General features: G+C 41.9%; 66 protein-coding genes, 1 pseudogene, 2 riboswitches and 1 other annotated feature (1 of these 70 only partly in view). Of the genes and pseudogenes, 12 read left to right on the forward strand and 55 right to left on the reverse strand.

Annotated elements, in window-relative coordinates:
• The 12 genes from cpu_RS06835 to cpu_RS06890 form a co-directional block, all read right to left on the reverse strand.
• Positions 1-236, reverse strand: a 236-nt coding sequence (locus tag cpu_RS06835; protein ID WP_143299308.1) for a YitT family protein, incomplete at its 3' end; no start/stop codon positions are given.
• Positions 233-1,349, reverse strand: a protein-coding gene (gene prfB, locus cpu_RS06840; protein WP_369688858.1) for a peptide chain release factor 2 whose coding sequence is annotated in 2 segments (ribosomal slippage) — positions 233-1,279 and positions 1,281-1,349 — 1,116 coding nt in all. Because the reading frame shifts where the segments join, the coding sequence is not laid out codon by codon here. The genes prfB and cpu_RS06835, both read right to left, overlap by 4 nt.
• Positions 1,350-1,364: 15 nt before the next feature.
• Complete coding sequence (secA, locus tag cpu_RS06845) at positions 1,365-3,989, reverse strand: preprotein translocase subunit SecA (RefSeq protein WP_075859283.1); 2,625 nt, start codon at positions 3,987-3,989, stop codon at positions 1,365-1,367.
• A gap of 90 nt (positions 3,990-4,079) precedes the next feature.
• On the reverse strand, positions 4,080-4,709 hold the full coding sequence (locus cpu_RS06850) for a DUF5317 domain-containing protein (protein WP_159433986.1): 630 nt from the start codon (positions 4,707-4,709) through the stop codon (positions 4,080-4,082).
• Positions 4,667-5,803, reverse strand: coding sequence for an HD-GYP domain-containing protein (locus cpu_RS06855; protein ID WP_075859285.1), 1,137 nt, complete (start codon positions 5,801-5,803; stop codon positions 4,667-4,669). Before cpu_RS06855 ends, cpu_RS06850 begins: the two co-directional genes overlap by 43 nt.
• A 515-nt stretch (positions 5,804-6,318) precedes the next feature.
• Positions 6,319-6,969 carry a hypothetical protein gene (locus cpu_RS06860; RefSeq protein WP_075859286.1) on the reverse strand — a complete coding sequence of 217 codons (651 nt, stop codon included), beginning with the start codon at positions 6,967-6,969 and terminating at the stop codon, positions 6,319-6,321.
• A 235-nt stretch (positions 6,970-7,204) separates the two neighbouring features.
• Complete coding sequence (locus tag cpu_RS06865; protein WP_075859287.1) at positions 7,205-7,402, reverse strand: cold shock domain-containing protein; 198 nt, start codon at positions 7,400-7,402, stop codon at positions 7,205-7,207.
• 84 nt (positions 7,403-7,486) lie between these two features.
• On the reverse strand, positions 7,487-8,020 hold the full coding sequence (gene hpf / locus cpu_RS06870; RefSeq protein ID WP_075859288.1) for a ribosome hibernation-promoting factor, HPF/YfiA family: 534 nt from the start codon (positions 8,018-8,020) through the stop codon (positions 7,487-7,489).
• Positions 8,021-8,129: 109 nt separating this feature from the next.
• Positions 8,130-8,327, reverse strand: coding sequence for a cold shock domain-containing protein (locus cpu_RS06875; protein ID WP_075859289.1), 198 nt, complete (start codon positions 8,325-8,327; stop codon positions 8,130-8,132).
• Between the two features lie 267 nt (positions 8,328-8,594).
• Positions 8,595-9,284 carry a ComFC family protein gene (locus tag cpu_RS06880; RefSeq protein WP_075859290.1) on the reverse strand — a complete coding sequence of 230 codons (690 nt, stop codon included), beginning with the start codon at positions 9,282-9,284 and terminating at the stop codon, positions 8,595-8,597.
• A 2-nt stretch (positions 9,285-9,286) separates the two neighbouring features.
• Positions 9,287-9,703: a threonine/serine exporter family protein gene (locus cpu_RS06885; RefSeq protein ID WP_075859291.1), complete on the reverse strand. Its 417-nt coding sequence runs from the start codon at positions 9,701-9,703 to the stop codon at positions 9,287-9,289.
• 15 nt (positions 9,704-9,718) lie between these two features.
• Positions 9,719-10,540 (reverse strand): threonine/serine exporter family protein, encoded by an 822-nt coding sequence (locus tag cpu_RS06890; protein WP_075859292.1) that lies wholly within the window; start codon positions 10,538-10,540, stop codon positions 9,719-9,721.
• Between the two features lie 115 nt (positions 10,541-10,655).
• Here cpu_RS06890 and cpu_RS06895 point away from each other — a divergent pair, with 115 nt between their 5' ends.
• Together cpu_RS06895 and cpu_RS06900 are read left to right on the forward strand one after the other, a co-directional pair.
• The gene (locus cpu_RS06895; RefSeq protein ID WP_075859293.1) at positions 10,656-11,618 is read left to right on the forward strand and encodes a (Fe-S)-binding protein; all 963 of its coding nucleotides are present in this window, start codon (positions 10,656-10,658) and stop codon (positions 11,616-11,618) included.
• 17 nt (positions 11,619-11,635) lie between these two features.
• Positions 11,636-12,841 carry an LUD domain-containing protein gene (locus cpu_RS06900; RefSeq protein ID WP_234970209.1) on the forward strand — a complete coding sequence of 402 codons (1,206 nt, stop codon included), beginning with the start codon at positions 11,636-11,638 and terminating at the stop codon, positions 12,839-12,841.
• Here the strand turns inward: cpu_RS06900 and cpu_RS06905 are convergent.
• The 12 genes from cpu_RS06905 to cpu_RS14185 form a co-directional block, all read right to left on the reverse strand.
• Positions 12,806-12,952 (reverse strand): YvrJ family protein, encoded by a 147-nt coding sequence (locus cpu_RS06905; RefSeq protein WP_075859295.1) that lies wholly within the window; start codon positions 12,950-12,952, stop codon positions 12,806-12,808. The two genes, cpu_RS06900 and cpu_RS06905, sit on opposite strands and share 36 nt — an antisense overlap.
• A gap of 50 nt (positions 12,953-13,002) precedes the next feature.
• Positions 13,003-13,209 carry a DUF2922 domain-containing protein gene (locus cpu_RS06910; RefSeq protein ID WP_075859296.1) on the reverse strand — a complete coding sequence of 69 codons (207 nt, stop codon included), beginning with the start codon at positions 13,207-13,209 and terminating at the stop codon, positions 13,003-13,005.
• A gap of 49 nt (positions 13,210-13,258) precedes the next feature.
• The gene (locus tag cpu_RS06915; RefSeq protein ID WP_075859297.1) at positions 13,259-13,483 is read right to left on the reverse strand and encodes a DUF1659 domain-containing protein; all 225 of its coding nucleotides are present in this window, start codon (positions 13,481-13,483) and stop codon (positions 13,259-13,261) included.
• Between the two features lie 61 nt (positions 13,484-13,544).
• Positions 13,545-14,072 carry a sigma-70 family RNA polymerase sigma factor gene (locus tag cpu_RS06920; RefSeq protein ID WP_075859298.1) on the reverse strand — a complete coding sequence of 176 codons (528 nt, stop codon included), beginning with the start codon at positions 14,070-14,072 and terminating at the stop codon, positions 13,545-13,547.
• Positions 14,073-14,275: 203 nt separating this feature from the next.
• The gene (gene codY / locus cpu_RS06925) at positions 14,276-15,019 is read right to left on the reverse strand and encodes a GTP-sensing pleiotropic transcriptional regulator CodY (protein WP_075859299.1); all 744 of its coding nucleotides are present in this window, start codon (positions 15,017-15,019) and stop codon (positions 14,276-14,278) included.
• A gap of 113 nt (positions 15,020-15,132) precedes the next feature.
• The gene (locus tag cpu_RS06930; RefSeq protein WP_075859300.1) at positions 15,133-15,447 is read right to left on the reverse strand and encodes a hypothetical protein; all 315 of its coding nucleotides are present in this window, start codon (positions 15,445-15,447) and stop codon (positions 15,133-15,135) included.
• Between the two features lie 81 nt (positions 15,448-15,528).
• A complete protein-coding gene (gene metK / locus cpu_RS06935; RefSeq protein WP_075859301.1) occupies positions 15,529-16,719 on the reverse strand; it encodes a methionine adenosyltransferase in 1,191 nt (396 codons plus the stop codon).
• Between the two features lie 135 nt (positions 16,720-16,854).
• Positions 16,855-17,676 (reverse strand): GGDEF domain-containing protein, encoded by an 822-nt coding sequence (locus tag cpu_RS06940; RefSeq protein ID WP_075859302.1) that lies wholly within the window; start codon positions 17,674-17,676, stop codon positions 16,855-16,857.
• On the reverse strand, positions 17,673-18,011 hold the full coding sequence (locus tag cpu_RS06945; protein WP_075859303.1) for a hypothetical protein: 339 nt from the start codon (positions 18,009-18,011) through the stop codon (positions 17,673-17,675). Before cpu_RS06945 ends, cpu_RS06940 begins: the two co-directional genes overlap by 4 nt.
• 45 nt (positions 18,012-18,056) lie before the next feature.
• Positions 18,057-19,112, reverse strand: a complete 1,056-nt coding sequence (locus cpu_RS06950; RefSeq protein WP_075859304.1) for an HD-GYP domain-containing protein — start codon at positions 19,110-19,112, stop codon at positions 18,057-18,059.
• 312 nt (positions 19,113-19,424) lie between these two features.
• A riboswitch (cyclic di-GMP riboswitch) is annotated at positions 19,425-19,512 on the reverse strand.
• Positions 19,513-19,640: 128 nt separating this feature from the next.
• A complete protein-coding gene (locus cpu_RS06955) occupies positions 19,641-20,855 on the reverse strand; it encodes an HD-GYP domain-containing protein (protein ID WP_075859305.1) in 1,215 nt (404 codons plus the stop codon).
• A 1-nt stretch (position 20,856) separates the two neighbouring features.
• Entirely contained in the window at positions 20,857-21,612 is a 756-nt protein-coding gene (locus cpu_RS14185) for a globin-coupled sensor protein (RefSeq protein ID WP_075859306.1), read from the reverse strand.
• A 381-nt stretch (positions 21,613-21,993) separates the two neighbouring features.
• Here cpu_RS14185 and cpu_RS06970 point away from each other — a divergent pair, with 381 nt between their 5' ends.
• A complete protein-coding gene (locus tag cpu_RS06970) occupies positions 21,994-22,701 on the forward strand; it encodes an AzlC family ABC transporter permease (RefSeq protein ID WP_075859308.1) in 708 nt (235 codons plus the stop codon).
• Positions 22,698-23,018 carry an AzlD domain-containing protein gene (locus tag cpu_RS06975; protein WP_075859309.1) on the forward strand — a complete coding sequence of 107 codons (321 nt, stop codon included), beginning with the start codon at positions 22,698-22,700 and terminating at the stop codon, positions 23,016-23,018. The genes cpu_RS06970 and cpu_RS06975 overlap by 4 nt, the downstream gene beginning before the upstream one ends.
• 49 nt (positions 23,019-23,067) lie before the next feature.
• Here cpu_RS06975 and cpu_RS06980 read toward each other — a convergent pair whose 3' ends face one another.
• The 20 genes from cpu_RS06980 to hflX all read right to left on the reverse strand — a co-directional run bounded on the left by cpu_RS06980 (position 23,068) and on the right by hflX (position 43,181).
• Positions 23,068-24,309, reverse strand: a complete 1,242-nt coding sequence (locus cpu_RS06980; protein WP_075859310.1) for a radical SAM family protein — start codon at positions 24,307-24,309, stop codon at positions 23,068-23,070.
• On the reverse strand, positions 24,306-25,583 hold the full coding sequence (gene rho, locus cpu_RS06985; protein WP_075859311.1) for a transcription termination factor Rho: 1,278 nt from the start codon (positions 25,581-25,583) through the stop codon (positions 24,306-24,308). The genes cpu_RS06980 and rho overlap by 4 nt, the downstream gene beginning before the upstream one ends.
• A 166-nt stretch (positions 25,584-25,749) precedes the next feature.
• On the reverse strand, positions 25,750-26,394 hold the full coding sequence (gene fsa / locus cpu_RS06990; RefSeq protein WP_075859312.1) for a fructose-6-phosphate aldolase: 645 nt from the start codon (positions 26,392-26,394) through the stop codon (positions 25,750-25,752).
• A gap of 11 nt (positions 26,395-26,405) precedes the next feature.
• A complete protein-coding gene (locus cpu_RS06995) occupies positions 26,406-27,260 on the reverse strand; it encodes a class II fructose-1,6-bisphosphate aldolase (protein WP_075859313.1) in 855 nt (284 codons plus the stop codon).
• 17 nt (positions 27,261-27,277) lie between these two features.
• Positions 27,278-27,871 carry a hypothetical protein gene (locus cpu_RS07000; protein WP_075859314.1) on the reverse strand — a complete coding sequence of 198 codons (594 nt, stop codon included), beginning with the start codon at positions 27,869-27,871 and terminating at the stop codon, positions 27,278-27,280.
• Between the two features lie 41 nt (positions 27,872-27,912).
• Positions 27,913-28,323 (reverse strand): response regulator, encoded by a 411-nt coding sequence (locus cpu_RS07005; protein ID WP_077177224.1) that lies wholly within the window; start codon positions 28,321-28,323, stop codon positions 27,913-27,915.
• 128 nt (positions 28,324-28,451) lie between these two features.
• Entirely contained in the window at positions 28,452-30,059 is a 1,608-nt protein-coding gene (pyrG, locus tag cpu_RS07010) for a CTP synthase (protein ID WP_075859315.1), read from the reverse strand.
• Between the two features lie 104 nt (positions 30,060-30,163).
• Positions 30,164-31,837, reverse strand: a complete 1,674-nt coding sequence (argS, locus tag cpu_RS07015) for an arginine--tRNA ligase (RefSeq protein WP_075859316.1) — start codon at positions 31,835-31,837, stop codon at positions 30,164-30,166.
• 2 nt (positions 31,838-31,839) lie between these two features.
• A complete protein-coding gene (locus tag cpu_RS07020) occupies positions 31,840-32,262 on the reverse strand; it encodes a YwiB family protein (RefSeq protein ID WP_075859317.1) in 423 nt (140 codons plus the stop codon).
• 63 nt (positions 32,263-32,325) lie between these two features.
• Positions 32,326-32,889: an indolepyruvate oxidoreductase subunit beta gene (locus tag cpu_RS07025; protein ID WP_075859318.1), complete on the reverse strand. Its 564-nt coding sequence runs from the start codon at positions 32,887-32,889 to the stop codon at positions 32,326-32,328.
• A complete protein-coding gene (gene iorA, locus cpu_RS07030; protein WP_075859319.1) occupies positions 32,882-34,627 on the reverse strand; it encodes an indolepyruvate ferredoxin oxidoreductase subunit alpha in 1,746 nt (581 codons plus the stop codon). The genes cpu_RS07025 and iorA overlap by 8 nt, the downstream gene beginning before the upstream one ends.
• 3 nt (positions 34,628-34,630) lie before the next feature.
• Complete coding sequence (locus cpu_RS07035; protein ID WP_075859394.1) at positions 34,631-35,914, reverse strand: phenylacetate--CoA ligase family protein; 1,284 nt, start codon at positions 35,912-35,914, stop codon at positions 34,631-34,633.
• 53 nt (positions 35,915-35,967) lie between these two features.
• Positions 35,968-37,440: a sodium:solute symporter family protein gene (locus tag cpu_RS07040; RefSeq protein ID WP_234970205.1), complete on the reverse strand. Its 1,473-nt coding sequence runs from the start codon at positions 37,438-37,440 to the stop codon at positions 35,968-35,970.
• A gap of 124 nt (positions 37,441-37,564) precedes the next feature.
• A complete protein-coding gene (locus cpu_RS07045) occupies positions 37,565-38,311 on the reverse strand; it encodes an ABC transporter permease (RefSeq protein WP_075859321.1) in 747 nt (248 codons plus the stop codon).
• Positions 38,308-38,967 (reverse strand): ABC transporter ATP-binding protein, encoded by a 660-nt coding sequence (locus tag cpu_RS07050; protein ID WP_075859322.1) that lies wholly within the window; start codon positions 38,965-38,967, stop codon positions 38,308-38,310. The genes cpu_RS07045 and cpu_RS07050 overlap by 4 nt, the downstream gene beginning before the upstream one ends.
• A complete protein-coding gene (locus cpu_RS07055; RefSeq protein WP_075859323.1) occupies positions 38,954-39,394 on the reverse strand; it encodes a MarR family winged helix-turn-helix transcriptional regulator in 441 nt (146 codons plus the stop codon). The genes cpu_RS07050 and cpu_RS07055 overlap by 14 nt, the downstream gene beginning before the upstream one ends.
• A 112-nt stretch (positions 39,395-39,506) precedes the next feature.
• Positions 39,507-40,685 carry an aminotransferase class I/II-fold pyridoxal phosphate-dependent enzyme gene (locus tag cpu_RS07060; RefSeq protein ID WP_075859324.1) on the reverse strand — a complete coding sequence of 393 codons (1,179 nt, stop codon included), beginning with the start codon at positions 40,683-40,685 and terminating at the stop codon, positions 39,507-39,509.
• Positions 40,682-41,164, reverse strand: coding sequence for an Lrp/AsnC family transcriptional regulator (locus tag cpu_RS07065; protein ID WP_075859325.1), 483 nt, complete (start codon positions 41,162-41,164; stop codon positions 40,682-40,684). Before cpu_RS07065 ends, cpu_RS07060 begins: the two co-directional genes overlap by 4 nt.
• Before the next feature lie 44 nt (positions 41,165-41,208).
• Positions 41,209-41,419 (reverse strand) — a binding site (T-box leader).
• A 56-nt stretch (positions 41,420-41,475) separates the two neighbouring features.
• The gene (locus cpu_RS07075; RefSeq protein WP_075859327.1) at positions 41,476-41,967 is read right to left on the reverse strand and encodes a phosphatase PAP2 family protein; all 492 of its coding nucleotides are present in this window, start codon (positions 41,965-41,967) and stop codon (positions 41,476-41,478) included.
• Entirely contained in the window at positions 41,964-43,181 is a 1,218-nt protein-coding gene (gene hflX, locus cpu_RS07080; protein WP_075859328.1) for a GTPase HflX, read from the reverse strand. The genes cpu_RS07075 and hflX overlap by 4 nt, the downstream gene beginning before the upstream one ends.
• Before the next feature lie 130 nt (positions 43,182-43,311).
• Between hflX and cpu_RS07085 the strand changes: the two genes are divergently transcribed.
• Positions 43,312-43,536 (forward strand): ATP-binding protein, encoded by a 225-nt coding sequence (locus cpu_RS07085; RefSeq protein ID WP_075859329.1) that lies wholly within the window; start codon positions 43,312-43,314, stop codon positions 43,534-43,536.
• Positions 43,537-43,551: 15 nt separating this feature from the next.
• On the opposite strand, the gene cpu_RS07090 is transcribed toward cpu_RS07085, so the two are convergent.
• The 5 genes from cpu_RS07090 to cpu_RS07110 all read right to left on the reverse strand — a co-directional run bounded on the left by cpu_RS07090 (position 43,552) and on the right by cpu_RS07110 (position 46,247).
• Positions 43,552-44,004, reverse strand: coding sequence for a YkvA family protein (locus cpu_RS07090; protein ID WP_075859330.1), 453 nt, complete (start codon positions 44,002-44,004; stop codon positions 43,552-43,554).
• Between the two features lie 147 nt (positions 44,005-44,151).
• On the reverse strand, positions 44,152-44,412 hold the full coding sequence (locus cpu_RS07095; protein ID WP_075859331.1) for a hypothetical protein: 261 nt from the start codon (positions 44,410-44,412) through the stop codon (positions 44,152-44,154).
• Between the two features lie 128 nt (positions 44,413-44,540).
• Complete coding sequence (htpX, locus tag cpu_RS07100) at positions 44,541-45,386, reverse strand: zinc metalloprotease HtpX (protein WP_075859332.1); 846 nt, start codon at positions 45,384-45,386, stop codon at positions 44,541-44,543.
• 42 nt (positions 45,387-45,428) lie between these two features.
• The gene (locus cpu_RS07105; protein ID WP_075859333.1) at positions 45,429-45,710 is read right to left on the reverse strand and encodes a hypothetical protein; all 282 of its coding nucleotides are present in this window, start codon (positions 45,708-45,710) and stop codon (positions 45,429-45,431) included.
• A 150-nt stretch (positions 45,711-45,860) separates the two neighbouring features.
• Positions 45,861-46,247: a YckD family protein gene (locus cpu_RS07110; RefSeq protein ID WP_075859334.1), complete on the reverse strand. Its 387-nt coding sequence runs from the start codon at positions 46,245-46,247 to the stop codon at positions 45,861-45,863.
• 215 nt (positions 46,248-46,462) lie between these two features.
• Here cpu_RS07110 and phnD point away from each other — a divergent pair, with 215 nt between their 5' ends.
• The 5 genes from phnD to cpu_RS14320 all read left to right on the forward strand — a co-directional run bounded on the left by phnD (position 46,463) and on the right by cpu_RS14320 (position 50,632).
• Positions 46,463-47,332 carry a phosphate/phosphite/phosphonate ABC transporter substrate-binding protein gene (gene phnD / locus cpu_RS07115; RefSeq protein WP_075859335.1) on the forward strand — a complete coding sequence of 290 codons (870 nt, stop codon included), beginning with the start codon at positions 46,463-46,465 and terminating at the stop codon, positions 47,330-47,332.
• Positions 47,333-48,070, forward strand: coding sequence for a PhnE/PtxC family ABC transporter permease (locus cpu_RS07120; RefSeq protein ID WP_075859336.1), 738 nt, complete (start codon positions 47,333-47,335; stop codon positions 48,068-48,070). It begins immediately after the preceding gene.
• Between the two features lie 175 nt (positions 48,071-48,245).
• Positions 48,246-50,084: an asparagine synthase (glutamine-hydrolyzing) gene (asnB, locus tag cpu_RS07125; protein ID WP_075859337.1), complete on the forward strand. Its 1,839-nt coding sequence runs from the start codon at positions 48,246-48,248 to the stop codon at positions 50,082-50,084.
• Between the two features lie 72 nt (positions 50,085-50,156).
• Positions 50,157-50,243, forward strand: a riboswitch (cyclic di-GMP riboswitch).
• Positions 50,244-50,294: 51 nt separating this feature from the next.
• Positions 50,295-50,441, forward strand: a complete 147-nt coding sequence (locus tag cpu_RS13645) for a hypothetical protein (RefSeq protein WP_159433983.1) — start codon at positions 50,295-50,297, stop codon at positions 50,439-50,441.
• A 47-nt stretch (positions 50,442-50,488) separates the two neighbouring features.
• A complete protein-coding gene (locus cpu_RS14320) occupies positions 50,489-50,632 on the forward strand; it encodes a ferritin-like domain-containing protein (RefSeq protein ID WP_305764298.1) in 144 nt (47 codons plus the stop codon).
• 2 nt (positions 50,633-50,634) lie between these two features.
• On the opposite strand, the gene cpu_RS07135 is transcribed toward cpu_RS14320, so the two are convergent.
• The 5 genes and pseudogenes from cpu_RS07135 to cpu_RS07155 form a co-directional block, all read right to left on the reverse strand.
• Positions 50,635-51,492 (reverse strand): DMT family transporter, encoded by an 858-nt coding sequence (locus cpu_RS07135; RefSeq protein ID WP_075859338.1) that lies wholly within the window; start codon positions 51,490-51,492, stop codon positions 50,635-50,637.
• A gap of 40 nt (positions 51,493-51,532) precedes the next feature.
• Entirely contained in the window at positions 51,533-51,829 is a 297-nt protein-coding gene (locus tag cpu_RS14240; protein WP_075859339.1) for a DUF234 domain-containing protein, read from the reverse strand.
• Entirely contained in the window at positions 51,756-51,995 is a 240-nt protein-coding gene (locus cpu_RS14325; RefSeq protein WP_077177228.1) for a hypothetical protein, read from the reverse strand. The genes cpu_RS14240 and cpu_RS14325 overlap by 74 nt, the downstream gene beginning before the upstream one ends.
• Complete coding sequence (locus tag cpu_RS07150; protein WP_077177229.1) at positions 51,958-53,199, reverse strand: MDR family MFS transporter; 1,242 nt, start codon at positions 53,197-53,199, stop codon at positions 51,958-51,960. Before cpu_RS07150 ends, cpu_RS14325 begins: the two co-directional genes overlap by 38 nt.
• 48 nt (positions 53,200-53,247) lie before the next feature.
• Positions 53,248-53,352, reverse strand: a pseudogene (locus tag cpu_RS07155) (hypothetical protein); the annotation flags it as partial.
• A gap of 271 nt (positions 53,353-53,623) precedes the next feature.
• On the opposite strand from cpu_RS07155, the gene cpu_RS07160 reads away from it, so the two are divergent.
• Entirely contained in the window at positions 53,624-54,751 is a 1,128-nt protein-coding gene (locus tag cpu_RS07160; RefSeq protein WP_075859340.1) for a 4Fe-4S dicluster domain-containing protein, read from the forward strand.
• A gap of 123 nt (positions 54,752-54,874) precedes the next feature.
• Positions 54,875-55,771 (forward strand): SPFH domain-containing protein, encoded by an 897-nt coding sequence (locus cpu_RS07165; protein ID WP_075859341.1) that lies wholly within the window; start codon positions 54,875-54,877, stop codon positions 55,769-55,771.
• 198 nt (positions 55,772-55,969) lie between these two features.
• Here the strand turns inward: cpu_RS07165 and cpu_RS07175 are convergent, their stop codons facing one another.
• Positions 55,970-56,491: the 3' portion of a response regulator transcription factor gene (locus cpu_RS07175; RefSeq protein WP_075859343.1), read on the reverse strand. It continues 192 nt past the right edge of the window; the window shows 522 of its 714 coding nt (coding positions 193-714); its start codon lies off the right edge, out of view; the stop codon is at positions 55,970-55,972.

Genomic DNA, 56,491 nt, shown 5'->3' on the forward strand with positions numbered 1-56,491 from the left:
AACTTAAGCCCCAGTTCCCTAAAGCCCAAAAGAAAAAGGGGGACGTTTAAGGCAATCATTACAGCTCCTACCGGTAGCCCAAAAAGATAATGAATAAGGGTAGCTATACCGCTTACCCCACCGGCTGCAATTTTATTGGGAATTAAAAACCAGTCCAGGGCTAGAGCAATGAACGCCGACCCAACTGTAATCCAGAAATAATCAATTACGTCCTTTGCTCTTACCGCAAGCTTCATTGGCTACCTCCTTGTGCTACCAGCATTTTCAGGTAGGCTTCAATAAATACATCAATTTCTCCGTCCATAACCCCCTGGACATCCCCCACTTCCACTCCGGTGCGGTGGTCTTTAACTAAACTATAAGGGTGAAAAACATAGGTTCTAATTTGGCTGCCCCAGGCAATTTCTTTTTGTTCCCCCCGAATTTTGGCAAGTTCTTCCTCTTTTTTCTTCATTTCCAAGTCCAAAAGCTTGGCTTTTAATAGTTTTTCCGCTAAGGCCCTGTTCATTAACTGCGAGCGTTCATTCTGGCAGACTACCGTAATCCCGGTGGGAAGATGGGTAATCCGTACCGCCGATTCAGTTTTGTTGACGTGCTGCCCACCCGCCCCGCCAGAGCGGAAAGTTTCAATTTTCAACTCTTCTTCTTTTAACTCTATTTCCGGAACATCTTCTTCCACCTCCGGCAAGACATCCACCGAAGCAAAGGAAGTATGCCGTCGGCCAGAAAAATCAAAGGGAGAAATCCTGATTAACCGGTGCACCCCTCTTTCTGCTTTTAAATAGCCAAAGGCCCCAAAACCCTCCACGCTAAAAGTAACGCTCTTTAAACCTGCTTCATCCCCTAAAAGCCGGTCGATTAACTCCACTTTATAACCCTTTTCTTCCGCCCAGCGGGTATACATCCGGTAGAGCATCTCCACCCAGTCCTGAGCCTCGGTCCCCCCGGCTCCGGCATGAAGGGAAACAATGGCCGAGTTTTTATCGTAGGGGCCAGATAATAATAAAGCTATTTCCATGCGGTGGAGTTTTTCCAGTAGTTCCTGGGCCTTAGTCCCCGCTTCCCGGGCTAACTCCTCATTTTCTTCTTCTTCCAAAAGTAAATTTAAAACCTCTAATTCTTCTTTAACCTTTAAAAGCCCCTCAAATTTTTCAATATCGTCCTTTAAGCGGTTTAATTCTTTTAAAATCTTTTGGGCTTCCTGATAATAATCCCAAAAACCCGGTTCATAAGTTTTTGCCAAAAGCCTTTCTACTTGTTCCTTTTTTCCTGGAATGTCAAAGAGAAACCCTCATTTCCTCAATCTTTGCGGTAATTTCTGCCAAAGCTTTTTTTAACTCAATAGACACCACTCACCACTTCCTTTACTCGTTTCTCCCACAGCATTTTTTGTATTTCTTCCCACTGCCGCAGGGACAGGGGTCATTGCGCCCAATTTTTTGTTCCCGGCGGTAGGGCTTTTTGTGTCCTTCTTCTTGATACCGGTTTTCTACCACCCGCCGTACCCTCCTGGTTTGGGGCTGTTTTGCTACTTGCAAGCGCATTAAATACCGCACCACATCTTCTTGAATGGAAGCAATCATGTTGTTAAACATATCAACGCTTTCTAACTTATATTCCACCAGCGGGTCTTTTTGCCCGTAAGCCCGAAGGCCAATTCCCTCCCGCAGCTGGTCCATAGCATCTAAATGGTCCATCCATTTTTCATCCACTACCCGCAAAATGACGTACCGCTCAAGCTCCCTAAGCTGTTCGCCCCCAAGCTCTTCTTCCCGCTGCTTATAATATTCTTTGGCTTTGTCTGCAAAAAAGTTAACGAGGGCTATTTTACCAATTTCAGCTAAATCAGCAGGAGTTAACTGATGGTTGGGTAAGAAGACGTTATGGGCGTACTCTAATAACCCTTTTAGGTCCCATTCTTCCGGATGAACCCCGTCGGGGCAGTAGGTATCTACCGCCCGCTCCACCACCGCTTCCATCATCTGGTGGACAAAGGCTAAAACATCTTCCCCAAAAAGCACCCGGCGGCGCTGCTGGTAAATAAGTTCCCGCTGCTGGTTCATGACGTTATCGTATTCTAAAACGTGTTTTCGAATTTCAAAGTTCCGGTTTTCCACCCGTTTTTGGGCCGTTTCAATGGATCTGGTAATTAAAGGATGCTCAATTGGCGTGTCTTCATCAAGCCCCAGGCGTTCCATTAGCCCGGCAATGTTGTCCGAGCCAAAAAGGCGCATTAAATCATCTTCTAGAGAAATATAAAATTGCGACGAACCCGGGTCCCCTTGCCGTCCGGCCCGCCCCCGGAGCTGGTTATCGATCCGCCGGGATTCGTGCCGTTCGGTGCCAATTATATGAAGGCCACCTAACGCGACTACTTTTTCATGTTCCTCATCGGTAATTTTTTTATATTTGGCTAAAAGCTCCCGGTAAAGGTCAGGGTCGTCTTCTTCATTTTTACCCAGTTTTCTTAGCTCCTGCAGGGCTAAAAACTCCGGATTTCCTCCTAACAAAATGTCGGTACCACGACCGGCCATATTGGTAGCAATGGTAACTGCCCCAAGCCGTCCGGCCTGCGCCACTATCTCCGCTTCCTTTTCGTGATATTTAGCGTTTAAAACCTGATGGGGTATACCCCGTTTTTTGAGCATTTCACTTAACATTTCGGATTTTTCAATGGAAATGGTACCTATTAAAATCGGCTGACCAGTTTGGTGACGGCGGTAAACTTCTTCCACGATAGCCTTAAACTTGGCTTTTTCGGTTTTATAAATCACATCCGGCAAATCTTGACGAATCATCGGCTTATGGGTTGGAATAACCACTACCGGCAGGTTATAAATCTTGCGAAACTCGTTTTCTTCCGTTTCCGCTGTACCGGTCATCCCCGCAAGCTTTTCATACATTCTAAAGTAGTTCTGAAAGGTTATGGTAGCCAAAGTCTGGGTTTCCTGCTCAATTTTAACCCCTTCCTTGGCTTCTATAGCCTGGTGAAGTCCATCGGAGTACCGGCGGCCAAACATTAAGCGGCCGGTAAACTCGTCGACAATAATTACCTGTCCGTCCTTCACCACATAGTCCCGATCCCGCTTCATTAAAGCCTGAGCTTTCAGGGCAGCATTTAAGTGGTGAGTTAACTCCATGTGCTCATCGGCATAAAGGTTTTGTACCCCGAGCATTTTCTCTACTTTATGAATTCCCGCTTCCGTTGGCATTACCGCATGGGCTTTTTCGTCAACGGTATAATCCTCCTCGGGTACAAGCTGTTTGACAATTTTGGCAAAAGTATAGTAGAGGTCAGTGGATTTTTCCGCCTCACCGGAAATGATTAGAGGGGTCCTCGCCTCATCGATTAAAATACTATCCACTTCGTCAACGATAGCATAATATAGCTCCCGTTGCACCACCTGCTCTGGGTAAATGGCCATATTGTCCCGGAGATAATCAAAGCCAAACTCATTGTTGGTTCCATAAGTTATATCCGCCCGGTAAGCTGCTTTTTTTGCCTCATAATCCAGGCCGTGAACCACCAGGCCCACAGTGAGGCCTAAAAACTTATAGATTTTACCCATCCATTCGGCATCCCGGCGGGCCAGGTAATCGTTTACCGTAACGATATGAACCCCCCGGCCGGTTAGAGCGTTTAAGTAAGCTGGCAAGGTTGCCACCAGGGTTTTCCCTTCCCCGGTTTTCATCTCGGCAATTTTACCCTCATGGAGCACAATACCTCCCATGAGCTGCACATCAAAGTGACGCATCCCTAAAACCCGGCGGGACGCTTCCCGCACTACCGCAAAAGCCTCCGGCAAAAGCTCATCTAAACTTTCGCCGCGAGCTAACCGCTCTTTAAACTCACCGGTTTTAGCCCTTAACTCTTCATCGGAGAGCTTTTGCATTTGGGGTTCGAAACTATTTATCTCCTCCACCCGGGCCGAAAGCCTTTTTACCTCCCGGGCATTGTCATCCAGTAAATTCTTTAGAAACTTCAGCATATTTTCACCTCTTTGCACAAATAAAGGAACCTTTACGGTTCCTTAAAGGCTCTTCCTCTTATTTTACCACTTAAAACCTAAAGCCGCAACTTAGCGAAAAACGGTAAGCTTATAGCTTTTAGGATTTGCTTTGCGCATTCCTTGAAAAACCAGCCAAAAAACTCCTAAAGTTATAAATATATCCCCAAAGCTTATAATGGGCTTGCCAAAAGAAAAAGTTATCGGGTAAAACCAGAGGTAAATATTATCCGCTAAAAACGTAAGGCGCGTGTGTTCATCGATTAATGAGTGAGTACCCCTTATCCCTTTTTTCATCATGGTAATCCACTCGGGAGAAATTGTCCGGGGATCAGCCGGCATATAACCGCCATTGGCGGCAATTACTAGGAAATTCAAGAAAATACCCAGGCCAATTAACCCCATCCCCGGAAGTTTGTAGTTTCTGTAGATTCCGTAAAAAAGAAGGAGATAGGAAAACAGGTGAAGATACCGACCATAAGCCTGGATAAAAGGATTGGCCATCTGGTAGTCAATGATAAACTGTATTAAAAAGGCCCCGATAAACGAAAAAAGCGCCTTAAACTCCAGTTCCGCTAAATTTCTAAGCCGCCCTTTAAAGAGATAACCTAACAGGATAGCTAAAACTAAAGCTTCTAAATAAATAATTACTCCTCCCTTCAGGTACTTTCCGCCGCTGCAGCTTCTTTTAAAGCTTCTAATTCCTTTTCTCGCGGATCAAACCACTCGATTACCCGGAGAAACGCTTTTACTACCTGCGGATCGTGCTGGCAACCGGCATTTTGTTCAATCTCCCTCTTCGCCTGCTCTTTGGTCAGAGCGGGGCGGTAAGGACGGTTTGAGGTCATGGCATCATAGGTATCGGCCACGGCAATAATCCTAGCTCCTAAAGGAATTTTTTCCCCGGAAATTTTATCCGGATAACCGGTACCATCAAACCGCTCATGGTGGTGGCGCACCATTCCGGCACACTGTTTTAAAAAAGGAATTTCTTCCACAATTTTCGAGCCTAAGACCGGATGCTCCTGGATTAAATCCTTTTCTTCCGGATCCAGAGTCCCCTTTTTATTTAAAACGGTATCTAAAATACCGATTTTACCAACGTCATGCAGTAATGCCATAAAGCGGATATTCTCCAATTCCTCAGGCTTCATCCCCATTTCCCGGGCAATTTCCACCGACAAATCCGACACCCGCTCCGAATGGCCTCTCGTGTAAGGGTCTTTTGCTTCAAGCGCCGCTACCAGCGCCCGGATGGTAGAGAGGTACGACTCCCGGAGGTCGGAGTAAAGCTTAAAAACATAGCGGGCAATAAGAAGGGGGATAAAGAATAAGATAATACCAGGAATACCAATGGAATTATACACCAAAGCCATTAAATAGCCTAATATAGCAAGCAAAGCATAGTTTGGAATAAATCCTTTAAAATTGTCTACAAAAATATACATAAATGGTAAATCTAGCGAAAGGCTTGCTGCTAAACATACTAATAACACATTTACAAACAAATACACAAAAGTAAAGATAAAAACTGCAAAAAATGTAGTATAAGGATTTATGATGAAAAAATTAGTTAAAAAGTTATAGATAATACCAGCAATAGTAATGGTAATTATGATTTGGCCAAAATTAAAAATCTTTTTTAATATAGAAAGTTTAATATTTCTTTTATCAATTTTGCCGAAATCCAATAAAAAAGAAGTTCCTGCAATTACCGCCGAAATCTTATAACCAAAAATAAGAAACGCCGCTACATCAAGTCCAAATGCAACTGAAACAAAACCAAATTTTGGCATTTTGATCGCTAGATTCTCAGCAAATGTTCCAAAAATTAGGAAGAAAATAAATGGTATAAAATAGTTTTTTACATTAATAAAATATAACAAAAACTTTATAAATAAATTAAAACCAATTATTCCAATAATTACATAATAGAAAATAACTTTGTTTCGTTTTAGAAAATAAATAAATCTATTCTATTTTTATTGACCATTTTTTCACCTCAGCTAAATTTAAAATAAGGACCGACATAAATATAAATTTTTTGGTGGTAATTAGGCCGAAAATCTCGCACCACCGGCGATGATTAAGCTGACAATCGCCAGCAGAATCTTAACCACTCTTGCGGTCATGGTGAAAACGCCCTCCCTTACGAATAAGCTCTATCCGCCCTCGGCTAATCGGCAGACAGGCAGTATTCCGCTCGGGCTCGGCTTCGAAGCGCTAGCTTCCTATTGGGATATGTCGGTCCTTCCACCAGCAAAACACCTGCATCAAAAAAATTTTCTCTCTCTAAAATTTATTTAAAAATTTATTTTTCCACAAAAAAGCGAAGCCGTCTATTGATAGCAGCTAAAGTTGCTTTAACTACAGCTTCCCTTTCATCTCCATTGGCATAGGCCGCACCTAAATAATTTTCTTCCTCCCGGCCCAAGATGGCAGCTATTGCTACCACGATTGCTTTTTTCCCGGATATATACAACTCCTGAACGTCCTCCACGACAAATATTCCGTTTTTATTTAAAAAATTTTCTACCGCATAAACAGTAGCCAAGGCTAAGAGCCTTTTTCGATTCTGCGAGGTAGCAGGACCTTCGGCATCTCCGGAAATCCTGGCCTCACCAATAGCTAATTCAACATTGACTTTTACTATATTTTGCTCTAAAACCATATCCACTTTAGCCACCTGCGGCCGGATTTCCTCCCGGGTGTCGTCCTCCTCACTTTCCTCCACCTGCGCAATACTGATTTTTTTATGATCTATGGCAATATTAAAGGAGGCAAGTAAGGCTGACTCCACATCCCGCACTATTTGCTTAGGGCTCCGGGTGCTTCCTGCTAAAAGATGGATTTCATCTACTTTCCCTTCCCCATCTAATACCACCCGGGCCGCATTAACTCCTTTAATGCGCCCCAGCAATAGCTCCAGCTCCGCTAACTGCTCTTTACTTAAAACTGACACGCATATCCTCCTCTCGTAACTAAAAATATAATTCTCTATAATCCGTAATTTTCCTGCATATCACCCTTTAATATCAAAAAAATCCAGAATACCTGCCCTGTTGCTCCCAAAATCTTTAATGGTCCGTCCCCTAATTTGCGTTTAAACGCCAAAAATAGGTACGATTCTCTTATGACCGTTCCTGAATTAGGCACAAAAAAACCCCCCGCTCTGGCGGAGGGGTTTGGCGGGCAATTTATAGCTTTACGACGTCTGCCGCTTGCGGGCCCCGGGAGCCTTCAACGATGTTGAACTCTACCCTTTGCCCTTCTTCCAGGGTTTTAAACCCGTTGCCCTTAATTGCGGAAAAATGGACAAACACGTCGCCCCCATCTTCCCGTTCAATAAACCCGTATCCTTTGGCCGGGTCAAACCATTTAACTTTTCCTTGCATCGATACAATGCCTCCTGCAAATTTTATTCGGCAAAAGCCTTGCTCTAACTCTACCACTTTTTATGACCATTGTCAAACTTTTTCTTAAATTTCTGGTTCAATTAAGCCGTATTTTCCATCCCGTCGTTTGTAAACTACATTAATCTCATCGGTATCGGCATTAGTAAATACAAAAAAGGAATGACCTAATAGTTCCATCTGCATAGCTGCTTCTTCCGGCGACATAGGCTTTATGGCAAAACGTTTTGATTTAACTATCTTTACTTCATTGTCCTGTTCTTCCCCGGTAATTACATTACTATTATCCGTCGTATAGTTTTTATTATTTTTAAACCGGGCATTTAGCTTTTCTTTATATTTTTTAGCTTGTTTTTCTAGCTTTTCCACTACCAGGTCAATAGAAGAGTACATATCCGGACTTTCTTCTTCGCCCCGCAAAAGGTAGCCGGCCACGGGAATAGTTACTTCTGCTTTATGTAGATCTCCCTCCACCAAAAGAGTAACGTGAACTAAATCAATTTTGGGTAAATACTTCTCAAGTTTGGTAAGTCTCTTTTCGGCATACTCCTTTAAAGCTGGAGTGACCTCGATGTTTTTGCCCCGCACTTGAACATTCATAAAAACACCTCCTTGTTTTTTATTATTTTAACCAGCCACCTGCAAAACAAGGCTCATTAAATATATTTACTAAAAAACCCCAGAGAATATCCCTGGGGTTTAAATGCCCTTATAATTTTACGACGTTTGCCGCTTGTGGCCCGCGGGCACCCTCCACAATTTCAAACTCCACTTGTTGACCTTCCTCAAGGGTCTTAAAGCCCTTATCCTGGATGGCTGAGAAGTGGACAAATACGTCGCCGCCATCCTCTCTCTCGATGAATCCGTACCCTTTTTTAGGGTCAAACCATTTCACTCTGCCTTGCATGAAACCAATTCCTCCTTAAAGCTTTTTACTAAAACGCAAGCCCAAGCGACTCACGTTCTTTGTATTGAGCATAGCATTTTAGCAATATTTTGTCAACGATAAATTTTCGTGTCGAAAAATAGGGAAAAATTTTTTTATGTGGACAGGTAAAATTGTTGATATTGTGGATAACTCTGTTGATAACTACCAAAATCAAGGGTTCTCTTGTGGATAAGTTATTGACAATTGAATTTTCTAAATTTTTTTGGCATAATCTTTGCTAATATGTCATTTTTTTACAGCAGTTGCCATGGTCAGCACATAAACTTCGGCAATACCCGCTAAAAGTAAACTATGGGTACATTCTTCGGCAGTAGCCCCAGTGGTAAAGACATCATCTACTAAAAGCACCTTTTCCCTCCCAGTAACTCTTCCAGTAACATAAAAGCTTTCTCTAAGATTTTTCCTTCGTTGTTTAAAGCCTAACTGCACTTGTGCCGGTGTTTCTCGAACTTTCACTAAAAAATTGCTTTTTACGGGTAGCTGCAAGCGGTGAGCAAGATTTTTCGCTAAAATTTCTGCTTGATTGTAGCCTCTCTCTTTGAATTTTCGCGGGTGCAGGGGAACCGGAACAACAAAATCAAATTTTGTACCTAATTTTTCTCGACAATGCCAAGCCAGAAGGTCATAAAGCTCATCCCAGACATAACGCTTATTTTTATATTTAAAAAAAACCATCGTTTGGCGTACCGGACCGGTATAAGGTAAAAGTCCGGAAGCTTTAATGAAACTAAAATTTTTTTTACGACAATCAGAGCATATTCCATAATCTGTCGGTAAAAAACGACCGCATACCTGACACACCGGTCGGGCTTTATTTAAAAACTCCCGGCAAGGTTGACAAAACTCGCGTTTAGGCATTGGCTTTAAACATAGGGGGCATACTTTAGGCTTGGGGTAAAGAAAGTCTAAAAGCATTGTTATTTGCTCTTCCCAAAAGTCTTAAATATTCGCATTAACGAAGAGGTAATCGCAATTCCCAAAGCAATAGCCCCCGCACTAAAAAAAGTTTTTAGCCCCAGGCTTACCCCTAAACTAAAGTTTTCCCGGATAAATGCAGTAATAGTATCATAAGCTAACTTCCCCGGAACCAGGGGCAATAAACCGGTAGTAATAAAAATTATCGTAGGCTTTTTATTAAGACGGGCAAAAATTTCCGCTAAAGCCCCCACCGTTAGAGAGCCTAAAAATACTCCCGCAAAAGGAGTTTTCCCTGCTAAAAGATAAACAATATAGCCCCCGGCACCGGTAACTCCTCCGTAAAAAAGGCTCTCCCAGGGGGCATTAAATAAAATACCAAAAGCAAAGGAAACCAAAAAAGCATACAATATTCCCATCTTCCAACCCCTTTTCTACACCACTAACGCCAAAACCACCGCTGCACTTACCGCTAAAGCTAAAACCCTTAAAAAAGCCTCAAGGCCCCGGGCCTGGCTTGCTAAAAAGTCACCGGCAATAGCGTCCCGAATTGAATTGGTAATGCTCATCCCCGGGATAAAAGGCATAATACTTCCTACCACCGTAACTCCCAGCATAAGAGGATAAATTTTAGCAATCGCCACCACCAGCAAGGTAGAAATAAACCCGCCCGCCAAATCAAAGAAAAAGGGAAAAAGGCCAAAATCCGGCACCGCCATAATAAAAGCCCGCACTAAAATTGCAATGAGAAAAGAAACTGCCATTTCTGCTCCCTTTCCACCGATTAAACCGGTAGAAAATAGAGCCCCCGTTCCAGCGGCGAAGATTTTTAACCACCAGGGATATTCGCTTTTTTCCTGAGCTATCTCCGTAAGTTCCCTTATCCCTTCCTCTACCGGTATATGACGTTTTGAAAGTCTTCGGGAAAAGGCATTTACCTTATCAATTTTCGTTAAATTAAAGCCCCGGCTTTCAATTCGCCGTACCGTCGTAAAAACCTGACCGTCAATGCTTTCAATGGCACAAAATATCCCGGTAGGAGTAACAAAACTTTCCACCTGTCTTGCTCCGTAATTTTTAGCAATCCGGTCCATGACATCTTCAGTGCGATAAATTTCCGCCCCGCTTTTAATCATTATTTCCCCGGCCAATACCGTAAGCTTTAACACGTCCAAGTAATTCATAACATCACCACTTACTTTTTTCTTTACTTTCCTCCCATTTCCTCCTTTTGCCGTAAAAAATGTTTTTATCATTTTTCACTCCAACCTCCAAATTAAGTATACAAAACACAATTTGTAATTTTATTGACATTTTCTGGTGATAACTCCTTTAATAGAGTTAAGCACAAGAAAAAAGGAAGGGATTTTCATGCTGGAAATTACAATAACTCCCCCAGCCACCATTGAGCTTGTTCGTCAAAACATCTTAAAATATAAGAACCCTTTAGGTTTAAAGGGTCGGGAACTTACTTCTTGGGCCGAGGGACTTAGCTTTTCCTCTCATAGTGAATATCTTTTTTATACCGGCACCGAATACCAAATGCTCCCTTACATCGATAGTTTGGTAAAAGCCCTAAAGACTATGAACCAGCTTGGTTCTGGCAAAAAAATCCTTTTTGGCCTTCGAAACTTGGTAGATAAATTTGGTTTTAATCCCGAAAAAGTTTATGCCGGTATCCTCGCTAAAGACCGGGAAAAAACGGCTAATATCTTAAGAAAACATGTCCAGCTCTTAAACTTTCTTGGTATTACCCCCCAGTATTTGGGGGAAGAGGAATTGTACGCCGGAGCTCTTTTATATGAGTACGGCTACCTTAATGACGTTCGGGAAATTTCCTTAAAACTTACGGAAATTTTTAAAAGTCGGGGAGTCAAAAAGATTATAGTTGCCTCTCCCCATGCTGCCGAAATGTTTCGGAAAATTTACCCGATGTTTGTTGATTTCCCTTTTGAAGTTTTTACCATGCCGGAGTTTCTTAAAGCTTGTATTGATAAACTTCCCAAAAAAACGTACACCCAGAAAATTACTATCCACGATCCCTGTCGATTAGCGCGAGAATTAGGAGTAGTTACCGAAATCCGGGAAGTTTTAAAAAACAACTGTGAGAGTGAAATAATAGAACTTCCCCAAAGCGGTAGATTTACCACCTGTTGCGGTGGCGCTACCAAGCTTTTATTCCCTGAATTGGCTGAAGCATTAGCCAAGCAAAGAGTTCAAGAACTGGAACGAAGTGGTGGAGAAGAAATAGTCACCGCCTGTCCTTATTGTTATTTTAACCTCTCGCAATATACCACCCTTCCAGTGAAAGACCTAACCGAAATTCTCCTTTAAAGAAGGTGATTTAGTTGGTGGATTTAGAAAAGGATTTGCATGCTCTTTCCGAAAGTTTAATTAATGCCGCTCATAACCCAAATGTTAATTTAGCCTTAAGTCGAGCGGTAAAATCTTACCGGGAAAATGTAAACAAAGCCCTGACCCGTTTTCCCCACACGGTTGAGCGAGCCCGGGAAGTACGGGAAATGAAGTTAAAAGCATTAGAAAACTTAGAATTCCTCTACGAAAAAGCCGCCCAAAGCATTGAGGAAAATCACGGCCGAACTTATCTTGCTAAAGATGCTCTTCATGCTTTAAAAATTGTTGATGAAATCGTAGGAACGGGAAAATTAATCGTTAAAGTTAAATCAATGGTAGGCGAAGAAATTGGTTTAAGGGAACATTTAGAACAAAGGGGCAATACTCTCTGGGAGACAGACCTGGGGGAATTCATCCAGCAGCTTAGAAATGATCGACCGATGCACATTCTCTCTCCGGCCATTCATATTCCCCGGGAAGAAGTGGCAAAGTTTTTTTCCGCTTTTTTTAAAAAGGAAATCCCTCCCGAAATTGCTGCGGAAGTAGCAGCCGTACGGGAGTTTATGCGGGAAAAATATTTTAAAGCGGATATTGGGATAAGCGGTGCTAATATCGTAGCCGCCGACACCGGCTCCCTTTTTATTATTGAAAACGAAGGGAACGGCCGGCTTGCTACCGGCGCACCTCCGGTGCATATCGTAATTGTTGGTTTAGAGAAACTCGTTCCAACTTTAGATGACGCTTTTAAAACAGCGGAAGTTACCTGGCGGTATGCCCAGTATACCGTACCCTCTTATGTTAATATCATAAGCGGCCCCAGTAAAACCGGCGATATTGAAAAAGTTACCACTTACGGTGCCCATGGTCCTAAAGAGCTTCACGTAATTTTTTTAGACAACGGCCGGTTAGAGCTTTCCAAAAATGAAACTTTTAAAGAAGCTTTACTATGTCTGCGTTGCGGTGGCTGCCTTTACGAATGTCCGGTTTTTTCTTTAACTGCTGGCCACTATGGTTATAAGTACTTAGGGGGAATTGGGGCCATTTGGACCGCTTTTATAGCAGGAGGATTAGATAAAGCAGCACCCCTGGCTTACGTCTGCCTTAGATGCGGTCGCTGCCAGGAGCGCTGCCCAATGCAAATTGACGTACCCCGGATGACGGTGGCGCTAAGACAGCTCCTTACCGGCAATCACCTGGGTTAACTCGTTTAAGGATTTATTTAACTCTTCCAGCTTTCCCTCAATCCTCACCAACAAAAACGCCGCTACCGCCATGGGGAAGCTGTAGTTGGCAAGTTGGCTAAAAAACTCCATTTAATACCCCCCTTTTCTGCAAAAAGCCGTGGCATCTGCCACGGCTTTTCTTAAAATTCGGTCACGTTTCGCTCTACAATTCGCGAACCTTTAAGTCCTGCTAAATCTCCACCGCTGGAGGTGAAGATATTTTTAGTTAGGATAAGGTTCATAGCAGCATCTACTTCCCCCTTGGTAAGGCCACCTTTGGGTTCTTGAACCCTAATTGTCACATTCTTACCCTGCTGGTTTTGAAAAATCATTTCTAAAACTTTCATCTTTCAATCCCCCCTTTTCAAGTTCGGCTTCAGGTTTGGAGCCTTCGGCTTAGCCATTATAGAGAAGCTCTGTATCGTTTCGGAAAACTCCATTTAGTGGGTAACTGCTAAGACCCGCTAAAGCAACGGCTACCGCATATAAATCATCGTTGGAAGCAGTGGGCTTAATATTGCTATAGCTTCTAAAAGCATACACCGGATTGCCACTGCCATCATCTCCAACAACCAATTTGAGCCTTAAGACCGTTCCCACTTTGTTAGCTAATACCGCCATCTAAATCCCTCCCCGGATTTTTTATTTTTCAGCCGGCTGACGTAAAGGAAAGTGCAGTTTTTTATTGATTTTTTAAGGAGAGGTAATATTTTTTCAATTTTCGCAGGGCTCTTTTTTCTAAATCATAGGCACCGGCGGGAGTGATTTTTAAAATCTTTGCTACTTCAGTTAAAGAAATTCCCTGTCTATACTTTAAGATAATCAGCCTTTCCTGGCGGAGGGTTAAAACCCCTGGAGGTATTATTAGCTCTGACCTTTCTTCGGCAAAAGGTAAAACTTTCACCGGATAATCTTCTAAAAGTACTTCCTTGCCCCGCCGGGCTCTTTCCGAACGCAAAAGGGAATAAATCCTACCGTAAACCACCTCCCGCACATACTTTAAAAAATAAACCCCGCGCTCGGGCTTAAAGCGGTAAACACTTTCAATTATTGCTAACGTTCCTTCCTGAACAAGGTCATCCTCCGTTAAATAGGGATTTCGGTACCGGTAAGCTGCTTTTTTTATCAATGGTCGCAAGTAGTTAAGAAGTTCCTCCATCCCTTCCCGGCTCTCTTTAGCCTTTTGCCACTTTTCGAAAAAACGATCCACAAAATAACCTCCTGGTAAAAGCCCGGGCTTTTAATTTTTGGCGCCAGGAAGAGAATAGCAAAAAGCCTTTAAAAAGAAAAAAACCGCCTTTTACCAAGGCGGACTTTGACAAAACTTAATTTTTGTACTAAGATGAGTTTTTGATACTATTTTCTAACTTCTAACCTCAAACCTCCAAAAAGGCCAACCACTCACGACTATTCTTAATTTTGCTGGGCAATTTCAAGCTTGTCTAAAAAATAATCGTTTAACACCCGAATATAAGTGCCTTTCATCCCCAAAGACCGGGAATCAATCACCCCAGCGCTTTCCAGTTTTCTTAAAGCATTTACGATTACCGAACGGGTCAAATGATACTCTTGGGCAAGTTTACTTGCTACTACAAACCCCTCAACCCCGTCTAACTCCGTAAAAATTTTTTTCACCGCTTCTAACTCTGAATAGGAAAGGGCATCAAGGGCCAGACGAACAGCGGCTTTTTTCCGGGCTTCTTCTTCTAATCGCTCACTGTTTAACCTTAAAATTTCCAAGCCTACTACGGTCGCAGCATACTCATATAAAATTAAATCCTGGGCATTAAACTCCTCACTGCCTTTTTTGGCAAGGAGAATTGTGCCCTGCCGCTCACCACCGCCAAAAACCGGTACTACGGTGTAAGTAAGGACGTCATCCCCTTTAATATTGTGTTCCGTTTGATTGTAAGAAAATAACCAATCCTGCAAGTCCTGCTCGACCTGGCGAGTCTCTAAATCCCGCCCGCTAATCACCTGTCCCACCATATCCGGCCGTTCATAAAACCCTAAAATTTTTTTTCGGCCAATAATAAACACGCTTGCCTTGGAAATATCCCCAAGCATTAGAGCTAGCTCCATAAAAGGCTCCGGCCTTTGGGGACTTCGCTGGATAAAGCGGTTTAGTAATCTTGTTTTCTCCAGTAAACTTAGCATATTACTACCTCCATTTTTTAAATTTCACGGTAGTAATATTACCAAATTTTTAAATAATTATACTTAATCCCTAAAAATTATTAACCATTACCGCTTTATCCCTGCCCTGAATTTTAAAAAAAGATAATATAGTTTCTTTCATTAATTTCCTCCGGCAGCCTGGTAATTACCTGGAACGGTGGGTAACTTTGGGCAAATTTTTTTCCCGTTTTTTCCACCTTCGTTAAATCTACAATCTTTATATCTCTGACCCCTGGAATACGCTCTTTTAAAAAATACAAAAGCTTTTCCATCTCATAAAGTTCCTCCGGGTCGTTTATCACCAACCATAAATTTTTTCCCTTGCGCCAGTAAATAGCTTCCCAAAGCACTATGATAGCCGAAATCACCCCATAGACAAAAAATCCCGCCAAGATCGCCTCAATCACCTTTGCCACCCCCTTATACCGTATGCTAAAGAGGGCAAAAAAGTTAAAACCCTGGCCAGGTATACTGGCTCAGGGTTTCTTTTAAAGTCCTGCTTCCATTCTTAAAATTTCCGCCTTATCGGTCCGCTCCCAGGGAAGGTCAATATCGGTACGGCCGAAATGCCCATAGGCGGCAGTCTGCTTGTAAATTGGCCGCCGTAAATCCAGCATCCGAATTATCCCTGCCGGACGCAAATCAAAATGCTTTTTAATGAGTTCCACAATTTTTTCATCAGCAATTTTGCCAGTACCAAAAGTATCAACCATGATGGAAACGGGCTTGGCCACCCCAATGGCATAAGCAAGCTGGATTTCGATTTTATCAGCAATCCCAGCTGCTACAAGGTTTTTTGCAACATATCGAGCAGCATAGGCGGCCGAACGATCCACTTTAGTGGGGTCTTTCCCGGAAAAGGCTCCCCCACCGTGGCGAGCCATACCGCCATAGGTGTCAACGATAATTTTCCGCCCCGTAAGTCCGGCATCCCCCTGTGGGCCACCAATCACAAAACGACCGGTGGGGTTTACAAAATAACGGGTATTTTCATCCAAAAGGTGAGCTGGCACTACTGGTTTAATCACATGCTCGATAATGTCCTTGCGAATTTCTTCATTGGAAACATCGGGGTGGTGTTGAGTTGACACCACAATAGTATCCACCCGTACTGGCTTGTCGTCATCATATTCTATAGTAACCTGGGTTTTTCCGTCGGGACGAAGGTATGGTAAAAGCCGGGACTTCCGCACTTCCGAAAGCCTCCTGGCAAGCCTGTGAGCTAGAGAAATAGGCATTGGCATCATTTCCGGGGTTTCGTTGGTTGCATAACCGAACATCATTCCCTGGTCACCAGCACCAATGGCTTCAATTTCCTCTTCAGTCATTTCTCCTGTTTTGGCCTCCAGAGCCCGGTTAACTCCCAGGGCGATATCCGGAGATTGCTCATCTATGGAAGTGATAACGGCACAGGTATCGCCGTCAAAACCGTATTTTGCCCGGGTATAGCCAATCTCCCGGATTGTTTCCCGCACAACTTTAGGTATATCCACATAGCAGTTGGTAGTAATTTCGCCGATAACCAGTACCAGGCCAGTGGTTACTGCCGTTTCACAGGCAACGCGAGCCTGTGGATCCTGGGCAATAATCGCATCTAGCACCGCGTCGGAAATCTGGTCAGCAATTTTATCCGGGTGTCCTTCAGTAACAGACTCCGAGGTAAAAAGGCGTCTTGTCATAAAATCTCCTCCTGATTCTTATTTTCTCAAAAAGAAAACCTCCCCTGTTCTGGAAGAGGTGCTTTTTTAAAATTCCTTTATCTTACTTTAGCAAAGGATGTTAATCATGTCAACAAATATCATACCTACCGGAGTTTAATTTTGACTTTTAACTGTCTTTTTCTCATCTATACATTTTAAGCTTGCTTCGTTTATGCAAGCAAAAACTTCTTCGATTAAGTCTACTTTTTCTGCAAGTCTTATCTCTTTAATTCCAACAGCACACTGGACTTTCAAATCATTGGGCCATTTGGCATTTTCAAGAAGATTATATAACTTTTTAACATAAATATTCGCTTTTATTTCATCCCAAGGCAGTATTAAAATAAATTCATCTCCACCGTATCTAGCAGCAATAATTTCCTCTCCTAATTGTTTTAATATTCCCGCTATTCTTAATAAAATTTGGTCACCAATTACATGCCCGTAACGCTTATTTAACTCCCCAAAATTATTTAAGTCAATAAATAAGACCGTACAAATATTTCCTTGCTCTAATAATTTAAGGCACTTGTATAATGCATATTCTTTTTTAGGTAACCCAGTCATAGAATCTATGTAAGAACCAATATACCGTTCAATTACTTTTCTTGTTATGATCCCTGTAAGCAAGCCAGATTCATCTATCACCGGAAGTCTTTCTATATTATACTCAAGCATTTTTTGATAAGCTTCAAATAAATACGCCTTTTCTTCAATTACCACGGGCTCTTCGGTCATCGCATCAATTACCAACCGGTTTTCCGGATAAAAAATTAAATCTTTTGAAGTAATTATTCCAATTAATTTATCCTTTTCTACCACCGGTAGCCCGCCAATTCTTTTTACACGCATAAGCTCCTTTACTTCTAATAAGCTTTTATACGGCTCAATGGTAATGGGGCGCGAGGTCATTACTTCTCTTACCCGTTTAATCATATTTCTATCTCCTTTTTAATATTAAGCACTATATTTAAACTTCCTTTGAAAATTGAACTCTCATCAGAAATAGCATCCACTTCAATTAATATAGCTGATACCAATAATTCCTCATCCATTAAATTAATAAAGTTTTTTCTTATAATAATCCCCTCAAATTTTTCATGATTTAGACGAATAGCCTTATACTGGTTTGGTGAAATAAATTCCACCATTTTGGTAAAAGCCTCGATACCAATGGGCGCCCGCTTTCCTATCACCAGAAAATCTTGAACAGGCGGCACTTCAAATTCGGTTAAGCGGATGCTTAATTCAGCAGTACGGTTAGCATTCATATCGCAAGCGGTTCACCAAAACCGCTCCCCCCTTTCTTTATTAAGTTATAAAATTTCTTTAGCACTCAGTAATTTTAAGGCTATTTTTGCTATATCAGGATCTATTTTCTTATTCTTAACTTCGAGACTTATAATATTCACTACCTGTTCTTTTTCCATACATTTTCGGTAACTCCTATCTTCGGTTAGCGCGGCTAAAATATCTGCTACCTGAATAATGCGTGTCTCTAATTCCAAACCTTCCCCTTTAATTTTAAACGGATATCCACTTCCGTCAAGTCTCTCATGGTGATACCCTGCCCATTTAGCGGCTTCATTAAGCCCGCCAACGGTTTCAAAAAGTTTATAGGTATAAAAGGGATGGGATTTTATTAACAAAAATTCCTTTTCGCTTAATTTTGAAGGTTTATTTAAAATTTTTGTGGGAATAGCGATTTTTCCTATATCATGTAAAAGGCCGGCAATCTCAATCATTTTTATTTTTTCGAAAGGAAGTTTTAGTTCTTTACTTATTTTAACCGCTATTTTAGCCACTCTTTCCGAATGTCTTCGGGTGGAAATGTCTTTATTATCAATAAGTTTAGCCAATAAAAGAAAAACTTTTTTCATTTCCTCTTCAGCTAAGCCTGAAAATTCATTCCAACCCATTGTTAACCTTAAAATATCCAAAAATAAAAACTCTTCTTCTAAATTAAACCAGAAGGCTTCTTCTTCCATTAGGGTAAATAATGCCAACACCGCTGGAGTTTTGGTAAAGACTTTTAAATATTGGTGAAGAAAAAAGTCTTTTATTTTTTCTTTGGTAAATATACAGACATTTCGACCTCGTAAAAAACCGGCAACATTACTTGCCAGAAACATTATTTCAATTAATTGCGAAGGATAGATTTTATTTTGACTCTGCCAAAATTGTTTATCTTCATTGGCAAGCATTGATTGAAGGAATATCTTTTTTAGCTCATTTTCTTTTAAATTTAGCCTTTTACCAAGTTGCAGAGCAATTAATGTTCGCCTCATCTTATATAGCCTTTCGTGTTTTTCAAATAAACCAAAAGTACGATTAACCGCAAAGGCAAAAGCTGAGATATCCACAAATAGCATGTTTTTCCTCCATTATTACTGCTTTTTTTACATAATAAGGTATTTTACATATATTGAAAAGTATGATTAGTTCGACATTTTTCTACCCATACCGACATTCACCGTAAAATAAAGGCCCCGCAAACTTGCAGAGCCTTCTTTTATGGGAGCAGCTTTATTTTTTCAAAAAAATCTTTTGTTCACATTTATCCCCCGCCCGTAAATTCATATCATCGAAAGAAACTTTAACCTATTACCGCTTCCTTGACTGTGCGGTAATAACATATAAACCCTCCTGCCAAAAGGCGGAGGGTTTCAGAGCAAATTCACACCTTTGGCAGCTGGCTGGCATAGCAGGAAACCTACCTTAGCCCCTATAGCTTTGCGTCCCCGGCTTTCGCCGGGTTTGCCTTTATCAGGAACGCTATTAGACTCTATTTTATTATAAAACTCTTAGCTAAACGGGTCAATACATTATTTCTCCCTTTCAAGTCTGGAGCCTTCGGCTTCAAGTCTGGAGCCTTCGGCTTCAAGTCTGGAGCCTTCGGCTTAAAAAAACTGTGCACCCTCTAGCTTTCTTCTAATGTCTTGTAATTCAGTATAATTATCCAGAACAATTTTAACCATATCTTTGTCTATTTTATTTTTTTCCACCAGATTTTCCATAACATTTTTAATCTCTTGGTAGCTAAGCCCTTTTCGGTAAGGACGTTCTTCCGAGAGAGCAACAAAAATATCGATAACCGCCATCAACCTTTCTTCAAAACCTAACTCTTCCGCTTTTTTCTTAAAAGGATATCCCGAACCATCAAGTTTTTCATGATGAAAAGCCGCCGCTCTAACAATTTGGGTAGGAAAAACTTTGTTTAAAAGATAATAAGTATAAAAAGTATGCCTTTTAATAAACAGAAATTCTTCTTCCGTCAGGGCACTATGCTTTTCTAAAATGTTTTCCGGAACAGCCATTTTCCCTATATCATGTAAAAGCCCAGCTATCTCTAAAAAAATAATCTCCATCTTGGGTAAATTTAACACTTTCCCTATATAGCTGGCAATTCTCCCTACCATCTGTGAATGATGAAAAGTAAAGCGCGATTTATGGTCTACCAGTTTAGCAAATAACTCAGCAAGGGCAATCATCTCTTGAGGTTCAATTATTGCTTCTTCATCCCCAATTTCCTCTAATCTCTGATTTAAAATGTCGCTGTCTCCTAAGGTTAACCAAAATTCTTCCGCTTCCGCCAGTTCATTAAATGCCCCTAAGACGTGCGGGTCAAAGATTTTTTCATTTCTAACCATATTTTTCCAGTTTTTAGCTTGTTTTAATATACAGCCTTCTGGATTAAAATTTATGGCAATCCTATCAGCTAAGAACAAAATCCGGCATAAAATAGGTATCTCCTCACCAGAAAGCCCGGAAGGATTTTGACCGATATAATGGTCGTGATGGCTAAAAATATACTTAGCATAATGATCAAAATAAGTATTTTTTAAAAACAACTCTCCCCGGCGACAATGCTCAAACTCATTTTCAGCAATTTGGCGAATTTTTTCATCATGGGCATCCCATTTTAAAATACCTACATCATGAATCAATCCAAGGTATATTAAGTCTCGTTTTTGACTTTTAGTTAATTTAAGTTTTTCTCCCAAACGATAAGCAATATAAGCTACTTTCCGGTGGTGATCCTGCAGTCCCTCCATGCTTAAATCCAAAGCTTTGGACATATTTTTCATAAAATCAAAGCGGTTAAAAGTAATCATCTCACACCATCCCGCTATTTTGTCGACGAATTTTCTCAATTTCTTCCATATTATTTTTAATCATTTCAGTTATTTCCCTGGCCACTTTGGCCGATTCTTGAGCAAGTTTTCGCACTTCCTGGGCCACTACCCCAAAAGCCCGACCGTGTTCACCAGCTCTTCCTGCTTCAATGGACGCATTTAAAGCTAAAATATTAGTTTTCGTAGCAATTGAAGAAATAAACCCTGCGGCCTCCGCCACTTGCTCTTGGATTTCTGCCAAGTATTTAAGTTGTTCCGCAATATAATTTTCAATCGCTAACTGCATATCAAAATTAATTCTTTTGTAAAAAGCATTCACCGCTTTAAAATACAACTCTGTACCCGGGGAATATTTTTGCGCCACTAATTCTCCAACCACTTCATAATATAAGCGGTAAGCCCCCAGGTACCAATTAGGATAAAGAGCAATTTCCATGTGTTTTTTCCCAATTGCCAATCTATTTCTAATATAATTTTCATCAATACTGTCAGAAGTTAAAGAAATAAAATATTCCATCTGGGTTTTTGCTAGCCTTTCAACAGTACTGTGTTTTCTAATTAATTCTTGAAGATAAGGAAATTTGCCTAAATATTCATAAAACTTGTTTACAAATTTTTCGGCTTCCCTGGTGAAGACTTCCTTAAATTCAGCCATAAGCAGTAAATCATCTACAGTTAAATTTAAAAAATCTAAGCCTTCATTGTAACGCTGAAGGTAATTTAAATGATTTCCCATTACACCTATCCCCCCTATTATTTAGCAAGTTTATTTTTTAAAATTACTGCACTTAAGCCACTTGTTTTTAAACTTAGCTTTATTTGCCTCTTTATTCCAGGAATTAGCATCTATTGCTACATAATCAATAATCATTATTTTTTAAAATTTTACTTTTTGCTACTTGTACCTGTCAAGAAATATTACGGAAAAACCCTCGTTACCGGTTGCTAAATTTCATCACTTTATTAACTTGCCAAACAAAAGAAATTATGTCAAAATTCTTACTAAGCACTCATATCGATATTGAATTAATTGACAATAATGAATATTCTTTTAAATTTTTTTAAACGGCTGAAAACTGTCTTTGATTTTAACCGAAATAGTGGGGAGGGAGATTCTATGGATTTAAAGGAATTTTTTCATGGCCTAAAGAAAACAACCCCTTTTATGTTAGGGTTAATACCTTTTGGGTTAGCCTATGGGATAATGGCAACGCAAGCAAAACTATCCCTTGGAGAAACCCTCCTGATGTCTCTTTTGGTTTTTGCCGGTTCCGCTCAATTTATGGCCGTTGGCATGATTAAAGAAGGGGTCGGTATTGGTTTTATCGTCCTTTCAACTTTACTGATTAATTTAAGACATCTGCTCATGGGCCTGTCTTTAGCGCCCTTTTTAAATAAATTGAATACCAAATGGCTTTACCTGCTTGCTTTCGGTTTAACTGACGAAGTTTACGGAACTACCATCGGGCACTACCAACAGGAAGGTAGTTATAAAGGTAACCCCTATTTTATGTTAGGTTCCGAAGCCGGTATTTATTTTTTCTGGCTAATTAGTTCTCTTGCCGGCGCCTTACTGGGGACTTTAATTAAAGACCCTTTGTCCTGGGGCCTGGATTTTGCTATGCCCGCTACTTTTTTAAGTATTGTTATCGGACAAATTAAGTCGTGGCAAATTTTAATAGTATTCTTAATTGCCGGAATCCTGGCAATAGCCGGCTACCTTTTAATCCCCGGCAAATGGTACATTATTTTAGCTACAGTAACTGCCACGATATTAGGAACCATTCTAGAATTATTAACAGAAAAAAGGAGTACTGCCCCATGAAAACAGAGTACATACTTCTGATTTTACTAATGGCAATGGTAACTTATTTAACAAGAGTAAGTTTTCTCGTACTTTTTACCAATAAAAACCTCCCCACGGTTATCCAAAGGGCTTTAAGGTATATCCCGGTAGCCATTCTGGCAACTTTAATTTTTCCGGGTATCTTTGCCCCTCAGGGAAAATTGGATGTGAGTTTAACCAATCCTTATATCGGTGCCAGCTTAATTACCGTTGCTTCTTTATTGATAGGTAAAAATGCAATTTTAAGTATTGTCCTTGGTATCACCTCGCTGGTAGTATTAAGACATTTGTTGTAAAATTAAAAAGCCCCATTCCGCAAAGTTTTTGGCAATGGGGCAAAATTTTTTAGGTAGTGTTTTCTCCCCTATTTACGGGACGGGAGTAATTCCCCAGGATAAGTTCTGGAAAGTCCCTTTTAAGCTGCAAAAATAAATTGTAAAGGCCAAAAGGATTGGGGGGAAAAGCTATTCTTGCTCCCAAATAATCCGGGTCGATGTTTAAATTTCTAAACTGTACCATGTCCGGTCCGCATTCCCTAATAAAATTGGCTAAGGCCTCATATTCCACCTCGGTATCGGAAAGCCCGGGAAAAACCAGGTAATTCAAGGCTACAAATTTCCCTTTTTCTTTTGCGTACTTAATTGTTTTTTTAACCTCGTTCAAGCGGTAATTTACCGGTTGATAATACCTCTCATAAACTTCCTCCCGGGCACTTATGATACTTATTCTGAGGCTGTCCACCCCGGCATCAATTATTTCCTTTAAACCGTTAAAATTTCCTCCATTGGTGTTAATATTAATGGTTCCTCCTTTTAATTCTCGCCGTACTTTTAAAATAGCCTCAGAAATTACCCCGGCTTGAAGCGAAGGCTCCCCTTCACACCCCTGGCCAAAGCTTATAATCCCCTCCTCCTTAGCCCTGGACAGGTGATAGGCCAAAAGCTCAAAAACTTCCTGAACATTCGGCACAAAGCAAATCCGCTCCTGAGGGGAGGGGCAGCGATCCGCAGGCTGTAAGCTAATACACCCTAAACAGCGTGCATTACACGCCGGCGATACCGGAATCCCGCCTTCCCAGCGACCGTAGAAAAGATTCTGGGCGGTAAAGCAGCGGTAGTTTACAGCACAGTTTTCCAGATGGCGAACTAAACGGTTTTCCGGAAAAAGCTTTTTGGCCTCATTAATTTTCTCCTTTAACTCCGGTAAATCATAATTTTCCGGGGACCAGCGAAAGTCGTCATCGGTTTTTGCAGCGGCCACAAAGAGCTCTCCTTTTAGCGCTACCACCGCCGTATAGCCAAATAAAGGCAGCACTTCCTCTTTTGTCCTGACATACGCTGGAAGATATAACCTGGTGTACCCCTGGGGAAGGAGAGCTGCTACCGCCAAATAATTAGTTTTTTTTAGCCTCCCCTCTCGGTCAAACCCCAGAGATCTACTTCCTGGTATTAAAACTAATGTTGCTCCCGGAGGAAGTTTAATTAACTCTTTCTTTTCTATAGGAGTAAAGAAACTACCCGTACGACCAGCAGGATAAAGGGGATAATCAAAAAACTCGCCGTTTTTTTTAGCCACTACAATTCTCATGTCCGGTTCTTCCTCAAGTAGCGAGCTATTAACTCCTCATTGCTCTTGGTTTTTTTGATAAGGTTTATTAAATGTTCCGCCGCATCCTGGGGAGTCAAGCTGGATAGTTCATTTCTAAGCTTCCAGGCAAAATCCAGTTCTTCCGGGGTAAATAAAAGCTCTTCTTTTCTGGTACCGGATCTTTGCACATCTACTGCGGGGAAAATTCGCCGTTCGGCAAGTTTACGATCTAAAATTAGCTCCATGTTACCGGTGCCTTTAAATTCCTCAAAAATTACATCATCCATCCGGCTACCGGTCTCCACCAAAGCCGTAGCAAGGATCGTTAGACTTCCCCCCTCTTCAATATTGCGAGCAGCCCCAAAGAACCATTTTGGTTTGTATAACGCTGCCGGATCTACCCCTCCCGATAATGTCCGGCCGCTGGGCGGTATAACCAGGTTATAGGCCCGAGCTAATCGCGTTATACTATCTAATAAGATTACCACATCATACTTATGCTCCACAAGCCTCTTAGCCCGCTCTAACACCATCTCCGCCACTTTAACGTGGTTTTCCGGATGCTCATCAAAGGTAGAGCTCACCACCTCCCCTTTCACCGAGCGTTCAATATCCGTAACCTCTTCCGGTCGTTCATCAATTAAAAGCACAATAAGGTAAAGGTCGGGATAGTTTTTGGTAAGACTATTGGCAATTTGTTTTAGTAAAATCGTTTTCCCGGCTTTTGGTGGGGCTACTATTAATCCCCGCTGTCCTTTGCCAATAGGAGCAATTAAATCGATAAGCCGGGCCGATACCTCGTCCGGTGCCGTCTCTAAATACAGCCGATCCTGAGGATAAAGGGGAGTTAATGCATCAAAATGCAGTCTTTCGGGAGAAGTTTCCGGGTCTTTACCATTTACCTTCTCCACCCGTAATAACGCAAAATACCGTTCGTTTTCCTTGGGGGGCCTTATGACGCCAAACACCTGGTCGCCCGTTCGCAAATCGAATTTTCTAATCTGGGATGGAGACACATAAATATCATCCTGGCTTGGCAAAAACTTAAACGGTCTTAAAAAGCCATAGCCATCGGGTAAGACTTCTAATACTCCAGAGGCCGTAATTAAACTTTCCTTTTGTTCCTGTTCCCGAGCTTTTTGCGCAAAAACTTTTGCTAACTCAAACACTAACTCCTGCTTTTTTAATTTGTAGTAGCCAGGAAGTTCTAACTCCCGGGCAAGAGCATAAAGTTCTTTTATGGTCTTTTGTTCCAGCTGTTCCTTGGTAAGCAAAAGAACCGTTCCTCCTTTTATAGTTCCAAAATTTACTAATGCCCGCTAACCTAAAGACAAAAGCATTATTAACCTCTATTTTTTACCTTTAAATAAGCTTTTCCGGGAAAAGAAAAAGGCGAGAAAAAACGAGGGAATGGTGGGCGGAAAGTTTCCGCCCGTTTGGTTATTTTTTCATAGCCTGCCAGTCTGCCAAAAACTTTTCAATACCTTCTTTAGTTTGAGGGTGGGCAAACATTTGCGTTAAAACTTTAAAAGGTACCGTTGCAATATCCGCCCCAACCTTGGCCGCCCGGGTTACATGAAGCGGATGCCGGATGCTTGCCGCTATGATTTTAGTTTTAAAGTTATAATTTTCATAAATAGTTTTGATTTCTTCTATTAGATAAATGCCGTCATGTCCGGTATCATCAAGTCTTCCCACAAAGGGACTGACAAAAGTAGCTCCCGCTCGCGCTGCCAGAAGGGCTTGATTGGCCGAAAAAACCAAAGTTACATTAGTTTTTATTCCTTTTTGGGAGAGAGTTGTTACAGCCCGGATACCATCCCAGGTCATAGGAATTTTAATGGTAATATTGGGATGAAGTTTAGAAAGCTCAAGGGCTTCCTGCACCATTCCTTCATATTCCAAACTTATTACTTCCGCTGAAATTGGCCCATTGACAAGCCCTGCTATTTCCGCTACTACTTCCTTTAAATCCCGGCCTTCTTTAGCAATCAGGGAAGGATTGGTAGTAACTCCGGTGATTATCCCAAGGCTTGCTCCTTTTTTTATTTCCTCAATATTAGCAGTATCCAAAAAAATTTCCATACCAACACCTCTTAGGCTTTATTAGAAGAACCAAAGACCCTGATTTTCTGGCGGATAACTTCAATAGCCGCTTCTTTAGCGGGGCCTAAGATTTTCCGCGGGTCAATCTCATCGGGATTTTTCTCTAAGACTTCCCGCATTTTCCCGACAAACGCTTCCCGAATGTTGGTATCGATATTTACCTTGGCAACTCCCAGGGAAATGGCTTTTTTGATATCCTCATCGGGGACACCGGAAGAACCGTGAAGTACTAAGGGGATATGTACAAGCTCCCGGATTTTCGCCAATCTTTCAAAATCAAGCTTTGGCACTCCCTTGTAACGACCGTGAGCCGTTCCAATCGCCACCGCTAAAGAATCAACCCCCGTCCGGGCAACAAACTCTTGAGCTTCTTTTGGATCGGTAAAAAAAGCATCCCTTTCATCTACCGAAATATCATCTTCAGTTCCACCAATTTTTCCAAGCTCCGCTTCTACCGAAACCCCAATAGCATGAGCCAGCTCCACTACTTTTTTGGTTATCGCTACATTTTCAGCAAAGGGATATTTAGAGCCGTCAATCATCACTGAAGTAAATCCGTGACGGATACAGGCCATCACCTGTTCTAAGCTGGTACCGTGATCTAAATGCAACGCCACCGGCACTTTGGCATTTTTGGCCGCCTGGTGGCTTAAAGCGGCAATAAAATCAATCCCGGCATATTTTATTGCTCCCTGACTGGCTTGAATAATCACCGGGCTGTTTTCCGCTTCTGCGGCCGCAACAATTGCCTGCACAATTTCCATGTTGTTGCAGTTAAAAGCTCCAACAGCGTACCCTTCTTTTTGGGCTTTTGTTAAAAGTTCAGAAACAGTAACTAAGGCCAAGCTAACTCCCCCTTTAGTTATTTTTCTTTTTTTGGCATTGTTGTTAATAGTATGGCCTTCTGCCCTAATTTTAGCACATCTTCCTCAGACAACGCCCAAAAAATTTTTGATCTTTTGCAATTTTGGCATCGCAAAATTAAATATTCAGGAAAAAGCTCCAGTTCTCCTTTAAAGTTGTTGCATTCACACTGAATTTTACCCTGATACCCAAGCCCTTCCAAGTGGCTTAATAATTCATACATGATAATAGGAGCCACAAAATATTCTTTTAAAAATTTTTCATCTTTTAAAGGATCATATTTTAAAGGATCGTACTCCCCTTCCTGAGTTTTTAACCTCATTCCCTTATGCTGGGAAACGGTTTGGTTTAAATCTAATGCCACAAATTCTTTAAGCCGGTAGCGCTGCATTTGACTATCATTAAAAAAACATAAGCTAATAAAGGTTTCATCTAAAGGTAACAGCTTAATGGTTAAAAGTTTTAAACCGCAGGCACAGTGATATTCTTCTTTCTCCCTTTTCTTAAGATGAAAAATCGATATTTTCACCTGTCTTTTTTTCTGGCAAGCAGGACAAACCAGGGAAACTTCTTTTTCGGGAAACACCACCATAGAAAAACCCCTCCCGTTTAAGGGAAGAGTTCTCCGTAAATTTAAAAATTCCTTGTGTCACAATTAGACAATATTCCTAATTGTTCAACCCTGTCTTTTTTCAATATATGTAATTTTTGGTATAATAATTCCAAATCAAAAGGCTTAACCAGTACTGCCTCTGCTATTTCTTGAATCGGTTCTAAGAGTTGTTCCTCGCTATAAGCGGTCATAAAAATAATCTTCAGTTCTGGAAAAAGTGCTTTAATTTCTTTAGCAACCAAAAGGCCATTTTGTCCTCGAAGATTTAAGTCCATAAGTAAAAACTCTGGCTTCTTTTCTTTGACGATTTCCAAAGCAAAATTAGGATTGCTGGCGGTAAAAACCTGATAACCTTTTAACTCTAAAGCGTCTCGTAAAAGTTTTAAAATGCCTGGTTGATCATCCACCACTAAAATAGTGAGATTTGTCAAATTTACCGCCTCCCGCTTGTATTAAATTCGCCACAAACTTTTATAATCCTTCACCGTTTGTCGAATTTTGTCTTATTTTTTTTGAAAAAAATAACGACCAACTTTACAGCTGGTCGTTTAATACTTTTCTAAAAAAGCTTATTCGTTTTAAGGCTTGCGCCGATAAAATCCCTAAAGAGCGGATGGGGGCGATTGGGGCGGGACTTAAACTCCGGATGGAATTGCGTTGCCACAAACCAGGGATGGTCACTTATTTCAATGATTTCCACCAGCCGACCGTCGGGGGAGGTTCCGCTAATTACCAGTCCCAGTTCGGTTAAAAGTTTCCGGTATTCATTGTTAAACTCATACCGGTGGCGGTGGCGCTCATAGACGATCTCTTCCCCATAAGCCTGAGCTGCTTTAGTTCCTGGAATAAGCTTACAGGGATACAAACCAAGGCGCATAGTACCGCCCAGTTGTTCCACTTCCTTTTGTTCCGGCAAAAGGTCAATTACCGAGTGGGGACCTTCCGGCTTAAATTCGGAACTATTAGCCTCTACCAGCCCTGCTACATTGCGGGCAAATTCAATTACTGCTGTCTGCATGCCAAGGCACAGGCCCAAAAAAGGTACGTTGTTTTCCCGGGCATACTGAATGGCCTTTATTTTTCCTTCTACCCCCCGGTCGCCAAAACCTCCAGGAACTAATATGCCATCGAGATTGCTTAAGTGTTTTTCTACTGGTTCTTTTTCCAGAATTTCCGCGTCAATCCAGCGAAGGTTAATCTTGGTTTCGTGATAAATTCCGGCATGGCGTAAAGCTTCGGCAACGCTTAAATAAGCATCCGGCAGAGCAACGTATTTACCAACAATCCCAATAGTTACTTCATATTTAGGGTTTTTATACCGCTCGACAATTTGCTCCCATTCGGTTAAATCCGGCTCCCCACAGGTAAGACCTAACTTTTCAATGACAATATCATCAAGACCTTCTTCTTTTAACTTTAACGGAACCTCATAAATATTAGAAGCATCCACCGCCTGAATTACGGCATTTTTATCAATATCGCAAAAAAGAGCAATTTTTTCGGTAATTTCTTTCGATAAAGGCCGTTCCGAACGGGCCACTATAATATCCGGCTGAATTCCAATACTTCTAAGTTCTTTGACACTGTGTTGGGTCGGTTTGGTTTTAAGTTCTCCGGTCACCCTTAATGTTGGAACTAAAGTAACATGGATGTATAAAACGTTATCTTTTCCCACATCATTTTTTAATTGCCGTATAGCTTCTAAAAAAGGTAACGATTCAATATCTCCCACCGTACCGCCAATTTCCGTAATTACCACATCAGGATTGCTTTCCTTGGCTACCCGTAAAATCCGCTCTTTAATTTCGTTGGTAATGTGGGGAATAACCTGAACGGTACCGCCTAAATAATCTCCGCGGCGTTCTTTGCTAATTACTGCCCAGTAGACTTTACCGGTGGTAACATTGGAATTTTTAGTTAAATTAATATCGATAAACCGTTCGTAATGACCTAAGTCCAGGTCAGTTTCCGCACCATCGTCTGTAACAAACACTTCCCCATGCTGATACGGACTCATAGTTCCCGGGTCAACGTTAATATAAGGATCAAATTTTTGAATGGCCACTTTAAGTCCCCGACTTTTTAACAATCGGCCTAAAGATGCTGCAGTTATTCCTTTCCCTAGAGAAGAGACCACTCCTCCGGTTACAAAAATAAACTTCGTCATTTTAATCCTCCTAATGCTACCAATACTCACTTTTTCCATTCTAACCGTCCCGAATTTCCAAGTCAATATGGAGATTAAAGGTTGGAGGTTTGCTACTTCCGATTTTACATTTTCTCCGGGGCTGAAATACCCAGTATGCTTAATCCTTTTTTCAGTACAATACGGGTGGCTTCTACTAAAAGTAGCCGTGCTTTACTTAAGTTTTCCTCCGCTCCTAAAACCCGGCAGCTATTGTAAAAAGTGTGAAAATGTCCGGCTAATTCATGAAGATACCTTGCTAAATGGTGGGGAGCCAAGGAAATTGCACATTTTTCTATTTCTACTGGAAACTGGGCCAAATGGCGCAAAAGTTCTAGCTCTGCTTCATTAGTTAATATTTTTAAGTCCACTTCCTTGAGCTCCGGTAAGCTAACACCCTGCTCGCTACATTGCCGGTAAAGGCTCATTATCCGGGCATGGGCATATTGAATATAATACACCGGGTTCTCATTGGATTTTTCTTTGGCTAAATCCAGGTCAAAATCTAAATGAGCATCGTGACTGCGCATAATAAAGAAATACCGGGCAGCATCTACTCCTACCTCTTCTACCAGCTCATCTAAAGTAATATACTGGCCGGTCCGTTTAGACATCCGTACTAGCTCTCCGCCCCGGAAGAGCCGCACCAGCTGCATTAAAATTACAGTAAGCTTTTCCGGATCGTAACCTAAAGCTTTTAGAGCCGTTTTCATCCGGCTTACATGGCCATGATGGTCAGCGCCCCAGATGTTAATTACCAGATCAAAACCCCGGTCAAACTTATTTTTATGGTAAGCAATGTCAGCAGCGTAATAGGTAGGTACCCCATTCTTCCGCACTAACACTTCATCTTTTTCTTCACCTAATTTTGAAGCAGCAAACCAGAGGGCTCCGTCTTTTTCGTAAAGGTAGCCTCTTTCTAATAAAAGCTTTACTGTTTTCTCTACTTCTCCGGAATCATGTAACGATTTTTCGGAAAACCAAACATCGTACTTTACCCCGAAGTTCTCCAAAGAGGCCTTAATAGCTAAAAGCTTTTCTTCTAGGGCAATTTTTCCTAAAAACTCTTGCCTTTCTTTTTCCGGCAGGTGAATAAAACGATCCCCATACTGAGCAATGATGTTTTTAGCGGTCTCAATAATATCTTCACCGTGGTAGCCTTCTTCGGGAAACTCAATTTTATACCCTAAAAGTTCTAAATAGCGAGCCTCAACCGATTTATTAAAGCTTTCAATCTGGTTTCCGGCATCGTTAATGTAGTACTCCCGGGAAACTTCATACCCTGCCACTTTAAGGATATTAGCAAGGATATCCCCTAAAGCCGCTCCCCTGCCGTTACCCATATGAAGAAGACCTGTGGGGTTAGCCGAAACAAACTCTACCTGCACTTTTTTCCCGGCCCCCAAAGATAACTGACCGTACTTATCTCCCATACTCAATACTTCCGGAATAACTTCGGTTACCCAATCGCTTTTAAAATAAAAATTAATAAAACCGGGCCCAGCAATTTCAACCCGCTCCACCAGCGGTGGATATTCTAAAAACTCAAGTAAGGTACTGGCAATTTCCCGGGGGTTTTTCCGGGCTTTTTTGGTAAGAAGCAGGGCTAAGTTGGTGGCTAAATCGCCGTGGGCTTTTTCTTTGGGTTTCTCCAGTTCAAAGGATAAATCGTCCTCTACCCCTAAATATCCGGCCTTTATCGCCGCTTTCCGTAAATTTTCTTTAATCTCCCCCGTAATTCTTTGTAAAAGATACTCCACTTTCAAGCCTCCCTAACCTCAATAGACAAAAAGTTATCGGAAACCTTTTGCCGTTCTAAATTTAATTCATATAAAAGCTTAATCGTCCCGCCCATTTCTGTCAAGTCTACATACACTTCCGAAGGATGTACGGCCAAACTCATCATGCCAAAGGGAGTAATATACATGCATTCATGAAAAACTCCCTGCTCAAATACCGATTTTTGTTCATTTTTTCCCATCCGGTTTAAAGTAACTCTTGAAGGCTCTACTTTAATTGTGGTTGTTGTGCCTTCCATCCCGGAAATCTCCGATTCTTGGTACACTAAATAGTAGCAATCCGGCTTTTTGTAGAGATACCCTAATGTGGTGAGCTCAATGGTGTCCTCTTCCCCCCATTCATTTTTTTGACTCCCTTTGACGGTAATTAACACTTCCTTTTTCATTGGGCATTCCTCCCTGGATTGATATAAAAATAAAAAGGAAAGAAGGTAGAAAAACCCTCTTTCCTATGTCCCATACTTAAAACCAGCTTGAAAACACGCAATATTGGCGTCAGCATATTTCCCCGAGCGTTTTTGAATTTCAAAAATCCAGGCATCTTCCGGAAAAGTTAGCATCTTTGCTAAAAATCCTAAAAGTACCATATTTATGCCTCGGGGGTTCTTTAAAGATTGGGCAATTTCCCGGGCAGGAATTAAATGATAAGTTCTTCCCTGGGCGTTTTCTTGAAAGTCCGGGTAAGTAGTTCCACCGGTTAATACCGGCAGGGGATAAATCTCCTGGTCGTTTACCAGGGCCCTGCCTTTCGGTTTTAAATAGGAAAGCCAACGTAAGGCTTCTAACTTTTCAAAAGCCAAAAGAAAGTCCGCTTCTTTTTCGGCTATTAAAGGAGAATTCACCATCTGGCCAAAGCGTAGATAAGTAACCACCGCGCCGCCCCGCTGGGCCATGCCGTGAACTTCGGCCACTTTGACGTCAAGACCAGCCCTTTCGGCTACCCCAGCAACAATTTTACTCGCTAAAATGGTACCCTGACCGCCAACACCGGCCAGCAAGATATTTTTATCCAAGGGAATCGTCCCCCTTTAATATGGCTGAAAATCTGCAGACTTGAGCGCAAACACCGCAGCCATTACATAAGAGCGGGTCAATTGTGGCTTTTTTATCTTTAAAAGCTATTGCCGGGCAGCCAAGCTTAAGGCAACGCTGGCAACCGGTACATTTCTCTTCAATTACCGTTAAAGGCTCTCTAGATTGATTGGGTAATAACGCACATTCCCGTCGTACTACCACTACCGAAACTTCCTCCGCCGCTACTTCCCGGGCAATAACTTTTTTTAGTTCTTTTAAATTAAAGGGGTCAACGGTTTCAACCCGCCTAACCCCTAGGGCTTTTGCCAGGGCCTCAAAATCTACTTGCGGTGCCGGTTCTCCCATCAAAGTTTGCCCCGTTGCCGGGTGGGGCTGATGGCCGGTCATGGCAGTGGTACGGTTATCCAGTATTAATATAGTCCCCTTACCACCATTATATACCATATCAATTAGAGGTGTAATCCCCGAATGTAAAAAAGTTGAATCCCCAATTACCGCCACGGTTTTCTTAGCAAATTCAGGGCTGGCTTTCTCCATCCCCAAAGCCATGCCAATCCCGGCACCCATGCAAACGGTAGTGTCAATTGCCCCAAGGGGCGGCATCACCCCTAAGGTGTAACAGCCAATATCCCCGGTAACTGTAAGTTTAAGTTCTTTTAAAGTGTAAAATACCGGTCGGTGGGGGCAGCCAGGACACATTACCGGTGGTCGCAAAGGCAAATCTATGCTCGTAATTGGTTCAAGCTCTTCCTCCCCCAGGTATTTTAAAACCGCCCTTTTTACAATTTGGTGATTTAGCTCACCGGTACGGGGAATAATCTCTTTACCTATGGCTTTTATGCCTAAAGCGCGAACATGGTCTTCCAGATAAGGCTCTAATTCTTCGACTACTATGATGGTTTTTACCTTTTCGGCAAAGTTTGAAATAAGTTTTTCCGGAAGCGGCCAGGTAAGCCCAAGCTTTAAAACCGGTGCTTTGGGGAAGGCCTCTTTTACATACTGGTAGCTTATCCCCGACGTTATAAATCCTATCTCCCCTTCTCCTTCTTCAATCCGGTTTAGAGGAGTAATTTCGGCGTATCCCAGAAGTTTTTTCCGCCGCTCCTCCACTACCTGGTGGCGAATTTTAGCATTTCCCGGTATCATAACATATTTCTGAGGGTTTTTGCTGTAGGGTTTTAGCGAGACCTCCAACGGTTTTTCTTCTTCCACCAAAGTATGGGTATGGGCAATGCGCGTGGTAGTCCTTAAAATTACCGGAGTATCAAACTTCTCACTTAAATCATAGGCAAGTTTAACAAACCTCCGCGCCTCTTCACTATCCGACGGTTCTAAAACCGGAATCTTAGCAAGCTTACCGTAATAGCGGTTATCCTGTTCATTTTGCGAGCTGTGAAGCCCCGGATCGTCGGCCGATACCAAAACAAGCCCTGCATTCACCCCGGTATAGCTTAAGGTTAAAAGAGGGTCCGCTGCTACGTTAACTCCCACATGTTTCATGGTAACCAAGGTTCGGGCCCCGGCAAGGGTAGCTCCAATCCCCACTTCCAAGGCAACTTTCTCATTGGGCGACCACTGGGCATAGACCCCAGGGTATTTCACAAAATTTTCTAATATTTCCGTGCTGGGTGTACCAGGATAGCCAACCCCAATTTTCACTCCGGCTTCATATGCCCCCCGGGCAATAGCTTCGTTTCCGGTCATTAATCTTGCCATCCTTTATCCCCTCTCCTCCCTTTTCCGTAAATCCACAACCCTTTTAGCTTTTCCCTCGGACCGTTCCAAAGACCTTGGCTCTAGAAGCTTTACTTTGGCAGTGATCTGCAGGGTTGAGGCCAATCGTTCTTCGATAGTGCGCGTCAATCTTTCTAAATCACTAAATTTTCCGGTAAAGAATTTTTCCTCAATTTCTACTTGTACTTCTAGTTCATCAAGATAACCCCGTTTGGAAATTATTAGCTGATAGTGAGGGGCGGTGCCCTCAATTTCCATTAAAACACTTTCAATTTGCGAGGGAAACACATTGACCCCACGGATAATCAACATGTCATCGGTACGTCCTTTAATCCGTTGCATCCGGGCAGTAGTCCTACCACAGCGGCAGGGCTCAGGATTTATTTTACTGATATCCCTGGTACGATAGCGTAAAAGAGGTAAAGCTTCTTTAGTTAAAGGCGTAATGATCAATTCCCCTTCTTCTCCTGGTTCCTTTGGTTCCAAGGTTACCGGGTCTACCACTTCCACCAGAAAATGGTCTTCATTGATATGAAGCCCTTGCCGCTCCTGACATTCTCCGGAAACACCGGGGCCAATGACTTCCGACAAACCATAATTATCGGTAGCTATAATTCCCCACTGTTTTTCAATTTCTCCTCGCATTTCTTCGGTCCAGGGTTCAGAACCAAATAACCCCCACTTAAGGCCAAGACTCCTGGGCTCTATCCCCAGTTCCCGGGCTATTTCTGCCAAGTGTAATGAATAGGAAGGAGTGCAAATTAAAGCGGTAGTACCAAAATCGCGCATTAGTTGAATCTGGCGACGGGAATTCCCCACCGAAATCGGTACTACTAAAGCTCCCACCTTTTCTAAACCATAATGAAGCCCAAAAGCACCGGTAAAAAGCCCATAGCCAAAGGCAATTTGAGCAGTATCTTCAGCGGTAACGCCAGCCATCGTTACAATTCGGGCAACCACTTCAGCCCAGACTTCCAGGTCACCCCGGGTATAACCCACCACGGTGGGTCGACCGGTAGTCCCACTCGACGCATGGAGCCGCACCAGATTTTTCTTGGGTTCTGCAAATAAACCAAAGGGGTAATTATCCCGAAGATCGTCTTTAGTCGTTACGGGAAGATAGCGTACATCCTTTAACGTCTTTATTTTTTCTGGATAAATCCCGGACTTCTCAAGTTTTTCCCGATAAAAAGGTACTTTTTCATAAGCTCTTTTCACCTGCGCTTTTAGTCGATAAAGCTGCAACTCCTCCAAATCCTTCCTGGACATGCACTCCCTATCAATATTCCAGATACCCCCCAAAGTTCTCCTCTCCTTCTATCCTACTGTTCTTCAAATAAAAGTTTAACCGTACTGCTTTCCTTTGCGGGAACCAGAAAGCTTACTAAAGGAACTACCAAAAAAGGCAGGAAAATTCCATAGACCCCAACAACCGGCAAAATCTTGGCATCAAACCCGTGGTTTATCGCTAATATAAGCACTGTTAATAACCCGGTTAGAGTTCCCGCTACTGCTCCCGCAGCACTTACCCGCCGGAAAAATAATCCGTAAAAATACGGAGCAAAAAAGCTACCGGAAACTGCTCCCCAGGAAATAGCCATTAACGATAAAATTATAGCTGGCTTAAATAGGGCAATAATCACTGATAAAAAGATAAAAAGTACCGTTAATAAGCGTAGGGCCAAAACCTGGTAGCTACCTTTATCTTTAAAGAATTTATTTTCCCCTAAAAGGTCTACCGCCACCGCCGAGCTGGATACTAAAACCAGCGATGATAGGGTAGACATTGATGCCGATAAAACTAACAATAAAATCAATGCTCCTACCCATTCCGGCAAATGATGGGCAATTAACTGGGGTACTAAAAGGTCCGGGGTAGGTTTACCTGTAGCCGGATCTACCGGCAGAGATTTAAAAAATAAAGGCGTTAAGGCGCCAGTAAAATAAGCTCCCCCGGCAATCACCAGGGCAAAAAAGGTTGATACCCAGGTGGCCGGCATTATTGCTTTTTCGTCTCTTATGGCATAAAATTTTTGCACCATTTGCGGTAAGCCCCAGCTGCCAAAGCTGGTTAAAAGCATTAAAAACAATAGAGAGCTAACACCTTGACCGCCAAAAAGGGAAGTAAAGTCCGGATTTATGGCGGAAAGTTTATGATAAATATTAGCAAATCCTCCCACTTCCGGAGCTTTTACAAGGTAAATAACCATTAAAAAAACTCCGCCTAACATTATAATCCCCTGGATAAAATCGGTAAGCGCTACCGCAAAATAGCCCCCCAGCAATAAATAAATTGCTGTAAGCCCTGCCATTAACAAAAGAGCAAAAAGATAAGGTAAGCCAAACACCGCTTCAAAAAGATAGCTAAGGCCCATGTAAACCGAAGCGGAATAGGGCACTAAAAAGACAAAAATGATCAGAGCAGCTAACGGCTTATAAAGAGGCAGGTCATACCTTTTGGCTAAAAATTCCGGCATTGTCCGGACATTAAGCTGCTGCGTCATCTGCCGGGTAGGCTTTGCTAGTACCTTCCACGCAAGAAAGCTTCCAATCACAGCATTGCCAATAGCAATCCAAAGGGCTGGTAGCCCAAAGCTAAATCCCACTTTGCCGGCATAACCTATAAAAAGAACCGCAGAAAAGTAGGTCGTACCATAGGCAAACGCCGACAACCACGGACCTACTTTGCGGCCTCCTAAGATGAAATCATCCACCGTTTTTGTTTTCCTAAACCCAATAAATCCAGCAAAAAGCATAATAAACACAAAAATACCCAAAAACCACAACTTAACCATCCTATCCATCCTCCCGTTTTTAAAATATTTAGTTAAATTTCTTATTATTTTAAACTATTTTAAAATTATTTTCTATAAATTTTTCTGTCAAAATTGATAATTTTTTGTCGAAATCCCTTGGCCTTTAACTTACTATCTGATAATCCTCATTAAAAAATCCGCGGTAAGCAAAATAACTTGCCACATAAGCGGCTACCGTCACTGCTCCTGCCAGCATAAATGCCACCATAATCTGGTACTTTATTGCCAGAAGCGGATTGGCCCCGGCTAAGATTAAACCGGTCATCATCCCCGGAAGCTGGACAATTCCCAGAGTTTTCATCTGATCTACGGTGGGAAGCATTGCCGTTTTAATACTTTCGCGGATAAGGGAAAAAGCCGCTTCCCTAGGCGGAGCACCAAGGCTTAATTTTACTTCTACCTCTTCTCGCCGGTCACGAAAAGTTTGTTTTAAGCTTCTAAATACAAGTCCAACTGCTACCATAGCATTACCCACGATCATCCCGCTGACCGGGATTGCCTGACTGGGCTTGTAGGAAATAGCTCGAAAGGCTATAAGCGTACCGAGAGTAACTATAAGTCCTAACATTATTGCCCCAAAGGATATAAGGTGACTATTTTTTATTCCTTCTCCTCTTTTACCGGCAATATAAGCAGCATTTAAAACCATCACCAGTAAGAGGCCAGTTGTAAACCAAAAATTGTTTTGGGCAAAAATAAATTTTAATACATATCCTACTGCCACTAACTGCACTACTGCCCGAACACTACCCACTAATAGGTCTTTTTCTAGAAAAAGCTGTTCTTTTTTGGAAACAGCTATTGCCAGTATCACCAGGCTAAAGCTTAAAGCTAACGACCAGTTGCTCAATTTTTTCCCTCCCCAAAATATTCAACTTGCCCCTCACTTAAGTACAGCACCTTTTGGAAGTTAAACGCCTCAAGGTTATGGGTAATAGCTAAAATCGTAAGCCCTTTCTCCTCTTTTTCCTTTCGAATTAGATTTAAAATTGCCCTAGTATTTTCGCTATCTAAGGCTGACGTGATCTCATCTAAAAGTAAAACTTTCGGGCGCACTAAAAGGGAACGAATTAAGGAAATTCTTTGAGCTTCTCCTCCAGATAAACTAGTGGGCTTTTGGAAAAGGATTTCCTCTTTTAAATTAGCATGGATTAAATATTTATAAATTAACTCCATATCCGGTTTTTCTTGCCTTAAACGAAAAGGATAAGTTAAATCCTCCAGAACTTTTTGCCCAAAAAGATAAGGTTTTTGCAGGACATACCCAATTTCCCGGCGAAGTTTTATGGGATCGTACTCTTTAATATTTTTCCCCCGGTAGTAAATTTCACCGGAAGTTGGAGTTAACAGCCGGTTTAATAACTTAAAAAGGCTACTTTTCCCTGCCCCGGAAGGCCCTAATACCCCGAGAAAATCCCCTTCCTCCACCGCAAAAGAAATACCTTTTAAAATTGCTTTGCCGTCACTACCGTTAAGTTTTACATTGTCAACGTTAATGATGCTCAATTTTTTCACCCCCCGGCAGCAATTCCCCTAAATCTTCCGGCAAAATTTTGGTAAGCAAAGAAAAAAACTGCTTTTTTTCCTGGGGCGTTAGCCTTTTTAGCAATGCTTGATAAAATTCCCGGTCTTCCTGAAAATGCTCGGCTACCAGTTCTCGACCCTTATCGGTCAATATCAAATAAACAGCCTTGCGGTCTTTTTCATCCCTTTTCCGCACTACCAAACCCTTTTGCTCCAACCGATCTATAATGCCGGTTAAAGTAGAAGGTTTTAGGCCAAATTTTCGGGCAAACTGGCCAAAACGAAACTTTTCCCCTTCCTGCAAATGCTCTAAAACAAAAAGCTCTTGACTGCTAAGACCGGTTTTTTCTAACTGCCATTCTTCTTTAAATTTAAAAACCGCTGCCAGCCGATGTAAAAGTTCCTCCATAATTGTTCACCTTTCGGATTATACGTTGTACGTAAAATATTTTAACCCCAGGGCCTGCAAAACTCAAGTAAAACTTTTCTTAAAAAAGAAAAAACCCCGGGTTTTGGGGCTTTTACTTCTTTTTGAGAGAATTTTTCCGTACAAACCTTTTTATCCTTTTTAGCGCTTCAATTAAGTCTTTCCGGGCAGTAGCATAGGAAATCCGGATAAATCCCTCCCCCGATGCTCCAAAAGCCGAACCAGGAACTACCGCTACTTTTTCTTCAAATAAAAGCTTTTCGGCAAACTCCTCGCTGGACTGGCCGGTTACTGAGATATCCGGAAAAGCATAAAACGCTCCTTTGGGCTCAAAAAGCCAGATACCCATTTCGTTAAAAGCTTCCACTAAAATTCTTCTCCGATAATTGTACTCCTCTACCATCCTTTTTACTGCTCCGTTTTGATTTCTTAAAGCTTCAATGGCAGCTTTTTGCGCTGTAATTGGAGCACAAAGCATCGTATACTGGTGTATTTTGGTCATTACGGCAATGATTTCTTTGGGCCCTGCTGCATAGCCAAGTCGCCAGCCAGTCATGGCAAAAGCTTTAGAAAAACCATTTAAAACAATGGTTCGCTCTTTCATCCCGGGGAAAGAAGCAATGGATGCATGCCTCCCCTCATAGGTTAGTTCCGCATAAATTTCATCGGAAATTACCAGTAAGTCATGTTCAGCAATAATCGGCAGTAGTTTTGCCAGGTCATCGTAAGTCATCACCGCTCCAGTAGGGTTATTGGGATAACAAAGGATTAGGATTTTGGCGCGGGGAGTTATCGCTTCCTCTAAAAGTTCCGGCGTTAATTTAAAGCCATTTTCCGGCCGGGTTTTTATAAAAACCGGCTTTCCCCCAGCCAGCATTGTCGTTGGACCGTAGGAAACGTAGGAAGGCTCGGGAATTAAAACCTCATCTCCTGGAGAAATAAGAGCCCTTAAAGCTAAATCCACCCCTTCGCTGACCCCTACTGTTACCAAAACTTCCTGGACAGGGTCATAGGTCACACCGAGAAGCCTCATAAGATAACGGCTTATTTCTACTCTAAGTTCTGGAAGCCCCTGGTTAGAGGTATACATAGTATATCCTTTTTCTAAAGAGTAAATTGCCTCCTCCCGGATATACCAGGGGGTGACAAAATCCGGTTCCCCCACTCCCAAAGAAATTACCCCTTTGGTATTGGCAACTAGGTCAAAAAATTTTCTAATCCCCGAAGGGGGTATTTGCCGTAAAATTGGATTTATTTTCTCTTCAAGGCTCATGGACTTATCACCAGCCTTCTATCTTCTCCATCATCGTCTAATATTACCCCTTCATGTTTATAGGTTTTCAAGATAAAGTGGGTAGCGCAGCTTTGCACCCCTTCAATAGTGGATAACTTTAAGGCTACAAATAACGCCACTTCTTTCATCGAGTTTCCTTCAACCATTACCGCTAAATCGTAATCCCCGGACATCAGGTAAACATCTTTAACTTCGTCAAACTGATATATCCTTTTGGCAATACCGTCAAATCCCACTTCCCGCTGGGGAGTTACCTTTACTTCAATTAAAGCCATTACCGGCTCGTATTCGGTTTTCTCCCAGTTTATAAGCGTGTGGTATTTAATAATTGCCTTTTTTTCTTCTAATTCTTTAATTTTAGCCTTTACTTCCTTTTCCGCCACCCCCAGCATGGTGGCGATTTGCCTGGCGGTAAGTTTAGCGTTTTCGTGGAGTAACTGTAAAATTTCACGCTCCATTCTTTCTTCCTCCTTGTCCGTAAAATTTTAAAGCCCCCGTCCCCATTTGGGACGAGGGCCTAACCTCGCGGTACCACCCAACTTGACAGGAAAACTCCTGTCCGCTTCCTTTAGATAACGGTCTCCCGTAGGAACTTACTTTAGGTTCAGCTCCCCAGCTAGAAGACGGCCCCCGGGTTTTTCCTGTACCGGCTTTCACCTACCCCGGCTCTCTTTACCAGAAAAAATCCCGGTTTTTCTTCGCATCGCCTTTACTTTGTATTTGGAAAATATTTTATGAAAATTTATACACAAATGTCAATAATAATTTTTTAAAGAAAATTAAAAAATTCTGCCAGATAATACACTATCGCCCCCAATAATATTCCCCCTAAAACATCCCGGGGATAATGGTGCCCGGCATAAATCCTTGCTACCGCTATTAGGACCGCATACCCCAAAGAAATAAGTCCGGCAACTTTCGCCACCCCCAAAATGCCCAAAGCCAGTGTCACCGCTCCGGTGACATGGTCGGAAGGAAAGGAACTATCATCTTTGTGAGGGTATAAAACTTTAACCGGATGTTTCACAAAAGGTCTGGGAAAATAATAGCGCTTACCCAAATATTTAGCGATAAAAACAGCAATTAACCCCACAACCCCGGTTTTAAAAAGATAAAACTTTACCAGAAGGTTTCCGGTAAAAAACAAATAAAGCATAATAATCCAGTAAAAATAAATTCCTCCAAGGGAAACATATTTCATAAAAATATCCAACCAAAGGCTTTTTCCCGCAAAACGGTTGATAGCAAAAAACAAACTCATACCAGAGCTCTCCTTAAATACTTATTAACTTTTTCCTTTGGACCTGTAACTTTTATTTTAATACCCTCGGGTAAGAAATCCAGCATTTCAATTTTTAAGTGTTCTTTTAAAAACTCTAGATTTCCAGTACGGGGATAGGGCAAAACAACTTCCACGGTAATTTCCGGCGGGAAAAGAGTATTTTGGATTAATTTTATCAGATTTTCAATATTTTCTCCACTTTTAGCCGAAATCCCTACCGTCCGTTTCCCCAAAAAAAGGGTAGCAGCAGGCAAGAGGTCAATTTTGTTATAAACGGTAATTACCGGGACCGTAACCTTCATTTCCTTTAAAATTTTTTCTACCGCTGCTTCCTGCTCCTCCCTGTAGGGACTTGCAGCATCCACCACATGCAGGATAAGAGAAGCTTCATATACTACTTCTAAAGTAGATTTAAAGGCCTCAATAATAAGTGCCGGCATATCTTCAATAAATCCTACCGTATCGGTTAAAAGGACCTTCTGTCCGGTAGGAAGGATAAGTTTTCTCACCGTGGGATCTAAAGTGGCAAAAAGTTTATCTTCCGCCAGGACCCCAGCCCCAGTAAGGGCATTTAATAAGGTGGATTTCCCCGCATTGGTATAGCCCACTATAGCTATTATCGGTACCCCAACCTCCAGTCGCCGCGAGCGTTTTACTTCACGGTTTTGCTCTATTTCCTTAAGTTCCCTCCGTAAGTCTGCGATTCTTTTGCGAATTGCTCGCCTTAAAATTTCTAATTTTGTCTCCCCTGGTCCCCGGGTACCAATCCCACCCCCAAGGCGGGATAACACCTGGCCAAGCCCCGTGATTCGTGGCAGGTTATACAGTAGCCGTGCCAGCTCCACCTGGATTTTCCCTTCATGGGAGTGAGCATGCTCGGCAAAAATTTCTAAGATAACCTGGGTCCGGTCTATCACCGTTACTTGTAAATAGTCTTCTAAATTTTTAGCTTGCGTTGGGGTTAAATCTCCTCCTACCACCAGAAGATTTAAACCGTGGCTTTTTAAAACTTCTTTTATCTCCTGAATTTTACCATAGCCAAAATAAGTTGCAGGAATAGGCCAATTAAGTTTTTGTATTACTATTGCCTGCGGTTCAATACCCCGGGTTTTTAAAAGGGCTAAAAACTCCTCCTTTTGGTAAGAAAATTTTTTTCCATCTTGTATTAAAAACGCTACTACTGCCTTTTCCACCGCTCTACCTCCGGTTTTTTGACCATTATACCACAAATAAATTTTTCTTGACTTAAAGCTAAATCTTATTTAAGATATTTCTAAGTTTATTTCGTAAATACTATTATTAGCATAATTCAAGGGGGTTATTATGGCGAAAAGAGTTGCTGTAGTTGACCCAACTCTCTGCGATCAAGCCCCGGCTTGTATTTTAGTTGCGGTCTGCCCCTTTGGGGCTATTGAACAGGAACCGGCGGAATACGATTTCCCCGGCTTTGGCAAACCCGTTACGGTTAATCAAGACTTATGTACCGGTTGTGGTAAATGTGTACCTTTTTGTTCTACAGGAGCTATTAGCCTTGTGGAAAAAGTATAAGGCTGGCCCAAAAGGTCAGCCTTGACTCCATTTTATTAGCTTTCGCACAAGAAAACCTGTTCCTTTGATCATTAGCTTTGTTGCCTGCCTTCCGGCAAAGCTCAGGGTTTTTACGGAAAAATTCAGAGTTTGTCCGGCTATCTCCCGGGCAAGGGCTTTTAAATAGCGAATATCCTCCTCAATTTCTCCTTCTTCCAAACCCACAGCCAAAAGTTCCTGTTTTCGGATATCCGGCGGCAGCTTTTTTAACGCATAGTTTAGAGACGATAAAGCAACAATTAAATCATCAAGCTGCCCTAAAGCTGGAATAACCCCGGGAATAAAATCAATAGGTGATGCCCAGTATAATAGCCCCCCCGCTAAAATCGACTTCTCCTTAAGGGTGAGCTCCTGGTGGCGCGCTAAGCGCAAGGCAAGCTTCGCATATTGGGGCACTTTTTTTAAAAGAGCAGGTATTTTTTCATACATAAAATATCACCTTATTATATTTTATCCCTGCCCCAAAGTTTTTAAACCGTTTCTTTTCTTAGATAAACAAAAGACAAATATTTCCCCACCATTGCGAAAAATTCTTTTTCATCATCTTCATAATGATAATTGTAAGGTAAGTAAATGCTAAAAAGCCCAAAAATCCGGCCCGTTTTGTCCCAAGTTAAATTCGGGGTTGTCTTTGATAAATTTCCGGATTTTTTCAAAATTAAAGCCAGCTTCATCACACTCTAAGATTTCTATCTCCGGCATTTCACCGCTTAAATCGTAAATTACCCTTTCCACTAAAAGTTTAACGGTAAAGACTCCTAAGTATTTTGATGCCTCTTCCAGATTCTCGCCAGCATTTTTTGGTAATCTTGCAAGGTCCTCACCTTCCTCGCACACCAATATTCCTGCTTTAATTTTAATTTTTTAACATTTTTTTGTAAACGGTAATTAACAATCCCAAGTCTACATTTTGGATTTTCGAATTAAAAGCAGGTACAGCTATAAGCCATACCTGCAATTTTAAGCTACCACCTCATAGCATAAAGCCTTTCAATGCGGTCTTCAATGGGCGGGTGAGTGGAAAATAAAGCCATCAGCGCTCGCCCATTTAAGGGGTTTACAATAAACATATGAGAAGCCGCCGGAGATACTTCCATCGGTATCCGCAAACTGTAAGCATGGAGTTTCTTTAAAGCTTCCGCAAGGCCCACCGGTGATCCGGCAATCCTTGCCCCCGTTTCATCGGCCAAATACTCCCGGGAACGGGAAATAGCCATCTGCACCAAAAGAGCCGCAATAGGAGCTAAAATAAGCATTACCAGGCTTGCAATTGCCCCTCCCGGGCCTTCGTCGTCATCTCTACCGGTACCAAAAATTAATCCCCAACGGAAAACATCCGCCAGCATGGAAATCGCTCCCGCCATAGAGGCGGCAATGGTTCCAATAAGAATATCCCGGTTTTTAATATGGGCCAGCTCATGGGCTAAAACCCCTTCAATTTCCTGCCGGTTTAAAAGGTTTAAAAGACCTTCCGTAACCGCCACCGCCGCATGTTCCGGATTTCGGCCTGTAGCAAAAGCATTGGGCTGAGAAGATGGAGTAATATAAATTTTCGGCATGGGAAGACCGGCTTTTAGTGAAAGGTTTCTGACAATTGAGTATAGTTCAGGTGCCTCCGCCTCGGTTACCGGATAAGAGCCGGTCATTTTAATTACTATCGTATCGCTAAAGTAATAGCTAATAAAATTCATAGCAAGGGCAATTAGGAAAAAGATAAAAGCTCCAGAAGTTCCGCCTATTGCCCGGCCAAGTAGGACCAGCAAAACGGTCAGTATACCCATTAATAGCCAAGTTTTTAATGTATTGGCCATTTTCTCATCCTCCTCAATTTTTTACTTAATTTTACAATTAATTTAGGGCATTATATCAAAATATGAAGTCTGATACCAACGGGAATTGGTAAAATACTTCAATTTATTTTCATTTTGATTATTTAGATAGCTGTTTGCAAAAAGCTTTATTTTAATGGGTTCTTGTTTTCTTTTTTCTCTAATTTGCCCAGAATTTACAGCTAAAACTATCACAGATATGGGCAATGAATCCCTAACGGTAATTACTTCAGTTTCGCCACACCAAAGTAAAGCCGCTAAAGCTATTACCAAGAATATTAATAAAAGGCGAACAGCTTTTAACATACTTCTCACCAGTAATAATTATATATCAAAAAAGGTCAAAAATAAATTACATAATTCACTCAAAATATTTTTCCCAAAAAAGAGTAATAGCCGGCAAAATGCCGGCTAAAATCTATATGAAAGGAGGAAGGTGCATTGAAGAAGAGGGATTTAGAGACTTGAAGCTTCCCCAGTTATCTGCGGCCCGGTATAGCTTTGGTTGGTCGAGCCATTGCTGGGTGTTTGGGGAACCTGTTGATTCCATCTACCTCCAAATCCACCCCTGCCAAAGCCACCGCAGCCCGGGCCAACGGCTTGTGGATTCTGGAGTCTGTACTGAAGCATCGTATCAATCCGCTGCTTCATGAAATCTCCCTGTTCTTTGGTAATGAGCCCGGCTTTTACCCTGACATCGATGATTTTTTTCATAATCTCTGCTTGCTGCTTATAAAGATCTGTTAGTTCTTTTTGCTGGTCTGAAGTTAATGCTGCCATTGCTGGAACAGTAAACGCCACCAATAATACTAATACAAGCCCAATTATTAATTTTCTTTTCATCCTCTTATCACCCCTTTTTTTTTGATTTCGATTTTAGTTTAACCCAAAATGTTTGCAAAATCTCGGAGAAAATGTTACAAATTCCTGAAGATTAATATTACTACTTGTTATAGCAACAAGATAAATGATAACTTATTGGAATTTTACACATTTCAATTTCTTATGTTATAATTCTCTCGGTTTAATAATCACTACATGTAATAGGAGGTGAGCAATTGAAAAAATATTTGATTTCAATTTTATTGCTTATTTTCACTTTAGCACTTTTTTTGCCAGGGTGTTCCCAAAAAAGTGAAAAACCGTTTGTGATAGGGGTGATACCTACCCAAAACCAGGGAGATATGCAAAAAGCTCTTTCAACTTTGGCAGAAAAAATCGGGGCTAAACTTGGTAAAAAAGCGGAATTAAAAGTCTATCCAGACTATAATGGTGTCGTTGAGGCAATGAAATACGGTGAAATCGACCTTGCCTATTTCGGACCTTATACGTATATTATTGCCCATCGCGATAGTGGCGCTGAAGCAATTGCCACCTTATTAATCGATGGTAAACCTTATTACCACTCTTTAATTATTGCTCCAAAAGATTCTCCTATAAATTCCGTAAAAGATATTGTTTATAACAGTAAGAATCTGGTTTTTGCCTTTGGCGATCCCAACTCCACTTCCGGTTCCTTAATTCCCGGTTTGTTTTTAAAAGAGCAAGGCTTGTTTAATACCCCCGAAGACCATAAATTTAAGCAAATTATCTACACCGGAGGTCATGATGCTACCGCTTTAGCGGTGGAAAATAAAAAAGCGGATTTAGGAGCAGTAGATAGTGCAATTTTGAAAAGTCTAATTAAAAAAGGAAAAATTGATGAAAGCAAAATTAAAGTTATCTGGACCTCAAAGCCGCTATTTCAATATCCCTGGGCGGTAAAAAAAGATACCCCTCAAGAAGTTCGCGAAAAAATATTAAGTGTTTTCCTGGAAATAAAAGATCCAGAAATTCTTTCAATTTTTGGTGCTTCCGGTTTTACGAAGGCTTCGGATAAAGATTATAACGACATCCGGGAAGCTGCTAAAAAGATGGGAAGATTTTAGATGAAAAAAATAGTTTTAATTTTCTTTATCCTTGGATCCATGTTTATAGGTTCCTTCTTTTATTTAGAACTTGACTTGCAAAAACTCTTAAATATCTCAAATACAATTGCTTTTGTAAACGAACGCTGGCTTCCACCCGATACCACCATTTTACCAGCCCGAGGTTTAGATATTCTTACGACTTTAGCTATTGCTTTTCTTGGTACAATTATCCCAGCATTCTTTTCCTTTTTTTGTTCCTTTGGGGGAAGCCATACTACCTGTTTCAATAGAAAGCTTTATGCTATAACCCGGGGAGTTTTCGGCTTTTTTAGGGCCATTCCCGAAATTGTTCTTGCCCTTATTTTTATTCCCACCGTAGGCCTCGGCCCTCTTGCCGGGGTCTTGGCTTTGTCTATTCACAACTTTGGTGTCTTGGGAAAGCTTTATTCTGAACGACTGGAAAACATTAACCCAGGCCTTAAAGAAGCTTTGCTAATGCTGGGTGCTTCTAAAGCCGCCGGTACTTTTTTTGGTATCGTTCCCAAGGCTTTACCAAACTTAATCGCCGATACTCTCTATATCTTTGAAAGAAACATAAGAAACTCGTTAATTCTTGGATTTATCGGGGCGGGAGGCATCGGGCAAACGTTATTTATTGATTTTAAGGTTTTTGATTATGAGAAAGTATCTAAATGCAAAAGGTTTAACTTTAATGCTTTCTTTTCACCAGGTGGAGCTTGCCAAAAAATACTGTAGCCGCCTTATTGGGTTAAAAAAAGGAAAACTGGTCTATGATGGCCCTCCAGCTAATTTAACCGAAGAAATTTTAAAAACAATCTATCAATAAATCACCCCTTACCTTCTCCCCTGCATATCCTATTAAAGACGCTACAGCGGTGTAGCCCAATTGTTATTATGGGGAGGAGTAATCATGTGTGGCATCGCAGGGATAGTAAATTTTTTTAGAAATTTATCCTCGGAAATTTCCATAGTATCAAAAATGACCCAATCCCTTACCCACCGCGGCCCAGACGCTTTAGGTATTTGGCATTCGGAAAATGTCATTTTTGGTCACCGGCGACTGGCGGTCATCGATCCGGAGCGGGGACGGCAACCGATGATTCGCACCTACGGGGATTGGCAGTACGTCATCGTTTACAACGGTGAGCTTTATAATACCAAAGAGCTCCGGGACGAGTTAGAAGCTCGAGGGCACCATTTTTACACCACCTGTGATACCGAAGTTTTACTGGTTTCCTACATTGAATGGGGCAAAGAATGTCTTTCTAAATTAAACGGTATCTTTGCCTTTGCCATTTTCGATGAAAAAGAAAACCAGCTTTTTTTAGCCCGGGACCGTCTCGGAGTAAAGCCCTTTTTTTATGCTCTGGTAAATGACAGTCTGATTTTTGCTTCCGAAATTAAAGCCCTTCTTCATCATCCGGACATCCCTTCCAGGCTTTCCACCGATGGCTTAAAAGAAGTATTGTTTTTGGGTCCCGCCCGCACCCCGGGAATGGGAGTTTTTGCGCATATTTCCGAACTACTTCCCGGCGATTATGCCGTCTTTAACCCGGAAGGTTTAATTATAAAACCCTACTGGCGTCTTACATCTAATCCCCATACCGACGATTTCCCCACTACGGTAAAAAAAACCCGGGAACTTTTAGAAGATGCCATAAACCGGCAGTTAGTCTCGGATGTCCCCCTTTGCACCCTTTTATCCGGCGGTCTTGACTCAACAATTATTACTGCCTTTGCTTCTCGCGCCCTGCAAAAACGAGGTGAAATACTAAAAACCTTCTCCGTTGATTATTCGGAAAATGACCAATATTTTAACCAAAATGATTTCCAGCCAAACCCTGATGGAAAGTTTATCCCAAAAGTAGTTACTGATTTAAAAACCTCCCATCAGAATATTGTTTTAAAGCAGGAAGAGTTATTTGAAGCCTTATTTCCAGCTATGACCGCCCGCGACCTCCCGGGCATGGCCGATATCGATTCATCCCTCTGGCTTTTTAGCCGGGAAATAAAAAAACAAGCCACAGTGGGCTTGTCGGGAGAGTGTGCCGATGAAATTTTCGGTGGCTACCCCTGGTTTTTTCGAACCGAAGCTTTATGGGCCAAAACTTTTCCCTGGGCTCTAAGCTTAGAGAGCCGCAAAAGCTTATTTAGCCCAGAGCTGCTAGCCGAATTAAACCCCGATGCCTATGTCCGTTACCGCTACGAAGAAGCCCTGGCCGAAGCCCCGCTCCCGGCAAATTTAGCTCCCTTTGAGAAAAAAATCCGGGAAATTACCTACTTAACCTTAACCCGCTGGATGCCGATCCTTTTAGACCGCAAAGACCGGATGACTATGGCCTGGGGCTTAGAAGTACGTGTACCATTCTGTGACCACCGATTAGTGGAATATTTGTGGAATGTCCCCTGGGAATATAAGACCTACGGGAATAAAGAAAAAGGACTTCTAAGAGAAGCCGTTAAAGACCTTATCCCCGAATATATTTTAAATCGTAAAAAATCCCCCTACCCCAAAACCCATCATCCTCTATACACAAAAATAGTTAAAGAAAAGCTCAGGGAAATTTTAAACGATGCTACTGCGCCCTTAAACCAGCTCATTAATAAAGAAGCCGTCCAAAATTTAATCAAAAATCCAGCACCACCATCCTCACGCCCCTGGTTTGGGCAGTTGATGGGCGATACGCAAATTATGGCGTATTTAATCCAGTTAAACTGGTGGTTTTTAAATTATAAAGTTACATTTTAATTTAAATTGACAATTTTTTAAAATACCTTTACACTTGTATTAATAAATATTTTGTCGAAAAAATTTATATTTACCGGAAAAAGGCAAACCCGGCGAAAGCCGGCGGCGCAAAGCTATAGGGGCTAACGCGATTTTTCGCCATGCCAGCCAGCTGCCCGGAAAACCCCCTTTTTCCGCGGGGGTTTTTTTATTTATAAGGGGGGGATCTAAATGGGTTTGAATGGATTTTCTTATAAAAAAAATAAGGAAAAAATTTACGTAAATATATTTAACAATGCCGGGATAGCTCTGGCGGTAGTCAGCAAAGATTGGGTAATATATGAGGCAAATCCGGAGTTTGAGCAGTCTCCATCTTAGACGTCATCACCAAAGCTTTTGAACACGAACAGCAAGTTACCAAAAGGATTTATGCGTTAAGTGACATCGCCATGGAAGAAAAAGAGCAAGCTACCATAAGCTTTTTAAAGTGGTTTATCGACGAACAGATGGAGGAAGAAGAAACAGTCCCCAATTTAGCCTTGTGCGGTAATTTTAGGGACTGTCCTTAAAATTACCGTTTGGCGACTAAGTAGGCGCCAAGTAACACCAGCACACCCCCGGCGATTTGCCCGGGGGTTAATTTTTCGGCAAACAAGAGGGCAGCACATATTACGGTAACTACCGGTTCAAACATGCTGATAATCGAAGCCTTTGCCGGCCCTAAAAGCTCAATTCCCCTGAAAAAAGTAAACATCGCCAGCAAAGTGGAAAACGCCACAATCCCGGCAATTGAAAACCAAACCCTAGAAGACGGCAGCAAATCAAGGGTACCGCTAAATCCTCCCACCACTAAAAAACAAACCGCCGCAAACACGGCGATAAAACTACTGGCAGTAATCGCCGGAATCTCTCTCAGCACCTTTTTCCCCAGGGTAATATATACCGAGTAAACTAAAGCTGTCGCCAGGGCAAAAAATACCCCCAGGGGATTTAGTTTCCCGCTGATATTTCCTATTACTAAAATAAGTCCCCCAAACGCTAAAATAACCGCAATTAAGCCTTTTGCCCCAAGGTGGTCTTTATAAACGATACTCGCCAGCACCGCCACCAGCGCCGGGTAAGTATAAAAAATTAATGACGTAAGTGAAGCTGAAATGTATTTCACCGCCATGAAGAAAAAGCTTGACTGCATCGTATATAAAACGCCCATTGCTAACACATAAAAAATTTCTTTTTTAGTAATGCCAAATCCTTTATGGACATAGTAGTTATAGGCTTGAAAGATAAGTCCCGCCCAGAAAAACCGCCAGAAAAGTATGGTAAAAGGCGTTGCCCCGTCTTTATAGGCAAATACTGCAAAAATCGGCAAAAGGCCAAAACCCGCTGCCGATAAAAAGGTAAGCCCTACCCCCCGGTAATACTGATTCATTTCCCACTCCCCCAAATTTTTTTACCTTGTCTTGGATGCTTCAATTAACTCTTTGGAAAAACCTTCTTTTACTAAAGATAATAAAACTTTCACTGCGTTTATTCTTCTTCCCCAATACTTTTTGAGCTTTGGCCAGTAATTCGGTATAAGTTTCATAACCTACTTTGCGGTCCCAGTATTTGCATCCACTAACTATATTAATTTCCGATTGTTTATCCCACCACTTTCCTATTTTTGTATAAACACAGTTTAAAGTACCTTGCTTAACTAAATGCCAAAGTAGTTGCTGGCAAAATAATACTGGGTTTTGATTCCCCGGGCCATTTGGTAAAGGCAATATCCCGGTTTAGTCCTGGTGCTATATTTTGCCCAATTAAAGCCGCTTCCATCGGTATGGTACCCGAGCCGTAAAAAGGATTAGCCAGTGCCCGGTCCTTCAGCCAGGAGTAGCAATTAAGTTTAATTTCACAGGTTTTCCCTCCAGTTATTATTTTTTCTTTCATAATGATTTAAAGATAAAACTGCAAACGCCGCCATTAAAACCAGCACCCCTGAAAAAAGCCAAAGAACCTTTAGACCAAAAACACTGGCCACTGCCCCCATCACCACAGGCCCTGCGGAAAAACCGGCCCGGGACATAATGTGGAGAAAAGCATTGACCCGCCCCCGGTGGGTAGTGGGAGTGCGGTCCGAAATATAGACATTAACGGTCACCGCTCCCGCCACCTCGCCGGCAGTCCAAATAAAGGCCGAAATTAAAAGCCAGAGATAACTTTTCACAAAAGCAAGCATACCAAAACCAAGAGCATAAAGAAGCCCCGAGACATATACCGCTGTTAAAGGCTCCCGGTGCTCAAAGATTTTGGTAAGGGGCCAGGTTAACAGTACCACTCCAAGGCCGTTTACTGCCATTAAACTTCCTAAAACCTTAGCTCCTTTTAACTCCCCAAAAAGATCCGTTACCGTTAAAGACATACCAAAGGTCGATTGCACATACACAAAAGAATAAATAAGCCAGATCAAAGAAAAGAAAAATAAGGATGGTCTTTGCCGTAAAACCTCCAAAAGTCCACCCTCCACCGGTGCTTCCAAAGAACTTTCCTCGGAAGAGGGGATATCCGGCTCCTCTACAAAGAGAGCGGAAAGGGCAGCTGACAACAGGCAAAAAAAGGCATTACCCAGGAAAATTACCTTTATCCCGTAGGCATAAAGAAACCCCGCCAAAAGAGGGCCTAAGGCAAAACCAATATTTACCCCAAGATAAGTTAAAGAAAAGGCCCGAATCCTTTCTTCTCCCCGGGTTAGGTCAGTAATAAGCGCCCGGCTTACCGGTTGTATTCCTCCCCAGAAAAATCCTGAGATGACTACAAAGAAAGCCACCTCATAGGGGCCAGGCATAAACGCCGCCGGAATAAACAATAAACCGGCAAACCCTTGAAAAATTACGAGGACTTTTTTCCGGCCTATTTTATCGGCAATCTTCCCGGCAAAAGCTGCTCCTGGTAATTGAAACAAAATAGCTAACGTAACTATTAACCCAGCCTTTTCCGCTCCCAGTCCCAGTTTCTGGGTAAAAAGCATGGTTAAAAAAGGCCAGACAAAATTACCCATATTATTAACAATATTGGCTATAAACAAAACATAAATGCTTTTGGGAAGGCCACTGTATATCTTCAAGCTTCTTTTTATGGAAATTGCTATCTGCAAACTCCCCTCTCCCCTCTCTCCAGTAAATTACCAATTAATTATATTACATCAGGTCTTTTTATACAAATACACGAACCAGTAAACAGGCCCCACCAAAAAGCCTCCGCCAATAATATTCCCAATTGTTACCGGAATTAAGTTTTTTAAAACAAAATTTCTCCAGGGCCAGGAACAACTTCTGGCCTTTTAATGAAAATCGCAATACCCCGCACCTTTACTGTAAAAAAATTATTAGACCATCCCCCTTTCGGCTATGCATTTCTTTTATTTAGGCACTGCGGTCGGGGTTAGCCTCTATCTTTTAAATCTTCCGATGCCGTTTAACTTAAAAAAACTTTTATATTTAAAAGGTATTCATTAACTTAAAGCGAATACAATAGTGTAAATATTCATAATTTTATGTATTCTAAAGGGAGGGAAACTTATGGGACATCTTGGTTTTTCTAAAGAAGAAGTATTTAAAGCTTTAGCTAAAAGGCTTCATAAAAATCCAGTTGGAGCTCCCTACTCGGAAACCTTAATGAAAATTTTAAAAACTCTCTACACCGAGCAGGAAGCGGAAATAGGAAGTAAATTCCCCGGTGGCTTTGTCACCATCGATAAGCTTTCTGCAGCTACCGGCATTGAAACCACCGAGTTAAAAGAATATTTGGAAAACATGGCCAATAAAGGCCTGGTAATTGACGCAGTACGTAAGGGCGAAACTTACTATATGTTAACCCCCACCGTTGTGGGCTTTTTTGAGTACACTTTTATGCGGGTAGATCCCAATCTTCCCTTAAAAGATTTAGCCGAGCTTTTTGAAGCTTATCACCACGAACCGGGTGTCCCCGAAGAGTTTTTCGGAAGTCCCACTAAAATGTTTCGGGCGCTTCCCTATGAAGAAGCTATCGCTGATGAGGTAAAAACCGAGATTGTTTCTTTTGAGCGAGCCACCGAAATTGTCAAAACTGCCGGCGGCGGAGCACTCACCTTATGTTATTGTCGCCACCAGCAGGAGCACCTCGGCAAAACCTGCCAGGTCAATGCCCCGGTAGAAGATATTTGTATATCCTTAGGTGGTGCCGCCGACTGGCTTATCCGCCGGGGCTTTGCCCGTCCGGCAACTGTTGATGAGCTTTTGGAGGTTCTTGCTAAATCCAAAGAACTTGGCTTAGTTCATTCGGTGGACAACGTCCAAAATAAGCCAGCCTATATTTGTAACTGCTGCGGCTGTTGCTGCGGGGTTTTAAGGGCAATAAACGAACATCAGGTAATGTCTATTGAGCCTTCAAGCTTTATCTTAAGTATTGAGGAGGTAAAATGTATCGGCTGCGGAAGCTGTGTCAAAAGATGTCAGGTTCATGCTTTATCTTTAGTTGAACAAGAGCCGGGCAACCCCAAAAGTAAAAAAGCGGTCTTAAATAAAGACCAGTGCCTTGGCTGCGGTGTCTGTGTCTCGGCCTGCAAAAAAGACGCCTTATCCCTGGTAAAAAGGGGCACTACTCCCAACGTCCCCAAAGATAAAAAAGAGCAAATGAACCTTATCGCCCAGGAAAAAGGGCGACTGTAAATAGTGATAGGTAATCGGTCGTCGGTGGTCGGTTTTAAATCTTTTTAATGGGTTTTTGTTATTTACATTTTTACCCAAATGTGATATCATTTTAATATAATCTTAATATCGGGAGGGGTTATAATGCAAGAAAAAAGGGTATGGAAAGCTAATGGTTATCTAGGTCTTTTCTTAACGCTAATTTTCTTTATCCTGGCAGTTATTTTTTTTATTAACAACGTACTGCAAATTTCTGGTATCCATCCCTTTCTACCGTTTAATCTTTTTCCCATTGGCTGGTACTTAGCAGCAATATTCTTTCTTTTAGGCATCACTTTAGCTTCAGGTCTTACCATCGTTCAGCCCAATTTGGGAGTTGTAGTAATTTTCTTTGGCGATTACAAAGGTACTATCCGGGAAAGTGGCTTCTTCTTAACTCTCCCTTTTTCGAGCCGCAAAAAAGTCTCCCTGCGGGTCCGAAACTTTAACAGTACCAAACTAAAGGTAAATGATGTCGATGGAAACCCGGTGGAAATCGCGGCGGTGGTAGTATTTAAAGTAATCGACACCGCCAAAGCAGTTTTTGATGTGGAAGATTACGAAAAATTTGTGGAAATCCAGAGTGAAACTGCGCTAAGACATGTGGCTTCTAAATACCCCTATGATAATTTTGTAGAAGAAGGAATTTCGCTGCGGGGAAATTCCGATGTAGTCGCTAAGGAGCTAGCCAGTGAACTTCAGGATAGGCTTCAAGTTGCCGGAGTCGAAGTATTAGAAGCAAGGCTTACCCATTTAGCTTACGCCACCGAAATTGCCCAGGCGATGCTTCAACGCCAGCAAGCTTCCGCTATCTTGGCCGCCCGGCAGAAAATCGTAGAAGGAGCGGTAGGCATGGTGCAGATGGCAATTGAACGGTTAGAAAAAGACGCCAATATCTCCTTAGATGAAGAAAGAAAGGCGCAAATGATTAATAATCTAATGGTTGCTATCGTCTCGGACCGCTCTGCCCAGCCGGTAATAAATACCGGAACGATTTATTAAAAAAGTATGGCCAGGAAAAAAAGTTTTCCTCTAAGAATTGATCCTGCACTCTACGAAATCCTTGAAAAATGGGCAGCGGACGAGTTTCGCTCGGTAAATTCGCATATTGAGTACCTTTTAAGAGAAGCCGCCAAAAAAGCCGGAAGGTTAAAGAAAGAGGAAAAAAATAAATGATGTTAAAGTTGCCTTAAAAGTGGTCTAATCTCCAACCTCTAATTGGGCCCACCGACCACTAAATCTATACCCCACCCCCCAGATAGTTTCGATGTATCTTGGGTTGGAGGGGTCTTTTTCTATCTTTTCCCGAAGTTTGCGCACATGCACCGTAACAGTGGATAGGTCCCCCAGGGAATCCATCCCCCAAATTCGTTCAAATAATTCCTCTTTGCTAAATACCCGGTTAGGATGTTTTGCCAAAAACAGCAGTAAATCATACTCTTTACTCGTTAATATAACTTCTTTTTCTTCCACAAAAACCCGGCGTCCGGCAGTATCAATCACTAAACCCGGAAACTCCAATAAAGCCTGGTTTTTTCGCCCACCGGTCAGACGTTCATAGCGGGCAATATGAGCTTTTACCCGGGCTACCAGCTCACTGGGACTAAAGGGTTTGGTGATATAATCATCCGCACCAAGACCCAATCCCCGGATTTTATCGATATCTTCTTTCCGGGCGGAAACCAATAAGACCGGTGTATCTTTTTGGGCCCTAATCGCCCG

This window comes from Carboxydothermus pertinax (assembly GCF_001950255.1).
GTDB classification, from domain to species: Bacteria; Bacillota; Z-2901; order Carboxydothermales; family Carboxydothermaceae; genus Carboxydothermus; species Carboxydothermus pertinax.

Coding starts and splice junctions, on each gene's coding strand:
- secA (WP_075859283.1), bottom strand. CDS start 3,989: ATGCTGAAGTTTCTAAAGAATTTACTGGATGACAATGCCCGGGAGGTA.
- cpu_RS06855 (WP_075859285.1), bottom strand. CDS start 5,803: ATGCCAAAATTTGGTTTTGTTTCAGTTGCATTTGGACTTGATGTAGCG.
- cpu_RS06865 (WP_075859287.1), bottom strand. CDS start 7,402: ATGCAAGGAAAAGTTAAATGGTTTGACCCGGCCAAAGGATACGGGTTT.
- hpf (WP_075859288.1), bottom strand. CDS start 8,020: ATGAATGTTCAAGTGCGGGGCAAAAACATCGAGGTCACTCCAGCTTTA.
- cpu_RS06875 (WP_075859289.1), bottom strand. CDS start 8,327: ATGCAAGGCAGAGTGAAATGGTTTGACCCTAAAAAAGGGTACGGATTC.
- cpu_RS06880 (WP_075859290.1), bottom strand. CDS start 9,284: ATGCTTTTAGACTTTCTTTACCCCAAGCCTAAAGTATGCCCCCTATGT.
- cpu_RS06885 (WP_075859291.1), bottom strand. CDS start 9,703: ATGGGAATATTGTATGCTTTTTTGGTTTCCTTTGCTTTTGGTATTTTA.
- cpu_RS06890 (WP_075859292.1), bottom strand. CDS start 10,540: ATGATAAAAACATTTTTTACGGCAAAAGGAGGAAATGGGAGGAAAGTA.
- cpu_RS06895 (WP_075859293.1), top strand. CDS start 10,656: ATGCTGGAAATTACAATAACTCCCCCAGCCACCATTGAGCTTGTTCGT.
- cpu_RS06905 (WP_075859295.1), bottom strand. CDS start 12,952: ATGGAGTTTTTTAGCCAACTTGCCAACTACAGCTTCCCCATGGCGGTA.
- cpu_RS06910 (WP_075859296.1), bottom strand. CDS start 13,209: ATGAAAGTTTTAGAAATGATTTTTCAAAACCAGCAGGGTAAGAATGTG.
- cpu_RS06915 (WP_075859297.1), bottom strand. CDS start 13,483: ATGGCGGTATTAGCTAACAAAGTGGGAACGGTCTTAAGGCTCAAATTG.
- codY (WP_075859299.1), bottom strand. CDS start 15,019: ATGCTAAGTTTACTGGAGAAAACAAGATTACTAAACCGCTTTATCCAG.
- metK (WP_075859301.1), bottom strand. CDS start 16,719: ATGACAAGACGCCTTTTTACCTCGGAGTCTGTTACTGAAGGACACCCG.
- cpu_RS06940 (WP_075859302.1), bottom strand. CDS start 17,676: ATGATTAAACGGGTAAGAGAAGTAATGACCTCGCGCCCCATTACCATT.
- cpu_RS06945 (WP_075859303.1), bottom strand. CDS start 18,011: ATGAATGCTAACCGTACTGCTGAATTAAGCATCCGCTTAACCGAATTT.
- cpu_RS06950 (WP_075859304.1), bottom strand. CDS start 19,112: ATGCTATTTGTGGATATCTCAGCTTTTGCCTTTGCGGTTAATCGTACT.
- cpu_RS06955 (WP_075859305.1), bottom strand. CDS start 20,855: ATGATTACTTTTAACCGCTTTGATTTTATGAAAAATATGTCCAAAGCT.
- cpu_RS14185 (WP_075859306.1), bottom strand. CDS start 21,612: ATGGGAAATCATTTAAATTACCTTCAGCGTTACAATGAAGGCTTAGAT.
- cpu_RS06970 (WP_075859308.1), top strand. CDS start 21,994: ATGGATTTAAAGGAATTTTTTCATGGCCTAAAGAAAACAACCCCTTTT.
- cpu_RS06975 (WP_075859309.1), top strand. CDS start 22,698: ATGAAAACAGAGTACATACTTCTGATTTTACTAATGGCAATGGTAACT.
- cpu_RS06980 (WP_075859310.1), bottom strand. CDS start 24,309: ATGAGAATTGTAGTGGCTAAAAAAAACGGCGAGTTTTTTGATTATCCC.
- fsa (WP_075859312.1), bottom strand. CDS start 26,394: ATGGAAATTTTTTTGGATACTGCTAATATTGAGGAAATAAAAAAAGGA.
- cpu_RS07000 (WP_075859314.1), bottom strand. CDS start 27,871: ATGGTGGTGTTTCCCGAAAAAGAAGTTTCCCTGGTTTGTCCTGCTTGC.
- pyrG (WP_075859315.1), bottom strand. CDS start 30,059: ATGACGAAGTTTATTTTTGTAACCGGAGGAGTGGTCTCTTCTCTAGGG.
- cpu_RS07020 (WP_075859317.1), bottom strand. CDS start 32,262: ATGAAAAAGGAAGTGTTAATTACCGTCAAAGGGAGTCAAAAAAATGAA.
- iorA (WP_075859319.1), bottom strand. CDS start 34,627: ATGGCAAGATTAATGACCGGAAACGAAGCTATTGCCCGGGGGGCATAT.
- cpu_RS07035 (WP_075859394.1), bottom strand. CDS start 35,914: ATGTCCAGGAAGGATTTGGAGGAGTTGCAGCTTTATCGACTAAAAGCG.
- cpu_RS07040 (WP_234970205.1), bottom strand. CDS start 37,440: ATGGTTAAGTTGTGGTTTTTGGGTATTTTTGTGTTTATTATGCTTTTT.
- cpu_RS07055 (WP_075859323.1), bottom strand. CDS start 39,394: ATGGAGGAACTTTTACATCGGCTGGCAGCGGTTTTTAAATTTAAAGAA.
- cpu_RS07060 (WP_075859324.1), bottom strand. CDS start 40,685: ATGAGCCTTGAAGAGAAAATAAATCCAATTTTACGGCAAATACCCCCT.
- cpu_RS07065 (WP_075859325.1), bottom strand. CDS start 41,164: ATGGAGCGTGAAATTTTACAGTTACTCCACGAAAACGCTAAACTTACC.
- cpu_RS07075 (WP_075859327.1), bottom strand. CDS start 41,967: ATGAGTTTGTTTTTTGCTATCAACCGTTTTGCGGGAAAAAGCCTTTGG.
- cpu_RS07085 (WP_075859329.1), top strand. CDS start 43,312: ATGGCGAAAAGAGTTGCTGTAGTTGACCCAACTCTCTGCGATCAAGCC.
- cpu_RS07090 (WP_075859330.1), bottom strand. CDS start 44,004: ATGTATGAAAAAATACCTGCTCTTTTAAAAAAAGTGCCCCAATATGCG.
- htpX (WP_075859332.1), bottom strand. CDS start 45,386: ATGGCCAATACATTAAAAACTTGGCTATTAATGGGTATACTGACCGTT.
- cpu_RS07105 (WP_075859333.1), bottom strand. CDS start 45,710: ATGTTAAAAGCTGTTCGCCTTTTATTAATATTCTTGGTAATAGCTTTA.
- cpu_RS07110 (WP_075859334.1), bottom strand. CDS start 46,247: ATGAAAAGAAAATTAATAATTGGGCTTGTATTAGTATTATTGGTGGCG.
- cpu_RS07120 (WP_075859336.1), top strand. CDS start 47,333: ATGAAAAAAATAGTTTTAATTTTCTTTATCCTTGGATCCATGTTTATA.
- asnB (WP_075859337.1), top strand. CDS start 48,246: ATGTGTGGCATCGCAGGGATAGTAAATTTTTTTAGAAATTTATCCTCG.
- cpu_RS13645 (WP_159433983.1), top strand. CDS start 50,295: ATGGGTTTGAATGGATTTTCTTATAAAAAAAATAAGGAAAAAATTTAC.
- cpu_RS07135 (WP_075859338.1), bottom strand. CDS start 51,492: ATGAATCAGTATTACCGGGGGGTAGGGCTTACCTTTTTATCGGCAGCG.
- cpu_RS14325 (WP_077177228.1), bottom strand. CDS start 51,995: ATGAAAGAAAAAATAATAACTGGAGGGAAAACCTGTGAAATTAAACTT.
- cpu_RS07160 (WP_075859340.1), top strand. CDS start 53,624: ATGGGACATCTTGGTTTTTCTAAAGAAGAAGTATTTAAAGCTTTAGCT.
- cpu_RS07165 (WP_075859341.1), top strand. CDS start 54,875: ATGCAAGAAAAAAGGGTATGGAAAGCTAATGGTTATCTAGGTCTTTTC.